General features: G+C 42.5%; 55 protein-coding genes, 5 tRNA genes and 1 pseudogene (1 of these 61 running past the window's edge). 25 read left to right on the forward strand and 36 right to left on the reverse strand.

All coding sequences use genetic code 11. The features are described from left to right. Positions 1–15: 15 nt before the first annotated feature. Positions 16–1,155, reverse strand: coding sequence for an NADH-dependent flavin oxidoreductase (locus DY200_RS07605; protein ID WP_115587553.1), 1,140 nt, complete (start codon positions 1,153–1,155; stop codon positions 16–18). 121 nt (positions 1,156–1,276) lie between these two features. Here DY200_RS07605 and DY200_RS07610 point away from each other — a divergent pair, with 121 nt between their 5' ends. After that, a complete protein-coding gene (locus DY200_RS07610) occupies positions 1,277–2,179 on the forward strand; it encodes an aldo/keto reductase (RefSeq protein WP_115587554.1) in 903 nt (300 codons plus the stop codon). 62 nt (positions 2,180–2,241) lie between these two features. On the opposite strand, the gene DY200_RS07615 is transcribed toward DY200_RS07610, so the two are convergent. The 3 genes from DY200_RS07615 to DY200_RS07625 all read right to left on the reverse strand — a co-directional run bounded on the left by DY200_RS07615 (position 2,242) and on the right by DY200_RS07625 (position 6,194). Next, the gene (locus DY200_RS07615) at positions 2,242–4,017 is read right to left on the reverse strand and encodes an AMP-dependent synthetase/ligase (protein WP_115587556.1); all 1,776 of its coding nucleotides are present in this window, start codon (positions 4,015–4,017) and stop codon (positions 2,242–2,244) included. 180 nt (positions 4,018–4,197) lie between these two features. Further along, complete coding sequence (gene mqo, locus DY200_RS07620; RefSeq protein WP_115587558.1) at positions 4,198–5,673, reverse strand: malate dehydrogenase (quinone); 1,476 nt, start codon at positions 5,671–5,673, stop codon at positions 4,198–4,200. 107 nt (positions 5,674–5,780) lie between these two features. After that, entirely contained in the window at positions 5,781–6,194 is a 414-nt protein-coding gene (locus tag DY200_RS07625) for a hypothetical protein (RefSeq protein ID WP_009875516.1), read from the reverse strand. Between the two features lie 219 nt (positions 6,195–6,413). Between DY200_RS07625 and DY200_RS07630 the strand changes: the two genes are divergently transcribed. Then, complete coding sequence (locus DY200_RS07630) at positions 6,414–6,755, forward strand: YMGG-like glycine zipper-containing protein (protein ID WP_005598617.1); 342 nt, start codon at positions 6,414–6,416, stop codon at positions 6,753–6,755. A 41-nt stretch (positions 6,756–6,796) separates the two neighbouring features. Continuing rightward, positions 6,797–7,222 (forward strand): PACE efflux transporter, encoded by a 426-nt coding sequence (locus DY200_RS07635; protein ID WP_115587559.1) that lies wholly within the window; start codon positions 6,797–6,799, stop codon positions 7,220–7,222. Positions 7,223–7,292: 70 nt separating this feature from the next. Here DY200_RS07635 and mglC read toward each other — a convergent pair whose 3' ends face one another. The 4 genes from mglC to ompA all read right to left on the reverse strand — a co-directional run bounded on the left by mglC (position 7,293) and on the right by ompA (position 12,256). Further along, the gene (mglC, locus tag DY200_RS07640; protein WP_009875517.1) at positions 7,293–8,303 is read right to left on the reverse strand and encodes a galactose/methyl galactoside ABC transporter permease MglC; all 1,011 of its coding nucleotides are present in this window, start codon (positions 8,301–8,303) and stop codon (positions 7,293–7,295) included. A gap of 16 nt (positions 8,304–8,319) precedes the next feature. Beyond that, entirely contained in the window at positions 8,320–9,819 is a 1,500-nt protein-coding gene (gene mglA, locus DY200_RS07645) for a galactose/methyl galactoside ABC transporter ATP-binding protein MglA (RefSeq protein WP_005612959.1), read from the reverse strand. A 62-nt stretch (positions 9,820–9,881) separates the two neighbouring features. After that, a complete protein-coding gene (mglB, locus tag DY200_RS07650) occupies positions 9,882–10,874 on the reverse strand; it encodes a galactose/glucose ABC transporter substrate-binding protein MglB (RefSeq protein WP_005598626.1) in 993 nt (330 codons plus the stop codon). 254 nt (positions 10,875–11,128) lie between these two features. Continuing rightward, the gene (gene ompA, locus DY200_RS07655; protein WP_115587561.1) at positions 11,129–12,256 is read right to left on the reverse strand and encodes a porin OmpA; all 1,128 of its coding nucleotides are present in this window, start codon (positions 12,254–12,256) and stop codon (positions 11,129–11,131) included. A 423-nt stretch (positions 12,257–12,679) separates the two neighbouring features. On the opposite strand from ompA, the gene ydiJ reads away from it, so the two are divergent. The 3 genes from ydiJ (at position 12,680) to yidC (ending at position 18,226) form a co-directional block, all read left to right on the forward strand. After that, a complete protein-coding gene (gene ydiJ / locus DY200_RS07660; RefSeq protein ID WP_115587563.1) occupies positions 12,680–15,769 on the forward strand; it encodes a D-2-hydroxyglutarate dehydrogenase YdiJ in 3,090 nt (1,029 codons plus the stop codon). A 246-nt stretch (positions 15,770–16,015) separates the two neighbouring features. Next, complete coding sequence (locus DY200_RS07665; RefSeq protein WP_115587564.1) at positions 16,016–16,435, forward strand: hotdog fold thioesterase; 420 nt, start codon at positions 16,016–16,018, stop codon at positions 16,433–16,435. 162 nt (positions 16,436–16,597) lie between these two features. After that, on the forward strand, positions 16,598–18,226 hold the full coding sequence (gene yidC, locus DY200_RS07670) for a membrane protein insertase YidC (RefSeq protein ID WP_115587566.1): 1,629 nt from the start codon (positions 16,598–16,600) through the stop codon (positions 18,224–18,226). Positions 18,227–18,510: 284 nt separating this feature from the next. On the opposite strand, the gene DY200_RS07675 is transcribed toward yidC, so the two are convergent. From DY200_RS07675 to napF, 7 genes are all read right to left on the reverse strand, one after another. After that, complete coding sequence (locus DY200_RS07675; RefSeq protein WP_115587567.1) at positions 18,511–19,125, reverse strand: cytochrome c3 family protein; 615 nt, start codon at positions 19,123–19,125, stop codon at positions 18,511–18,513. 11 nt (positions 19,126–19,136) lie between these two features. Continuing rightward, positions 19,137–19,559 (reverse strand): nitrate reductase cytochrome c-type subunit, encoded by a 423-nt coding sequence (locus DY200_RS07680; protein ID WP_005598639.1) that lies wholly within the window; start codon positions 19,557–19,559, stop codon positions 19,137–19,139. Between the two features lie 18 nt (positions 19,560–19,577). Beyond that, on the reverse strand, positions 19,578–20,471 hold the full coding sequence (gene napH, locus DY200_RS07685) for a quinol dehydrogenase ferredoxin subunit NapH (RefSeq protein WP_115587569.1): 894 nt from the start codon (positions 20,469–20,471) through the stop codon (positions 19,578–19,580). Beyond that, a complete protein-coding gene (napG, locus tag DY200_RS07690; protein WP_115587571.1) occupies positions 20,471–21,376 on the reverse strand; it encodes a ferredoxin-type protein NapG in 906 nt (301 codons plus the stop codon). The genes napH and napG overlap by 1 nt, the downstream gene beginning before the upstream one ends. A gap of 186 nt (positions 21,377–21,562) precedes the next feature. Then, complete coding sequence (gene napA / locus DY200_RS07695) at positions 21,563–24,046, reverse strand: nitrate reductase catalytic subunit NapA (protein ID WP_115587572.1); 2,484 nt, start codon at positions 24,044–24,046, stop codon at positions 21,563–21,565. 31 nt (positions 24,047–24,077) lie between these two features. Further along, positions 24,078–24,347: a chaperone NapD gene (locus DY200_RS07700; RefSeq protein ID WP_115587574.1), complete on the reverse strand. Its 270-nt coding sequence runs from the start codon at positions 24,345–24,347 to the stop codon at positions 24,078–24,080. Positions 24,348–24,349: 2 nt separating this feature from the next. Then, on the reverse strand, positions 24,350–24,880 hold the full coding sequence (gene napF, locus DY200_RS07705) for a ferredoxin-type protein NapF (RefSeq protein WP_005602070.1): 531 nt from the start codon (positions 24,878–24,880) through the stop codon (positions 24,350–24,352). Positions 24,881–25,078: 198 nt separating this feature from the next. Here napF and DY200_RS07710 point away from each other — a divergent pair, with 198 nt between their 5' ends. Continuing rightward, on the forward strand, positions 25,079–25,654 hold the full coding sequence (locus DY200_RS07710) for an NAD(P)H-dependent oxidoreductase (RefSeq protein WP_115587576.1): 576 nt from the start codon (positions 25,079–25,081) through the stop codon (positions 25,652–25,654). Positions 25,655–25,735: 81 nt separating this feature from the next. Here the strand turns inward: DY200_RS07710 and thrC are convergent, their stop codons facing one another. Next, complete coding sequence (gene thrC / locus DY200_RS07715) at positions 25,736–27,016, reverse strand: threonine synthase (protein WP_115587577.1); 1,281 nt, start codon at positions 27,014–27,016, stop codon at positions 25,736–25,738. 132 nt (positions 27,017–27,148) lie between these two features. Here thrC and mgsA point away from each other — a divergent pair. Beyond that, a pseudogene (gene mgsA / locus DY200_RS07720) lies at positions 27,149–27,608 on the forward strand (methylglyoxal synthase). An 82-nt stretch (positions 27,609–27,690) separates the two neighbouring features. After that, entirely contained in the window at positions 27,691–29,865 is a 2,175-nt protein-coding gene (gene yccS, locus DY200_RS07725) for a YccS family putative transporter (protein ID WP_115587578.1), read from the forward strand. A 67-nt stretch (positions 29,866–29,932) separates the two neighbouring features. Here the strand turns inward: yccS and DY200_RS07730 are convergent, their stop codons facing one another. The 3 genes from DY200_RS07730 to DY200_RS07740 form a co-directional block, all read right to left on the reverse strand. After that, complete coding sequence (locus DY200_RS07730; RefSeq protein ID WP_115587579.1) at positions 29,933–31,297, reverse strand: patatin-like phospholipase family protein; 1,365 nt, start codon at positions 31,295–31,297, stop codon at positions 29,933–29,935. 146 nt (positions 31,298–31,443) lie between these two features. Next, complete coding sequence (locus DY200_RS07735) at positions 31,444–31,746, reverse strand: helix-turn-helix domain-containing protein (RefSeq protein WP_005598743.1); 303 nt, start codon at positions 31,744–31,746, stop codon at positions 31,444–31,446. A 232-nt stretch (positions 31,747–31,978) separates the two neighbouring features. Continuing rightward, the gene (locus DY200_RS07740) at positions 31,979–32,548 is read right to left on the reverse strand and encodes a Dps family protein (RefSeq protein WP_005598741.1); all 570 of its coding nucleotides are present in this window, start codon (positions 32,546–32,548) and stop codon (positions 31,979–31,981) included. Between the two features lie 315 nt (positions 32,549–32,863). Between DY200_RS07740 and DY200_RS07745 the strand changes: the two genes are divergently transcribed. The 3 genes from DY200_RS07745 to DY200_RS07755 all read left to right on the forward strand — a co-directional run bounded on the left by DY200_RS07745 (position 32,864) and on the right by DY200_RS07755 (position 35,331). Next, on the forward strand, positions 32,864–33,553 hold the full coding sequence (locus DY200_RS07745; protein WP_005598738.1) for a pirin family protein: 690 nt from the start codon (positions 32,864–32,866) through the stop codon (positions 33,551–33,553). A gap of 137 nt (positions 33,554–33,690) precedes the next feature. Then, positions 33,691–33,963 carry an ACT domain-containing protein gene (locus DY200_RS07750; protein ID WP_005602150.1) on the forward strand — a complete coding sequence of 91 codons (273 nt, stop codon included), beginning with the start codon at positions 33,691–33,693 and terminating at the stop codon, positions 33,961–33,963. A 12-nt stretch (positions 33,964–33,975) separates the two neighbouring features. Beyond that, the gene (locus DY200_RS07755) at positions 33,976–35,331 is read left to right on the forward strand and encodes a PFL family protein (RefSeq protein WP_115587580.1); all 1,356 of its coding nucleotides are present in this window, start codon (positions 33,976–33,978) and stop codon (positions 35,329–35,331) included. A gap of 107 nt (positions 35,332–35,438) precedes the next feature. On the opposite strand, the gene mnmE is transcribed toward DY200_RS07755, so the two are convergent. After that, on the reverse strand, positions 35,439–36,797 hold the full coding sequence (gene mnmE / locus DY200_RS07760) for a tRNA uridine-5-carboxymethylaminomethyl(34) synthesis GTPase MnmE (RefSeq protein WP_005602146.1): 1,359 nt from the start codon (positions 36,795–36,797) through the stop codon (positions 35,439–35,441). A gap of 122 nt (positions 36,798–36,919) precedes the next feature. Beyond that, on the reverse strand, positions 36,920–37,420 hold the full coding sequence (tpx, locus tag DY200_RS07765) for a thiol peroxidase (RefSeq protein WP_115587582.1): 501 nt from the start codon (positions 37,418–37,420) through the stop codon (positions 36,920–36,922). 142 nt (positions 37,421–37,562) lie between these two features. On the opposite strand from tpx, the gene DY200_RS07770 reads away from it, so the two are divergent. From DY200_RS07770 to accA, 3 genes are all read left to right on the forward strand, one after another. Next, a complete protein-coding gene (locus DY200_RS07770) occupies positions 37,563–38,297 on the forward strand; it encodes a 1-acylglycerol-3-phosphate O-acyltransferase (RefSeq protein WP_115587583.1) in 735 nt (244 codons plus the stop codon). 6 nt (positions 38,298–38,303) lie between these two features. After that, positions 38,304–39,716: a multicopper oxidase domain-containing protein gene (locus DY200_RS07775; protein WP_115587585.1), complete on the forward strand. Its 1,413-nt coding sequence runs from the start codon at positions 38,304–38,306 to the stop codon at positions 39,714–39,716. Positions 39,717–39,832: 116 nt separating this feature from the next. Next, positions 39,833–40,786, forward strand: a complete 954-nt coding sequence (gene accA, locus DY200_RS07780; protein ID WP_005598724.1) for an acetyl-CoA carboxylase carboxyl transferase subunit alpha — start codon at positions 39,833–39,835, stop codon at positions 40,784–40,786. Positions 40,787–40,898: 112 nt separating this feature from the next. On the opposite strand, the gene DY200_RS07785 is transcribed toward accA, so the two are convergent. Next, a tRNA-Thr gene (locus tag DY200_RS07785) sits at positions 40,899–40,974 on the reverse strand. 100 nt (positions 40,975–41,074) lie between these two features. On the opposite strand from DY200_RS07785, the gene pdxY reads away from it, so the two are divergent. Further along, positions 41,075–41,935 carry a pyridoxal kinase PdxY gene (pdxY, locus tag DY200_RS07790; RefSeq protein WP_115587586.1) on the forward strand — a complete coding sequence of 287 codons (861 nt, stop codon included), beginning with the start codon at positions 41,075–41,077 and terminating at the stop codon, positions 41,933–41,935. 187 nt (positions 41,936–42,122) lie between these two features. Here pdxY and tuf read toward each other — a convergent pair whose 3' ends face one another. The 5 genes from tuf to DY200_RS07815 all read right to left on the reverse strand — a co-directional run bounded on the left by tuf (position 42,123) and on the right by DY200_RS07815 (position 43,815). Next, positions 42,123–43,307 (reverse strand): elongation factor Tu, encoded by a 1,185-nt coding sequence (gene tuf, locus DY200_RS07795; protein WP_009875214.1) that lies wholly within the window; start codon positions 43,305–43,307, stop codon positions 42,123–42,125. Between the two features lie 113 nt (positions 43,308–43,420). Further along, positions 43,421–43,496, reverse strand: a tRNA-Thr gene (locus tag DY200_RS07800). 3 nt (positions 43,497–43,499) lie between these two features. Then, positions 43,500–43,574 (reverse strand) — tRNA-Gly (locus tag DY200_RS07805). A 44-nt stretch (positions 43,575–43,618) separates the two neighbouring features. Further along, positions 43,619–43,703, reverse strand: a tRNA-Tyr gene (locus DY200_RS07810). Positions 43,704–43,739: 36 nt separating this feature from the next. Then, a tRNA-Thr gene (locus DY200_RS07815) sits at positions 43,740–43,815 on the reverse strand. A 245-nt stretch (positions 43,816–44,060) separates the two neighbouring features. Between DY200_RS07815 and coaA the strand changes: the two genes are divergently transcribed. From coaA to DY200_RS07860, 9 genes are all read left to right on the forward strand, one after another. Next, positions 44,061–45,011: a type I pantothenate kinase gene (gene coaA / locus DY200_RS07820; protein WP_005598784.1), complete on the forward strand. Its 951-nt coding sequence runs from the start codon at positions 44,061–44,063 to the stop codon at positions 45,009–45,011. A gap of 134 nt (positions 45,012–45,145) precedes the next feature. Continuing rightward, positions 45,146–45,688 (forward strand): DsbE family thiol:disulfide interchange protein, encoded by a 543-nt coding sequence (locus DY200_RS07825; RefSeq protein WP_005598787.1) that lies wholly within the window; start codon positions 45,146–45,148, stop codon positions 45,686–45,688. After that, complete coding sequence (locus DY200_RS07830; protein ID WP_115587588.1) at positions 45,669–46,160, forward strand: cytochrome c-type biogenesis protein; 492 nt, start codon at positions 45,669–45,671, stop codon at positions 46,158–46,160. The genes DY200_RS07825 and DY200_RS07830 overlap by 20 nt, the downstream gene beginning before the upstream one ends. Further along, entirely contained in the window at positions 46,160–47,074 is a 915-nt protein-coding gene (ccmI, locus tag DY200_RS07835) for a c-type cytochrome biogenesis protein CcmI (protein ID WP_115587589.1), read from the forward strand. Before DY200_RS07830 ends, ccmI begins: the two co-directional genes overlap by 1 nt. Positions 47,075–47,145: 71 nt before the next feature. Further along, entirely contained in the window at positions 47,146–47,730 is a 585-nt protein-coding gene (mog, locus tag DY200_RS07840; RefSeq protein WP_115587590.1) for a molybdopterin adenylyltransferase, read from the forward strand. 119 nt (positions 47,731–47,849) lie between these two features. After that, positions 47,850–48,188: a nitrogen regulatory protein P-II gene (gene glnB / locus DY200_RS07845; protein WP_039198472.1), complete on the forward strand. Its 339-nt coding sequence runs from the start codon at positions 47,850–47,852 to the stop codon at positions 48,186–48,188. Positions 48,189–48,260: 72 nt separating this feature from the next. Continuing rightward, positions 48,261–48,743 (forward strand): signal peptidase II, encoded by a 483-nt coding sequence (lspA, locus tag DY200_RS07850; RefSeq protein WP_115587592.1) that lies wholly within the window; start codon positions 48,261–48,263, stop codon positions 48,741–48,743. Beyond that, a complete protein-coding gene (gene ispH, locus DY200_RS07855) occupies positions 48,744–49,688 on the forward strand; it encodes a 4-hydroxy-3-methylbut-2-enyl diphosphate reductase (RefSeq protein ID WP_009875235.1) in 945 nt (314 codons plus the stop codon). Continuing rightward, positions 49,688–49,936: an FAD assembly factor SdhE gene (locus tag DY200_RS07860; protein WP_009875236.1), complete on the forward strand. Its 249-nt coding sequence runs from the start codon at positions 49,688–49,690 to the stop codon at positions 49,934–49,936. The genes ispH and DY200_RS07860 overlap by 1 nt, the downstream gene beginning before the upstream one ends. 68 nt (positions 49,937–50,004) lie before the next feature. Here DY200_RS07860 and DY200_RS07865 read toward each other — a convergent pair whose 3' ends face one another. The 9 genes from DY200_RS07865 to frdA all read right to left on the reverse strand — a co-directional run. Then, positions 50,005–50,604, reverse strand: coding sequence for an NAD(P)-dependent oxidoreductase (locus DY200_RS07865; protein ID WP_115587593.1), 600 nt, complete (start codon positions 50,602–50,604; stop codon positions 50,005–50,007). Then, entirely contained in the window at positions 50,604–52,421 is a 1,818-nt protein-coding gene (hutW, locus tag DY200_RS07870; protein WP_115587984.1) for a heme anaerobic degradation radical SAM methyltransferase ChuW/HutW, read from the reverse strand. Before hutW ends, DY200_RS07865 begins: the two co-directional genes overlap by 1 nt. A gap of 157 nt (positions 52,422–52,578) precedes the next feature. Next, the gene (locus tag DY200_RS07875; RefSeq protein WP_115587595.1) at positions 52,579–53,196 is read right to left on the reverse strand and encodes a glutathione S-transferase family protein; all 618 of its coding nucleotides are present in this window, start codon (positions 53,194–53,196) and stop codon (positions 52,579–52,581) included. A gap of 65 nt (positions 53,197–53,261) precedes the next feature. After that, positions 53,262–54,512: a diaminopimelate decarboxylase gene (lysA, locus tag DY200_RS07880; RefSeq protein ID WP_115587597.1), complete on the reverse strand. Its 1,251-nt coding sequence runs from the start codon at positions 54,510–54,512 to the stop codon at positions 53,262–53,264. A gap of 122 nt (positions 54,513–54,634) precedes the next feature. Then, positions 54,635–54,748: an LPS translocon maturation chaperone LptM gene (gene lptM, locus DY200_RS07885; RefSeq protein ID WP_115587598.1), complete on the reverse strand. Its 114-nt coding sequence runs from the start codon at positions 54,746–54,748 to the stop codon at positions 54,635–54,637. Positions 54,749–54,925: 177 nt separating this feature from the next. Further along, positions 54,926–55,270, reverse strand: coding sequence for a fumarate reductase subunit FrdD (gene frdD / locus DY200_RS07890; protein ID WP_115587985.1), 345 nt, complete (start codon positions 55,268–55,270; stop codon positions 54,926–54,928). Positions 55,271–55,282: 12 nt separating this feature from the next. Then, a complete protein-coding gene (gene frdC / locus DY200_RS07895) occupies positions 55,283–55,675 on the reverse strand; it encodes a fumarate reductase subunit FrdC (RefSeq protein WP_115587600.1) in 393 nt (130 codons plus the stop codon). A gap of 8 nt (positions 55,676–55,683) precedes the next feature. Further along, the gene (locus tag DY200_RS07900) at positions 55,684–56,418 is read right to left on the reverse strand and encodes a succinate dehydrogenase/fumarate reductase iron-sulfur subunit (protein WP_115587601.1); all 735 of its coding nucleotides are present in this window, start codon (positions 56,416–56,418) and stop codon (positions 55,684–55,686) included. 12 nt (positions 56,419–56,430) lie between these two features. Next, positions 56,431–57,671, reverse strand: the 3' portion of a protein-coding gene (frdA, locus tag DY200_RS07905) for a fumarate reductase (quinol) flavoprotein subunit (RefSeq protein ID WP_115587602.1). Its footprint extends 559 nt past the window's final position; 1,241 of the gene's 1,800 nt are visible here — the last part of the coding sequence; its start codon lies beyond the right edge, outside the window; it ends in the stop codon at positions 56,431–56,433.

Here is a 57,671-nt window from a genome sequence, read left to right on the forward strand (position 1 = left end):
ATTTCCTATTGCGGTTTATCTATCTAAGGGTTGCCAATCTTGACCTTTTACCGGTGGTAACCAAGGACCACCTTGTACGCATAAGTCCCATAAAATACCGTGGATACCGTATTGATCCGCTTTATTTGGGTCAAGTTCGGTCACGATTTCCGTTTCACGTCCTTGTTTGATTAAGGTGGCAATCGTCGGGTTAATCATTACGGTTTTACCCAATGCGATAAATTCCGCCCAACCGGTATTAAACGCTTGTACGATTTGCTCTGCACTAAATAAACTTCCTACGCCGATAAGCGGTAATTTGCCGGCAATACGTTCGTGAATTAATTGCATACGTGTCATAGTGGTATCTGCACCACGGCGTACTTTTTTATCAAATTCGTGTAGAGAAATATGTAAATATTGCAATGGTTTTTCAGTAAGTCCATCGACTAATGCGAAAGTGTCTTGCATCGTTAAGCCTAGCTCTTCCGGTTCTTCCGGTGAGAAGCGATAACCGATAATAAAATCCGATTTTGCCGCTTTTTGTTTTTCAGTAACGACTGCATCCACCACCGCTAATGGGAAACGCATACGCTTTTCACGTGAGCCGCCCCATTCGTCTTCACGACGGTTTGAGTGACCTGAATAGAATTGCTGAATTAAGTAATTATTCGCACCGTGAATTTCCACTCCGTCAAAGCCTGCTTCAATCGCTAATGCGGTTGCATTGGCAAATGCCGCAATTAACGACTCGATTTCTGCCACGGTTGCTGCACGTGTACCGGTCTCTTCATCCGCACTTGCCGAGATTCTGTCTTTACCGTTAAGTAACTCGGTTAAGGCAAGTTTTCCGCCGTGATGAATTTGTAAAATTGCTTTCGCACCTTGCGATTTAATCAGATCCGCCATTTGTTTCAAACTTGGTAATTGAGCGGTATGAATCGCTTCCGGCTGACCGTGGAATGCTTTACCGCCGTCTTGTACCAATGTTGCAGCTAAAATAAACATACCGATATCGCCGGCACGGTTTTCGATAAATTTATGTTCGTTTTGACCTAATGTACCGTCCGGATTCGAGCCGAAATGCGTCATCGGTGCCACCACTAAACGGTTTTTAATTTCAACGCCATTGTTTAATTGATAACTTTCAAATAATGGAGAAAATTTCGAGTTCATATTGCTTTCCTTATAATAAATAAAACTTAATTAATAAAGTTTATGTAAAAAATAGATCATAGTCTAAATAGGAGTAAAATCAAATAACCAATTAAACTTACCTATGCTATAAGGAGTGAATATGCAACAGATTAATCTCAGCCCGACGCTCAACTTCAGTCGTCTTATCCAAGGTTTTTGGCGTTTGGACAAATGGCAACAGACGCCGCAACAAACATTGGCTTTTATTGAACAATTATTAGCACTCGGTATTAATACCTTTGACCATGCGGCTTGTTACGGCGGTTTTACGACAGAAGAATCCTTCGGAAAAGCATTAGCGTTAAATAAATCGTTACGCGATAAAATGACCCTTGTGACCAAATGCGGCATTTTATATCCGAATAAAGCCCTACCGGAGATGAAAAGTCACCATTACGATAACAGCTATCGTCATATTATTTGGTCTGCGGAACGCTCTCTACAAAAATTACACACGGAACAACTTGATTTATTATTGATTCATCGCTTGTCGCCTTGTGCCGATCCGGAGCAAATCGCGAAAGCCTTTGACCAACTTTATCAGGAAGGTAAAGTGAAGAATTTCGGGGTATCCAATTATACGCCGGCTAAATTCTCAATGTTGCAATCTTATGTTAATCAACCGTTAGTGACCAACCAAATTGAAATTTCGCCGTTACATTTAAAACCGTTTGATGACGGTAGTTTAGATTTCTTGCTGGAAAAACGGATTAAACCGATGGCATGGTCACCGTTTGCCGGCGGACGTTTGTTTGATCCGTTAGATGAAAGAGGCGCAAGAGTTTCTCAAGCCTTACTGGAAATCGGTGAACAAAAAGGAGAAAGTCGTTTAGAAGTATTGGCATTAGCTTGGTTATTAGCCCATCCGGCGAAAATTATGCCGATTCTAGGCTCAGGTAAAATTGAGCGGGTGCGTACCGCAACCGAAGCATTGCAGGTATCGTTCAGCGAAGAAGAATGGATCAAAGTCTATGTCGCCGCCCAAGGCTTCGATATTCCGTAGATAACTAAGATAAGCAAGCGGTCGGATTTTGTGAATTTTTAGCAAAATCCGACCGCTTGAAATTATTTATACATCGATTCAATCTGCTTACGATAGCGTTCTAAAATCACTTTACGACGTAATTTTAAGGTTGGTGTGATTTCTTCCATTTTTACGCTGAACGCTTGCGGTAACAGAGTAAATTTCTTGATTTGTTCAAAGTGTGCCAACTCTTTTTGTAACTCGTTGATACGCTTTTCAAATAACTGCACAATTTCCGAATGTTTAACCAATTCCATCCGGTCTTGATATTTGATATTTAGCTGTTTAGCGTATTCTTCGAGGCTTTCAAAACACGGTACGATTAAAGCGGACACATATTTTTTCGCATCGGCAATAATCGCAATCTGTTCAATAAATTTATCTTTACCGATTTTGCCTTCGATATATTGCGGCGCGATATATTTACCGTTTGAAGTTTTCATTAACTCTTTGATACGGTCGGTAATATATAAATTACCTTGCGCATCAAATTCACCGGCATCGCCGGTTTTTAAGAAGCCGTCTTCGGTAAAGGCAAGCGCGGTTTCCTCCGGACGTTTGTAATAGCCTCGCATTACCATTCCGCCACGCACTAAAATCTCGTTATTTTCGCCGATTTTCACTTCGGCATTCGGCATTAAACGTCCGATTGAATTCGGTTCGAACTGCTCGTCCGCCCAACAAGAAACGGTCGCTGTGGTTTCGGTCATACCGTAACCCAATTTGATATTAACGCCGATGGCTTGGAAAAATTGCCCGATGGTCGGTTCCAATTTTGCACCGCCGCACGGCATCATACGAATACGCCCGCCCAATAAAGCACGTAATTTATTTAATACCAATTTATCCGCTAATTTATAAGATAACGTATTTTTCCGTTTTTTCTTGCCGACTGAAATCGCCCACTTAAATAACGCTCTGCGGTGAATCGGAGCTTTATTCACTTTATCCCAAATCGCACTATACATTTTTTCATATAAACGAGGAACGGCGCACATTAAAGTCGGTTTCACTTCATTTAACGCATTGCGCACTTCATTGGTATCTTCTAAATAACACACCGTTGCTCCGCGATAAAGTACATAAGCCACCCACGCCCGTTCAAAAATATGTGAAAACGGCAGGAAAGAAAGCGAAACGTCATTTTCATCAATTTTTGGCAAGGCTAAATCGTGAGCGTGCAACTGATGTGCAATATTCGCATAGTCCAACATGACCCCTTTCGGTTCGCCTGTCGTACCGGAGGTATAAATCATAGTGAATAGATCCGAAAGATTTTTATCGGCAAGACGTTGGTTTAATTCTGTTTGCTTATCTTGAGAAGCATAAGCAATAAAATCATTCCAATTTTCCACTTTAGTATGGGCAAGCGGTCGAATTAGGCTGATTTCTTGCGATTTCATACAAACAATTTTTTCCAGTAACGGGCAGTTATCCGCTACTTCTAAAGCCGCTTCGAGCTGCTCGTGATCACCGACAAACAGAATACGAATATCCGCATGATTAAGGATAAATTCCGCCTGTTTAGCCGTATTTGTGGCATAAATCGGCACGGTTACCGCACGAATTTGCAACGCCCCGAAATCCGTAATCGTCCATTGCGGCATATTGTGAGCAAAAATCGCAATTTTTTGCTGTACTTCGATACCGTGAGCTAAGAGTGCAAGAGAGAATTGATCAACGGACTGTTGGAAAGATTGCCATGAAATATCTTGCCAGATTTGTTGGGATTTATAACGTAAAGCGGTTTTGGAAGCGAACTGTTCGGCACGTCGGCGTACTTGGTCGATAAGATGATAATTCGGTTGGTTAGTCATATTAAGTTATTCGTTATTATTTCAGCTTACAACTGTTCGCTAATATAAAATGTAACGTCTTAAAATGCCAGTAATTTGTTTACAGCTGTGCGCTGAAACGGCGAGTTTGCTCAAAAAGCAAGCGGTCGAATTTTCGGATAAATTTGCAAAATTTCCGAAAAATTCGACCGCTTGTATTTTCTAATTTGCTAACGCTAACACCTGATCTACACGTTGCTTAATTTGTGCATATAATTGCGGTTCGTTGCGTAACGCTTTTCCGTAAGAAGGCAACATTTGGGTTAATTTGGCTTGCCATTGCGGTAGCTCCGCAGCAAAGCATGAAACCAATACGTCCAACATTGCTTTTACCGAAGTTGAAGCGCCTGGCGAAGCCCCCAACAATGCGGCTAAAGAACCGTCTTCCGCACGAATTACTTCAGTACCGAAGCGCATTTCTCCGCCTTTAATCACTTGCACGCGTTGTCCTGCCACCACGACGTCCCAATCTTCGTCTTTCGCATCCGGTACAAACTCACGTAAATCCGCCATACGCTGTACTTTGGTCAGCATCGCTTGCTTCATTAAATAATGGGCTAGCGGTAAATTTTTAATACCGGCTTTGGTTACGGAACAGAAATTAGTCGGTGTAACCGAAGTCGGCAGATCTAAAACGCTTCCCTGTTTTAAAAATTTCAGCGTAAAACCGGCAAAAGGCCCGAATAACAGCGATTGTTTACCTTCGATAAAGCGAGTATCCAAATGAGGTACCGACATCGGCGGCGCACCCAATTTCGCTTTGCCATAAACCTTGGCATTATGTTTGGCAATCACCTCAGGATTATTACACACCATAAATAAACCGCTGACCGGGAAACCGCCGACATTTTTACCGTCGGTAATACCGGATTTTTGTAATAAAGGTAACGCACCGCCGCCACTGCCGATAAACACGAATTTACTACGATGCACTCGCTTTTGACCTTGCTGATCCACAACGGTTAATTTCCACTCGCCGTTCGCTAAACGTTGTATATTTTTAACCGTATGATTTAAATTTAACTCCGCTTTTTGCTTCACTAAATAATCGAACAATTTTCGCGTCAGCTCGCCGAAGTTTACGTCCGTACCGTACTGAATATAACTTGCGGCTAATGTTTCGTTCGAATCTCGATTTTGCATCATCAACGGCATCCACTGCGCAAGCTGTTGATGAGCTCGGCTAAACTGCATACCTTCGAACAAATGACTTTGGGCTAAACTTTGATAACGCTTTTGTAAAAACTGCGCATTTTGCTCGCCTTGTACGAAACTGATATGCGGAATACGGTGAATAAACTCTCTCGGAGCTTGGATTCTTCCCGTTTCAACCAAATAGCTCCAAAGTTGTAACGACAACTGAAAATCTTCACAGATCTTAATCGCACGCTCAACCGAAACTTCTCCGTCGGCTTTTTGCTCGGTATAGTTTAATTCGCATAATGCGGAATGCCCCGTGCCGGCATTATTCCATTCGTTCGAACTTTCCAAACCGACCGCCGAAAGTTTCTCGAAAATCGCAAGACTTTTCTCCGGCGCCAATTCGGTAAAAAATGCGCCGAGTGTTCCGCTCATAATCCCTGCACCAATCAGCGTTACATCAGAATAACTTTCTAAAGCAGAGCTAGAATCCTGCATAGTGTTCCCTTTTATTGTGTTAATTTTTTGTGAAATTATAGCGTGAATAGAGTAACATAAGTGTGAACAAGATCACATTTTTAGCACAATTAGTCAAATTCCATTATTTAATGATAACGCCCTTTAAAAGAATTGACCGCTGCAATCAGAAAAAATAAACCGAAAAGAAAATCGCCGAAACCGTAACTGGCGAAAAAGCAAAACATCAACATCGATTGACCCGCTAATACGTCCAATTTCTCCGGGGTCGTCGCCAACCAATATAACCATGCGCCGGCATATAGCATTTTTTCCAAACAAAAGACCACGACCAAATAAGGTACTTTCCAAAACGAGCGAGCAACCGATAGGTAAGCTAATCCCCATAAAATAATCGCAATTTGCCCTAACCATGAAAACACAATAGGGTCGTTTTCCATCAAGGTTCGATCGGTAAAGAATTGAGTAAAACCTAAAATACCGACTAAATTATAAATTCCGGCTAATATAAATCCTTGAATAGCGGATTGGCGGCTTAGCATACATACTCCTTAGTTGTATTCATGATGATTCTTCTAAACGCTATTTTAAGCGTGAATCTTAATATAAAAATATTTTATAACAAGCTCTTCTTTCGATTCAAAATCTCGACAAGTGACAAATAAACGCAATTGTTTCGATATGAACTATCGAACTTGGCGATAGACAGCTTGTCACACAAGATAATCCTATCTATTGATCACGAATCATTTGGAGTATATATGAAATTAATTACAAAGATTTTAGCTGTCGCCTCATTATCCGTATCCCTTTCCGGACATGCCTTAACCCGTTCTCAGCATGATACCGCCGTCGGAGCGGTTATCGGCGGTGTTGCGGGTGCGGTAATGGGTAACGATATTCCCTCTACGGTTGCAGGTGCGGCATTAGGCGGAGTGGTAGGCAGTCAATGGAATGCCGGCAAACTGGAAAACGATAACCGTCATCACAAATATAGAAAAATACATCGCGACGACCGACGTAAATATCACAAAAAAGGACGAAATTTACACCGATATTATGATAACGGATGGCACAAAGGTCGCCATAAACATCGTCATTAGGTAAAATGGGACTCTTCGTCCGATATATCTAAGAAATCACTATGCCGATGAGTCGTTTAGAACGCCTTTTACATGCGTTATTATTTGAAACCTTCGCAATTCTTTTTACTCTCATCGGTATGAGTTTACTGACATCACACCAAACGGGACTACTGACCGGCACTATCGTTTCGATATCCTTAGTAGCCGTATTTTGGAATATGCTTTTTAATGCGATATTCGACCGTTTTTTCACCGCTCCTCGAGAAACAAGAAGTACGGTATTACGTATTTTTCATACGTTGGCTTTTGAAGGCGGCTTACTGATTTTCACCGTGCCTTTAGTCGCTTACATACTGAGCGTGGACTGGTGGACGGCATTTGTGACGGACATCGGTATGACGCTGTTTGTTGTGGTTTATACTTTCTTCTTTAATCTGCTTTATGATCATATCCGAGCTTGGCTGATTGCACGTAAAACAGCTTAAACGGCAATAAAAAAGCGGTACGATTTGCAAAAAATCTTGCAAAAAGCACCGCTTGGACAAGGACAACTATTTATTTTTTCTTCGCGTATTTAAGCGAGTCAATCGCTACCGCAAGCACGATAATGCCGCCTTTAATAATGTATTGCCAATATGGATTCACACCGATATAGGTTAAACCGTAGTTAATTACGGTAAAGATAATTACCCCGGTCACCACACCGATAATGGTACCGACACCGCCGGCAAATGACACGCCGCCCACCACACAAGCCGCGATCGCATCCATTTCATACATAAAACCGAGGTTATTGGTTGCCGAACCGATACGACCTGCTTCTAACATACCGCCGAATGCATAAAACACGCCGGATAACATATAAATACCCATTAGGTTAAGCGGGACGTTTACCCCTGAAACACGAGCCGCTTCCGGGTTACCACCGATCGCAAAAATATTTTTACCGAAACGGGTTTTATTCCAAAGCGTCCACATAATTAAGGTGGCGATAATGGCATAAATGGTGATGTAAGACAGTTTAAAATCGCCGAAGCGGAAGAAACCTTGAGCGAAAGTTGAGAAACTATCGCTAAAACCGGCAATCGGTGAACCGCCCACCGCATCATAATAAAGCGAGTTAATACCGTAAACGATAATCATCGTACCCATAGTAGCGATAAACGGCGTAACGTTTAGGTAAGCAATCACAAAACCGTTTAATAAGCCGATAACCGCACCAATGGCACACACGGCAAGAATCACAACCGGAATCGGAATTTCAGCTAAATTCGGGAACACGCGGTTCATATTTTCCATAGATTGCATTAAGGTTGCGGTAATTACCGCTGCCAACCCCACCTGACGACCGGCGGATAAGTCGGTACCTTGCGTGACGATTAAACCGGCAACCCCTAGTGCGATAATTAAACGTACGGAAGATTGCGATAAAATGTTACTGAAGTTACGTAAACTTAAGAAACTCGGGTCTTGTACGATAATAATGATTAATAAAATTAATAATACAAAATAAATCGCATTTTGCTTAAAAAAATCCATCGTGCGATTTTGTTTTAAAGCGGACATACTTCACTCCTTGCTTTTATAAATATTTTGCAGCGAGCTGCAAGATTTCTTCTTGAGAAGTTTTAGCGGTTTCAACAATGCCCGCTACTTTCCCGTTACTCATCACTAAAATTCGGTCGGTAACCCCTAATAATTCCGGCATTTCGGACGAAATCATAATAATACCTTTATCTTTATTGGCTAAATCGAGAATTAATTGGTAAATCTCGAATTTGGCACCGATATCAATACCTCGGGTCGGTTCGTCCAACATTAAGATTTCCGGTTGAGTTAATAACCAACGCCCGATAATCACTTTTTGTTGGTTACCGCCGGAAAGCGAACCGATACTGGTTTGATGAGACGGCGTTTTTACATTCATCGCATCAATTACCCACTGGGTATCGCTTTTCATTTTTTTATTGCTGAGTAAGCCGAACTTACCTAAATAAGATTTCATATTTGAAATCAACGAGTTAAATTCGATACTAAGGTTTGCGTAAATACCGGTTGAACGACGTTCTTCAGTTACTAAGGCAAAACCGTTATTAATCGCTTCAAACGCATTGCGATTATTTACCGCTTTGCCGTTTAACGTAATAGTACCGCCCGCTTTTTCACGCACCCCGAAAATGGTTTCGACAATATCGGTACGTTTCGCACCGACTAAACCGGCGATCCCCAATACCTCGCCTTTACGTAGTTCAAAACTCACGTCTTGAATCGACGGTTGGTTTTTAGCGGTCAGGTGTTCCACGACTAATACGGTTTCTTTCGGCGTATTGGTTTTTTCCGGGAAACGTTGGGTCAGTTCACGGCCTACCATCATCGAAACGATTTGTTCCATCGAGGTATCTTTAATCGCCACCGTATTAACCCATTTACCGTCACGCAAGATAGTAATTTCGTCACAAATTTTGAAGATCTCATCCATTTTGTGCGAGATATAAATAATGCCGCAGCCGCGATCTTTTAATTTTTGGATGATTTTAAATAAATGTTCGACTTCTTTTTCGGAAAGCGAAGAAGTCGGTTCATCCATAATCACAATTTTAGCGTTGTAGGAGAACGCTTTAGCGATTTCAATCATCTGCATTTGCGATACGGATAATTTCGCGACTTTTTCACGCGGATCAACATCAATATCCAATTCATCAAAAATCGCTTTGGTGTCACGATACATTTTATCGTGATCGACAAACGGGCCTTTTAACGGATAACGTCCAAGCCAAAGGTTATCCATGACGCTTACTTGTTTTACCAGGTTCAATTCTTGGTGAACCATCGAAATCCCGTTTTCGAGCGCTTCTTTTGAAGTTTTAAAATTTACCGGTTTGCCTAAAAATAAAATTTCGCCTTCATCTTTGGCATAAATCCCGAATAAGCATTTGAGCAGGGTGGATTTACCCGCGCCGTTTTCGCCCATTAAGGCGTGTACGCTATGGGATTTTACGGTTAAGTTAGCTTTATCCAACGCTTTTACGCCGGGGAAAGACTTACTAACATTTGTCATTGTGAGCAGTACTTCACTTGTCATATCTCACTCCATAATACCGATAAAAAAGGCACGAGTAGCCTACTCGTGCCTTATCGAGTCAATTATTTTAAGAATTTTTCTAAATTATCTTTATCTACGCCAACGTAAGGGATACGTACCACACGGTTCTCAATTTTCCAATTAGTGCCTTCGCCTGCCGCTTTACCTTCAGCAAGGTTAGCCGCTAATTGTACTACCGCTTTACCTTGACCCGCACCGTCATTTAATACCGTACCGGCTAATTCGCCTTTTTTGACTAATTGTAATGCTTCAGGTAATGCGTCCACACCAAAAATCGGTAATTTACGACCGTGTGCTTTAGTTGCTTCTAACGCACCTAACGCCATACCGTCGTTATTCGAGATAATCACTTCAATATCTTTCGCTTTACCGCTTGATAACCAAGCGTCCACTTTATCTTTCGCTTGTGCCGCATCCCACAATGCCGCATCCATAAAGATTTGTTCGCTTTGGATACCTTGTGCCGCTAAGCCTTCCACTACGTATTTAGTACGCGCTTCCGCATCAGGGTGACCCGGTTCGCCTTTTAATAACGCATATTGCACTTTACCGTCTTTATTTAAGTCTAACGCCGGATTCGCTTTCCATTGTTTAGCGATTAAGTCGCCTTGGATTAAACCGGATTCTTTCGGGTCGGTACCTACATAGTAAGCCTTGTCATAGCTGGCAATCGCTTTCTCACCCGGATCTTTATTGAAGAATACGATTGGTAAATCTTCACCTTTCGCTTTATCGATAATAGTTTTTGACGCTGAAGGGTCCACTAGGTTGATTGCTAACGCTTTTACGCCTTTAGAAAGCAATACGTCCACTTGGTCGTTTTGAATGGATTGAGTGTTTTGCGAGTCATTCATTAATAACTTCACATCTTTGAATTGACTTGCTTCTTTGTCGATTTCTTTACGCATTAACGCCATAAAGTTATCGTCGTATTTATAGATTGTCACACCGATACGTGTTTCGGCTTGTGCTGTGCTAATACCCGCACCTAATGCAATTGATAATGCCAATGTACTTAATACTGTTTTTTTCATAGAGTTATCCTCAAGATCCAAATGATTTAGAGATTCACTTAATATAAGTGATTACATAATAAGGATACTAAATTTATGAATAAAATACTGTGATCATTTTCACAAATCTAAAAAAATGAAGTGAACAAATCAAAAGTCACAAAGTAATTATGGAATTTCGCTTCGTATGGAGGGATGTTATCAATAAAAAAACCGAACTCCGTATAAACGAAATTCGGCTCTTTTATATATTTAAGTTAATAAAACTCACTATATTACATAGTTACGTTTTTAGCACCTTGTACTTGAACTTCAACACGACGATCCGGTGCTAAGCAAGCGATTAACGCTTTACGACCTTTAACCGCGTCACATGTTGCGCCGGTTACTGGGTTTGCTTCACCGTAACCTACTGCAGTTACGTTTGCAGGGTTTTGACCTTTAGAAACTAAGTAGTTAGCTACTGTTTCCGCACGACGTTGTGAAAGTTTTAAGTTTGAAGCTTCTTTACCGATACGGTCTGTGTAACCGTTTACTTGGATAGCAGGAGTTGCTAAACCTAAGTTAGCGATTTCAGCGTTAGCCGCATCTAAAGCTGTCGCTGCAGCCGGTTTTAAGCTTGATTTACCGAAATCAAATAAAACGTCTGAGCTGAATGCGAAGTTTTTAGTAACCATTTCAGGTGCCGCTTCAACCGGAGCTGCGCCTTGACCGAAACGGTATGATAAACCTGCAGTTACAGAGTGGATATCCGGAGCATATTGATCAACTGGGTTTTTTGCACCATTACCTGTACGTTCAACAGCTTTATTTAAATTACCTACTTTATTTAAGTATTGGTATTCGATACGTGCCGCTAATTCAGGAAGAATCGCATACTCAACACCCGCACCTAAAATAGTAGATGCTTTTAATTTATGGTATTTATTACCTGCTAATAAATCTTCACTACTTTTTTTGCCGTAGAATTTATAATCGTTACGAACAACCGCAACACCTACTTTACCGTAAACGTCTAAGTTAGGTAATACTTCGTAGCTTGGTTTTAACGCTAAATTTAAACCGTGCGCAGAATGTTTAAATGCGCGTGTATCGCCATCATTACCACGAACACGACCGTAGTAGTCGTAACCTAATTCAGTTGCTAAACCGAAGTTGTTTTGGTTTAAGATTTGGTAACCGCCGAATACGCCGTAAGTTACTGAGTTACGATTAATGCCTAAAGCTGTCGGTGATGTTGGATAACGCTGATCACCTTCATATTTATGATTAAATTGACGAACGCCTTCGTGGAATGACGCCCAACCCACTTTCGCACCTGCGTAGAAAGTATTTTGTTGTGGAGCTGCTTGAGCTACTGCTGCAGCCGATAATACTGCTAAAGCAACTAATGATTTTTTCATTTTGATGATCCTCTAAATTGTCATCGATTAATAAAACAAAATCACTTCAGCACCGCTTGTGGCACCAAAGTTTTGATTTAATGCTCTCGTCTCACTAGAGAAAAAAGAGAGTTAATTATCTAGGATAAAAAACCGAAATCACAATAATATTATGACGTTAGTCTTCCGTTCCTAATATCACATTCTTGTTCTTCTAATTCAAACGAGCAAGAATTCTTATTATTATCCGAGTTCGAATTTATAAAATCAAGAACTATAACAATGTAAAAATGTAATAAAATGTATAGAAAAGTCTATTTTTTAACCAATTTATAATAAGTATTATTTCAAATATTCTTTTTTCAGTTTCATTTTCAATACGGATAAATCTTGTTAATATCCGTATTACTCGAATTTACTTTTTCTCGATAAGAAGAATAAAATATGCTACCACAACTATCCAAAATCCCTGCTTTAAATCCGACGGTAATTCATTTTCTTGAGGAGCTCAAACAACAACATTTTAACGGCGATATTGCCTCCAGTTACGCGGATCGTCTTTCTTTAGCTACCGATAACAGCGTTTATCAACAGTTACCGCAAGCGATTTTATTTCCTAAATCGGTTTCGGATGTGGTGATTCTTACCAAGCTGGCGCAACGCCCTCACTTCCAACATCTGACATTTACCCCGCGAGGCGGTGGCACGGGTACGAACGGACAATCTCTGAATAATAATATTATTGTCGATCTCTCTCGCCATCTAAATCAAATCCTCGAATTAAATGTAGAAGAACGCTGGGTGCGGGTACAAGCCGGTGTGGTAAAAGATCAGCTTAACCAATTTTTAAAACCGCACGGTTTGTTTTTCTCGCCGGAACTCTCCACTAGCAACCGTGCCACTCTAGGCGGTATGATTAATACAGATGCTTCCGGACAAGGCTCGCTCCAATACGGCAAAACCTCCGATCATATTTTAGCGATCAAATCGGTATTAATGAACGGCGAAGTGTTAGAAACACAAGCGGTTAAATCTTGCGATTTTTTTGCAGAAATCGACCGCTTGAATTTAACTGCTACCGGTAAACAGCTACATCGTGAAATTTTTAGCCGTTGTCGTGAGTTACGTCCGACCGTACTTGCCGAGTTGCCGCAACTCAATCGCTTTTTAACCGGTTACGACTTAAAAAATGTATTTAACGCAGACGAGAGCGAATTCAATCTGACTCGCATTTTAACCGGCTCGGAAGGCTCGCTTGCATTTATTTGCGAGGCGAAGCTCAATTTACTGCCGCTGCCGAAATTCCGTACCTTAATTAACATTAAATATAATTCGTTTGATGCGGCATTGCGTTCTGCGCCGTTTATGCTGAAAGCCAATGCGCTGTCGGTTGAAACAATCGATTCTAAAGTACTGAATTTGGCTAAACAGGACATTATTTGGCATTCGGTGTCTGATTTATTGACCGAAGATCCGAATAACCCGATTCTTGGCATTAATATTGTGGAATATGCCGGCAGCGATCAGACATTAATCGAACAACAAGTGGCTGGCCTAATTAAAGCGTTAAATGAAAAATTGACTGACTCAACCAGCGGTATTATTGGCTATCAAATTTGCAACGATATTGCCTCGATCGAAAAAATTTATGCGATGCGTAAAAAAGCAGTCGGTTTATTGGGTAATGCTAAAGGCTGGGAGAAGCCGATTGCGTTTGTGGAAGACACTTGTGTTCCCCCTGAAAATCTTGCCGATTACATCGCCGAGTTCCGCCAATTATTAGATGATCACGGTTTGGAATACGGCATGTTTGGTCACGTGGATGCCGGTGTGCTACACGTTCGCCCCGCATTAGATTTAACTGACCGCGCGCAAGTAAAAAAATTTAAGGCGATTTCCGATCAAGTGGTTGAACTTACCGCAAAATATGGCGGTTTGATTTGGGGAGAACACGGCAAAGGTATGCGTTCGGTGTATGGCGAGAAATTCTTTGGCGAAAAATTATGGCGAGAATTACGTTATATCAAACAGTTGTTTGACCCGCAAAACCGCTTGAATCCGGGCAAAATCTGTACACCGTTGGAGAGCAATTCGGTACTTTACCCGATCGACTCATCAATGCGTGCCGATTTTGATCGCCAAATTCCAATCCAAGTGCGTGAAGAATTTAAAGGGGCAATGAACTGTAACGGCAACGGCTTGTGTTTTAACTTTGATGTACATAGTACGATGTGTCCGTCAATGAAAGTATCGGGTAACCGCCTTTATTCGCCGAAAGGGCGTGCGACTTTGATTCGAGAATGGCTCAGATTGCTTGCCGAACAAAACGTATCACCAGACGATTTGATCTTCAAACCGCGTAAACAAGCGGTCAAATTAACTGATTTTGTTGCAAAAATTCGCAACACGCTGAATAAACAGAAAGAATACGATTTTTCGCATGAAGTAAAAGCGGCAATGGATACTTGCCTTGCGTGTAAAGCCTGTGCCAGCCAATGCCCGATCAAAATTGACGTGCCGACGTTTAGATCGCAGTTTAATGAGCTGTACCATAGCCGTTATTTGCGTCCGGCAAAAGATTATCTGGTTTCCAATATTGAATTTGTTGCGCCGATGATGGCGAAAGCACCGAAGTTTTTTAACTTTTTCAGTCGTTCAAAATTAGCGGAAACGGTGGCGAACAAAACGATCGGAATGACTTATTTACCGGTGCTCTCCGTACCGAACTTGCAGCAACAGTTAGTTGAGATTGGTTATCAGGGCGTGACTTTAGAGACTTTGGAAGCACAAGCAAGCGGTCAAAAATCAGCGGAATTTTGCAAAACCGTGCTAGTGGTGCAAGACCCGTTCACTTCGTTCTATGATGCGAAAGTAGTGGCGGATTTTGTTCGATTGCTGCAAAAACTTGGTTTCCGCCCAGTGGTGCTACCGTTTAAACCGAGCGGTAAGGCGCAACATATTAAGGGTTTTTTAAACAAGTTTGCTAAAACTGCACGCAATCAGGCGGAATTTCTCAATCGTGTCGCTCAACTCGGCTTACCGATGGTGGCGGTAGATCCTGCTCTGACCTTAGTTTACCGTGACGAATATCGTGATATCTTAAAAGCAGCGCGTGGCGATTTCAAAGTGCAACTGGCTCACGAATGGCTACGAGATGTGATTCAAGCCGGTGAACTGGAACATTGCAAAAAATCAGTAAATTCAGACCGCTTGAGCTGGTATTTATTCGCACACTGTACCGAAACGACCGAATTGCCGAATGCGCAGAAAGAGTGGCAAGCGATTTTCTCTCATTTCGGTGAACAGCTAGTGAATGAAAATGTCGGTTGTTGCGGCATGGCGGGTACGTTCGGACACGAAACCAAACACCTTGAAATGTCGAAAGCGATTTATCAGCAATCGTGGCAAATTAAATTGAAAAATAAACTGCTTGAGCGTTGTCTTGCGACCGGCTATTCCTGCCGTTCGCAAGTAAAGCGTTTTGAGCATTATTCGGTTAAACACCCGATTCAGGCATTGCTTGAGGTGGTGTAGATTTTAAATCTTCTGTATATCCCTCACCCCTTGTGGTAGAGGGATAGATTTTTCTTCGTTCAGAAGAAAAATCAGGGAGAGGGGGAATCGTGGAAAAACTAGGCGTATTTTCCCCTCTCTCTGCAAAAAATTACCTAACGTAATTTTTCGCTGTCTCTCTCCCACAAGAGGAGAGAGTGATTATATTTAACAAAACTTTTTCTTCTATAAAGAGTACTGGGAAAGATTTTTCATAAAGGAAACATAATGACTATTTGGAAGCAAACAGCAACTTGTGAACAATTAAACGCACTTAGCCAAAAATCGGCGGTAGCACACTTAGGTATCGAATTTACCGCAATCGGTGAAGATTGGATTGAAGCGCAACTTATGGTGGACGAGCGTACTCAACAACCGTTCGGCGTATTGCATGGCGGCGTGTCAGCCGCTTTAGCGGAAACTACCGCCAATGCCGGTGCGTTAATGGTGTGTGAAGCGCATCAAATTGCGGTCGGAATGGAACTGAATATCAGTCATTTAAAATCGGTGCCGGTCGGCACAAAAGCGATTGCCTGTGCCAATCCGCTTAAATTAGGGCGAGAAGTTCAAGTGTGGAATATCGAGATTAAAGACGAACAAGGCAACCTTTGCGCCGTGGCTCGTCTTTCAACCAAAACCTTAGCTTAGATAAACGTTAATATCCTATCCTGCAAGCGGTCGAATTTGGTCAAGTTTTTGCAAAATTCTTGCTAAATCCGACCGCTATTCGCAAAAGGCGGTTGGATCTAGTGCCAACCTATTATAAAATGCCTTTCTTTTTATCTGTCCTTAACCCAAGAGAAACTCAATATGAATTCAAATCGTAGTTTACTGGTAATGGGGTTGTTATTAGTGTCTTTCTTGATTTTTACGCAATGGCAACAGGATTTTAATCCTGAAATTCAAGCGCAAAAACAAGCACAACAACAAGCTCAAGTTGCATCACAATCAGGCGATGTGCCTGCGGCATCTAACGCAAATACCGTTATTGCGGAGAATGCAACCCAAGGTAAAACCGTCACGCTTGAAAGTGATGTATTACGTTTAACCATCGACACTTTAGGCGGAGATGTGATTGCTTCGGATTTATTGGCGCATAATGCGGAATTAAACTCCGAAACCCCGTTCAAATTATTACAAACCGGCGCAACCACTTATGTTGCGCAAAGCGGTTTAGTCGGTAAAAACGGCATTGATACCAACGCAGGTCGTCCGCAATACCAAGTTGCACAAGATACGTTCGTTTTAGCGGAAGGTCAAAATGAAATGAGCGTGCCGATGACGTTTGAGAAAGACGGCGTACTTTACACTAAAACATTCGTGTTAAAACGCGGTAGCTATGACGTTGCAGTGAATTTCAATGTAAAAAACCAAACCTCAGCAAGCGTTGAAGTTCAGCCTTACGGTCAAATCAAACATACTTTATTGGAAAGTTCGGGCAGCTTAACTATGCCGACTTATACCGGCGGTGCGTATTCTTCAGCCGAAACAAACTATAAAAAATATAGTTTCCAAGATATGGAGAAAGCTAACCTCGATATTAATACGAAAGCGGGTTGGGTTGCGTTATTACAACACTATTTCGTTTCCGCTTGGGTACCGAATCAAGATGCGGAAAATACGATTTACTCTCGTACCAATAACGGCATTGCGACCATCGGTTATCGCGGCCCGGTAACAACTATCGCACCGAATAGCGAAGCGACGATTACCAGCCAATTATGGACCGGTCCGAAAGACCAAAAAGAAATGGAAGCGACCGCAGCAAACCTTGATTTAACCGTAGATTACGGTTGGGCGTGGTTTATTGCGAAACCGTTATTTGCGTTACTGACTTTCATCCAAAGCATCGTGACAAACTGGGGTTTAGCGATTATCGGGGTTACCATTGTGGTTAAAACCATTCTTTATCCATTAACCAAAGCGCAATATACCTCAATGGCAAGAATGCGTATGTTACAGCCGAAAATTCAAGAGATGCGCGAGCGTTTCGGTGATGATCGTCAGCGTATGAGCCAAGAGATGATGAAACTCTATAAAGAAGAAAAAGTGAACCCGATGGGCGGTTGTTTACCGATTCTTATCCAAATGCCGATTTTCATCGCATTATATTGGACCTTTATGGAAGCGGTAGAACTTCGTCACGCACCGTTCTTCGGTTGGATTCAAGACTTATCGGCACAAGACCCGTACTACATCCTTCCGTTATTAATGGGTGCGTCGATGTTCTTGTTACAAAAAATGTCCCCTAGTCCGGTAACCGATCCGGTACAACAAAAAGTAATGACCTTTATGCCGGTTATGTTTACCGTGTTCTTCTTATGGTTCCCGTCAGGCTTAGTACTTTACTGGCTAACCTCAAACATTATTACGATTGTTCAACAATGGTTAATCTATCGTAATCTTGAGAAGAAAGGCTTACATTCTCGTAAAAAATAAACGAGATAATATTTAAAAAATCCGTACGCCGAATCGGAATTATTCCTTTTAGCGTGCGGATTTTTTATGCCTTTAAGTCGGTAGCAAATAGTCTATAAGACCGCCCTATAAGCTCTTATAAAGATAAAGAAGATAAGCAAATATACTATCCGTAACGGATTAATTAAAGAGCGAGTCTATCACTGCTTCGAGTAAAATTATCTTTTAATCGCCAATAAAAAAGGACCGAGTTTTATATATCTTAAACTCGATCCTTAACTTGTTATTCCGACTTAGTTTTTAAACTATTTAGCTTCGGTTTTTTGTTCTTTCTGAATCATATCTTCAGGAATAAAGGTTTTTTGTACTTTTTCCATATGAGGAAGATTGTGTGCGATACCTTTGTGACAATCGATACAAGTTTTACCCTGATCTTGCGCCATTGCGTGCATTTGTTGTGCTACGGTTTTCTGTTGAGTGAAATCCATATCCTCAAAGTTATGACAGTTACGGCACTCTTGAGAATCGTTAGCTTTCATACGCGCCCACTCGCGTTCCGCCATTTCTAAACGATGCGCTTCAAATTTTTCTTTCGTATCCACTTTACCGGTAAAGTGTGCGTAAACTTCTTTTGAAGCGATAATTTTACGTTTCCATTTATCAATAAATTCGTGTGGCACGTGACAGTCCGAACAAATCGCTTTCACCCCGCTACGGTTTGAATAGTGGGCGGAAGCACGATATTCGGGTACAACGTCATTCATATGACAATCCGAACAGAATTGTTCGGTATTAGTATATTCCAAGCCTTTGTTAAAACCGCCCCAAGCTAAAATCCCTCCGATTGCGGAGATAAGGATTAATGCGCCTGCCGCCATTTTGCTAGGCGTACGGAACCAATTCCAAAATTTCTTAATCATTATGTTGCTCCTTATTTACCTTGCATTTGACGAATCGTTTCAAATTTATTTTGAATAATCGGATTTACATCCGTTTGTTGTACGTGGCATTGTAAACAGAAGTAACGACGCGGAGAGGTTCCTTCCGTCAATTTACCGTCGCGATCCATAAAATGCGTTTTAGGCACACGAGGCGCACCTGTTGTACTTGATACTTCCGGTGCATGGCAACCTAAACATTGGTTGGTATTTTTAGTTACTTGTAAACCACGAATACTATGCGGAACAAGCGGCGGTTGATGAGGGAAAGTCACCGGAATGTTACCGATATCTTTATGCGGGTTGGTATAAGCCGGCGCCACATTTTCCGGTAATTTATCCAGCGATAAATTTTGTGTTTCCGCTACTGCAAAACCTGTAATTGCAGTAAGGATAAGAGCGAGATATTTTCTCATTTTGGTTCACTCCATGATTTATACATTTTTTACTTCGATACTGCCTTGAAAACGTGTTCCAAAGGCAAAAACATTTTCCGGACAAACATCTATACAGCGTCCGCAGCTAATGCAATCTTTTGAAAGAACTATCGTACTGTCTTCCTGTTTACCGTGTAACGGCACTCTTAATACTTGCGGTTCAGGGCAAACGTTGTAGCAGTCCATACAACGGTCGCAACGAGCGCGATCCACCACATTTACTTTGATCACGCTTTTTGCGCCAATCAGCGCATAAGTCGCACCAATCGGACAAAGATGTCCGCACCAACCGTGTTCCACAATCAGTAAATCGAACAAGAAGACCACTGCGACCAACCAAAGCGTTGCGCCTAATCCGAATACAAAAACTCGACCGAGCGCGGCTACCGGATTGATCCATTCCCACAATAATGTGCCGGAAATCGCACTACCGACCAAAATCATCGCTAAAATCGCATAACGTAAATTACGCGGGATTTTAGCACTTTGGCGAATACCGAGTTTTCTACGTAACCAAGCTGCGGTATCCGTGACCATATTCATCGGACAAACCCAACCGCAGAACGCTTTACTTGCCACAACGGCATAAAACGCTACAACGATTAACGCACCTAAAATCGTCGTCCATTCCGGTAAATAACCGGTAGCCAGACTTTCCGCCGTAATCAGCGGATCGCTCATCGGAATCACGTCGAACAACATACTGCCGCTGTAATTACCTTTTAGAATCCAAACATTCCAAAACGGCCCGCTCAAAAACATCAAAATAATGCTTAGTTGGCTGATACGACGTAAGATTAAAAATCGATACGCTCTCCACCAACCTAATTTTTGTCGAGCCTCTAAACCGGCGTGTTGCGGTTTATTCGGGGTAAATTTTACTTCAGCCATTATTTAACCCCCTTGATATTTAAATCTAAATTAGGGAAATGTTCCGCTTCAGGTACGGTAGTCGAACTCGGTACGTAGTCATAAGTCGCACGATTCGGCGTCGCAACTTTTTGGTTCGGCTGTACTTTCATAAATTGATAAGTCGGCTCGTTCATACCTTCCGGTACACGCGCATCCATTGCCGGGCGTAAGCCGTCCGGATGCTGTTCTTCCAACAACGCTTTACCGGCATTTTGTTTCTCTTGCCAGCCTAAACGATAGTGACGTCCCAATAAGCCTTTAGCTAAGTCCATCGGTAACACTTTAATCGCCGCTTCTTCCAATACGCACGATTGTTCGCATTTACCGCAACCGGTACAAGCATCGGAATGAACGGTCGGAATTAACTTCGCATGAATATGCGTACGCGTATTCGGTACTTCTTCCAGCGTAATCGCTTTATCGATAAGCGGACATACTCGATAACATACGTCACAACGTAAACCTTGCCAGTTCAAACAAGTTTCATGGTCGAGTAATACCGCCAATCCCATACGAGCATCGTTAATATCGGTTAATTCCTCGCTTAACGCTCCGCTAGGGCAAGCATTCATACAAGGAATATCCACGCACATTTCACAAGGTTTGTCTCGCGCAATAAAATACGGAGTCCCCGCTTCCATCGGCGAAAGTAAACTTGCCAAATGCAGCATATCGTACGGACAGGCTTGTACGCATTGTCCGCAACGCGTACAAGAGGCTAAGAAATCCTTTTCCGGTAATGCACCCGGCGGTCGCAAAGCAACACCTTCTTTGGCGTTTGCTTGGTGCTGTTGCAATCCTAAGATCACTCCGACACCACAAATACCGACTGCGGTTCTGGTCGCATTTTTCAAAAATTGGCGACGATTCGGGTCAAGTTTCATAGTAGTATCCTTATCTTACCCTCGCCCCTTGCGGGAGAGGGACAGATAAAAATTGCGTAAGGCAATTTTTATCAGGGAGAGGGGAAATTCATATTAAATTTAACCGCTTACCCTCTCTCTGGCTAACTCACTAAACGTTTCGTTAGCCTGTCTCTCTCCCATAAAGGGAGAGAGTAAAATGTCTCATTAAGCCTTAACCACTTTAACCGCACATTTTTTGTAGTCGGTCTCACCTGAAATCGGATCGGTTGCATCTAAAGTTAATTTATTGGCTAACTGTCCCGCATCGAAGAAGGTGGTATAAATTAAGCCTTTCGGACATTTATTACGACCGCGTGTATCCAAGTGAGTAACAATTTCACCGCGACGGGTAATTAATTTCACTTTATCACCGTGACGTAACCCGCGAGCTTTAGCATCGTCCGGATGCATCCAGCAAAGGTTATTCGGGAACGAACGGTGTAATTCCGGTACACGACGTGTCATCGTACCTGTATGCCAATGTTCAAGAACACGACCGGTACATAACCATAAATCGTACTCTTCGTCCGGACTTTCCGCTGGCTCTTCGTAAGGTACGCCTAAGATAATCGCTTTCTTATCCGGATAGCCGTAGAACGACACGCCTTCACCCGCTTTGACGTACGGGTCGAAGCCTTCACGGTAACGCCATAAGGTTTCTTTACCGTCCACTACCGGCCAACGTAAACCGCGCACTTGATGGTAAGTATCAAAGTCGGCTAAGTCATGTCCATGACCGCGACCGAATGCCGCATATTCTTCAAATAAACCTTTTTGTAAGTAGTAGCCGAAGTGTTCCGCTTCATCATTGATATAACCCGGTATGTTAGTCGGCGTATCGAATTTATCCACTTGACCGTTTTTATACAGCACTTCGTAGAGAGTTTTACCGCGATATTCCGGCATTTGTGCAAGTAACGCTTCATCCCATACTTCGTCGGTTTTGAAGTATTTAGAGAATTCAACGATTTGCCATAAGTCTGATTTTGACTCGCCCGGACCTTTCACTTGCTGACGCCAGAATTGGGTACGACGTTCCGCATTACCGTAAGCACCTTCTTTTTCCACCCACATACAAGTCGGAAGGATTAAGTCCGCCGCGACCGCAGAAACTGACGGATAAGGGTCGGAAACCACGATAAAGTTTTCTGGATTACGCCAACCCGGGAAAGTTTCTTCATTAATATTCGGACCGCCTTGCATATTATTGGTACAAAGTTGCCATAAGAAGTTAAGTTTACCGTCTTTTAACATACGGCTTTGCATTACTGCGGAATAGCCCGGTACGGTCGGAATCGTACCTTTCGGTAATTTCCAAGATTTTTCTACGATTTCAACGTGTTTCGGGTTGGTTACCACCATATCCGCCGGTAAACGATGTACGAAAGTACCCACTTCACGCGCCGTACCGCAAGCTGACGGCTGACCGGTTAATGAGAACGGACCGCAACCCGGAATTGAAATTTTACCGGTAAGTAAATGCACGTTATAAACCATTTGGTTTACCCATACGCCTCGAGTATGTTGGTTAAAGCCCATAGTCCAGAAAGACACTAACGTTTGTTTCGGATCCGCATACATTTTCGCAAGCGTTTCCAACTGATCTTTCGGCACGCCGGAAATTTCGTGCGCTTTTTCTAATGTATAAGGCTCAACGATTTTCTTAAATTCTTCGAAATCGGAATCATACATTTTGCCGGCGGTCTTCGCATTTTTCGCCGCTTTTTGACGAGGGTGATCCGGACGTAAACCGTAACCGATATCCGTTTCGCCGCGTTTGAATTTGGTATGTTTATTAACGAAATCCCAGTTTACTTTATCGTTTTGGATAATGTAGTTGGCGATATAGTTAAGAATCGCTAAATCCGAATGCGGTTTAAAAATAATCGGCGTATCCGCCAATTCAAACGAACGGTGTTCAAATGTGGACATTACCACCACTTTCACTTTATCGTCCGATAAACGGCGATCGGAAATACGGCTCCATAAAATCGGGTGCATTTCCGCCATATTCGAACCCCAAAGCACGAACGCATCGGTTTTCTCAATATCGTTATAGCAGCCCATCGGTTCATCCATACCGAAAGTACGCATAAAGGCTACCGCCGCAGACGCCATACAGTGACGCGCATTCGGGTCGATAGTGTTAGAACGTAAACCGCCTTTCCAAAGTTTAACTTTCGCATAACCTTCAAAAATAGTAGTTTGACCTGATGAGAACATACCGACCGAATTCGGTTCTTTTTTCTTCAGAATGTCTTTTACTTTCTCCGCCATAATGGTGAAAGCCTGATCCCAAGAAACCGGGGTAAAATCGCCTTCTTTATGGAATTTACCGTCTTTCATACGTAATAAAGGCGTTTGTACACGGTCTGCGCCGTACATAATTTTTGATAAGAAGTAACCTTTAATACAGTTTAAACCGCGGTTTACTTCCGCATCCGGGTCACCTTGGGTCGCAACTACGCGGCCGTCTTTGGTACCGACCAGTACGCTACAACCCGTACCGCAGAAACGGCATGGTGCTTTATCCCATCTAATACCGTCATCAGCAGCATAAACATTTTTTACAGGAATCGTCATTCCTGCCGCAGCAGCCGCAGCCATCGCCGCATTTGCTTTCATAAAATCTCTACGATTGAGTTCCATAATGTTTCCCACTTTTATAAAAAAATTAAAACTATTGTTCATCCAGATAATTGGAAATTAACGATACGACAATCACACCGTCAATATCCTTTACCTGATCGATTAAATCGGCTAAAGCAAGCTGTCTGTCACTCTCAAGTGTCACTACCAGTTTGCCTTCCTCGGCTTTCTCACCGTGAATTTCTGCAAACGGAATGGTAAGAATGTCCGCTTTCACTTGCGCTAATTTTGCTGGTTTTGCTTGAACGACTAAGCTACATACATACCAGTTTTTCGCTTCGTTTAAGTTTTCCGTACTCATTGCTAAAGTTCATTCCTTAAAATTGATATTGCGGAAGTAGGACAAACCGATAGGCAAGCGCCACAACCGTTACAAGCGGTTAAATCCAGTTGCAAAGTTGCAATGCCACCCAATGCGGGGCGAAAACGAATGGCTCTGCTTTCACAACCGTCTCCGCAACTTCTACATTCAACCCGCTGTTTTAATAAGCAGTTTTCTTTAATTTCGACCTTATGCCGCCATGCTTCTTCCGTTGTAGCCAAAAACACATCCGACTCACAACTTTTCACACAAGCTTCACAAAAAGTGCATTCGCCGCGACTAAAATCAATCTCGGGATAACCGCCCGCCCCTTTCACAATAATTTGTGTTTCACAGGCGGATATGCAATTATCGCAAGCGGTGCATTTTTCATAAAAATCTGCAAGATTTGTCCAAGGCGGGCGAATCGCATGATGTCCTTGCTGCCTTACCTGCTCGGTTTGTAACGCATTTAAAAAATGACCGCGTAAGAAACTACGTCGAGGTAAAGATTGTTGGCTGAACTCGGACAAAACACACCTACGGCAAAGAAAACTAAATAATGAATATTATCGGTTTTTACTGATCCGCTTTCATCACTCCAACGAGGTATTTGCCTAAGAACCGAAGGAAAGATTGATTATTATCAAAGAATAATTAAGGGAAGTTTTGTATGTAAAGACGGATTTCGAGGATAATTAAGAACCGTTATTATTTAGCTGAGAAATGTTATGAATCATCTGATTATTTACGCCCATCCTAACCCGCAAAGTTTTAACCGTGCGATACTTCAACAAGCCGTTCGGGCAAGTTCCGATCATCAAGTTACTGTACGTGATTTATACAGTTTAAATATTCATCCGAATTTGGCTTGGCAAGAATTCCAAGACAGCCTCACCGGTAAATATGCGGCACAAATCCAAACCGAACATCAATATTGGCAACAAGCCGATGTCATCACTTTTATTTATCCGCTTTGGTGGATGGGTTTTCCGGCAATTTTAAAAGGCTATTTAGACCGAGTGCTGACCTACGGCTTCGCCTACACCAATGGCGAAACCGAAAGTATCGGTTTATTAAAAGGCAAGAAAATGCAACAGTTTGTCACCATGGGCAACAGCAATCAGAAATATGCGGGCAAAGGTTTCTTAAAATCGCTTGACGATACGCTCGGCAACGGATTGTTTAGCTTCTGCGGTATTGAAAATGTAAAAATGCACTATTTAGGTGACGTCGGTTTAAAAGAAACCGATTATGCCGCCATTTTGCAACAAGTTGAGCAGAATTGCAGAGAAATGTTGAGATAATATAAAAATGAAAGCGGTTGATTTTAATAGGAAATTTGTAAATCTTTCCTCAAAATCAACCGCTTGTTTTCGCAATTTAAATTAGTTACCCGCTAACAAATACTCACGTAATTTGGCGAAATCCGCCGGCATAGTGTCGGATAATAATTCCATTTTGTTATGTTTATCCAATGCTTCCGGTAGTGGTAATTCGATGTTAAGAATACGTTCTACGCTTTCTTTGAATTTTGCCGGGTGAGCGGTGCAGAGGAAAATACCGGTTTCGCCCGCTTGAAGCTGATCTTTTAACACTTGGTAAGCGATCGCACCGTGCGGTTCGCATAAGTAACCTTCAGCATATTGTGCTTTTAATGCCGCTTCGGTTTCTGCATCATTTAATGCAGCCGAACCTAAATCGGTTAGCGCCCAGCCGTTGCGTTTAAATAATTCTTCCACGCGCGGCCAGTTGTTCGGTCGGCTTACGTCCATTGCGTTTGAAAGCGTTGCTACCGTTGCGTTCGGTTCCCATTTACCTGATTTTAAATAACGTGGCACGGTATCGTTCGCATTAGTTGAAGCGATAAAACGTTTGATTGGTAAACCTAGCGTTTTTGCGATTAAACCAGCGGTTAAGTTACCGAAGTTACCGCTTGGTACCGAAACTACGACGTCGGCACGTTTTGCTTTCGGTAATTGCGCTACCGCTTCAAAGTAATAACAAACTTGCGCTAATAAACGGCTGATATTGATTGAGTTTGCAGAATTTAAGCCGATCGCTTGACGTAATTCAGCATCGTCAAACGCTTGTTTTACTAACGCTTGGCAAGCGTCAAAATCCGATTCAATCGCAACGGTACGAATGTTACCGCCTAAGGTACAGAATAATTTTTCTTGTAACGGGCTGATTTTGCCTTTCGGATAAAGGATCACTACATTGATATTTTCTAAACCATAGAATGCGTGCGCTACCGCCGCACCGGTGTCGCCTGAGGTTGCGGTTAAAATGGTGATTTTGCCGTTACCACGCACGCTTGCCAGTGCTTGCGCCATAAAACGACCGCCGAAGTCTTTAAACGCCAATGTCGGGCCGTGGAACAGCTCAAGTGCAAAAATATCGTCATTCACTTTTGCTAATGGTGCCGAGAAAGTAAATGCGTTTTTTACCATTGCATTTACTGTTTCTTGCGGAAGTTCGTCACCAATCAGTGCTGCAAGAATTTTCTGACTACGCTCAACTAAAGGTAAATCCAGTAAAGCATCAATATCGTCAAATTTCGGTAACACTTCAGGGAAAAATAACCCCTGATCCTTACCTAAACCTTGGCGCACGCCTTGTGCGAAATTAACTTGTTCTTCGGGGTGTTTGATGTTGTATAAGTTCATTAGGAAAAGTCCTTTATTATTAAGTATTAAGAGTGATTTGTCAGATTCTAGCTATTATCCTTAGTTAGTCAATGCAAAAGGCGTAAATAAGCGGTATTATTTGCGCAAATTTTTACAAAAAGGAAACCTGCTATGAAAACAACAATTCGAAAAATATCCGCTCGAAAAAGCATTGCTTTAGTGGCGCACGACAGTTGTAAACAAAGTCTGATTCAATGGACGCTACAACACAAAGCGAGTTTAACGCCGCATACCTTATATGCAACCGGTACGACCAGACATCTGTTAGCTCGTGAAAGCGGTTTAAACATCCAAGCGTTATTAAGCGGTCCGATGGGCGGCGATCAACAGTTAGGCGGACTGATTGCAGAGAAAAAAAATCGATATGCTGATTTTCTTTTGGGATCCGATGAACGCCGCACCGCACGATCCGGATGTCAAAGCGTTAATGCGTATTGCGACGGTTTGGAACATTCCGGTAGCGATCAACGAAACCAGTGCCAATTTCCTGCTCAGTGCCGCACTATTCGATCAGGAAATCGGAATTAACGTACCGGATTACGACGGTTATCTCGCCGAACGTTTAGCTTAAACCGTTCGCTTTGCTCTTGTTCAAGCGGTCGGATTTGCTTTAAAATTTGCAAAAATTCAGCTGAATTCGACCGCTTCCTATCATGAAAAACTTCCTAAAAACATTCCGATTCGATTGGTTATCGGAAAATATGATTAAAACGCTACCGATCTTTATTTCAATTAATCTGGTTTCGCTCGTCGTGTGGCAACTGCAAATGTCACATTTGGCGATGTCGCTGATATTAGGGGTTATCGCCGGCGGTTTGGTGGATTTGGATAATAGCCCGACCGGCAGAGTTAAAAATCTGGTATTAAGTTTACTTGCCTTTGCCGTTTCATCGTTAGGCGCACAATTTTCACTCAGTTTCGGTTGGCTGTTTTTACCGGCGGCAATGTTAAGTACCTTTATTTTAGTGATGCTCGGTGCAATCGGACAACGCTACAGTACGATTGCGTTCGGTTCGTTAATCGTTGCGGTTTACACCAGTTTGGTCTATACCCCGGAAAGTATTTGGTACGGCAATATGTTGATGATCTTGTCCGGCGCATTAATTTACGGGGTGGTGGCGTTAATCGTGCATTTATGTTTCCCAAATCGTATCGTTCAGGAAAACTTAGCCAAAGCCTACGATGCGTTAGGCGCCTATTTACAAGCCAAATCGGAATATTTCGACCCCGATGACGATGATCTCGCCGCCAAACAGCTTGCTTTAGCCAAAGCGAACCAGCAAATTATCCAAACTTTCGACCAAACGCGGATTTCGTTGTTTTATCGCTTGCAAGGGCGTAACCGCCATAGCCGTACCCATCATTTGCTTCGTTATTATTTTACCGCACAGGATATTTGGGAGCGGGCAAGTTCCAGCCATTATCAATATCACGAATTGTTTCAACAATTAAATAACAGCGATTTGATGTTCCGTTTCCAACGTGTAATGGAATTACAGGCGATTGCCTGCCAGCGAGTTGCTTCGGCATTACGTCACGGCGAAAGCTATCAGCATAGCGCAAGAGGAGAAAAAGCCTTACAAGGGTTACTTAACTCGCTGCATTTCCATAGCGAACGGGGCTTAAAATCCGCTCATCGTTGGCAATCTATTGCGGAAAACCTACGGAATATCGAAGGGCAATTAAACCAAATCGAACAAGAAAACGGTGTGGACGACTTACGTAAAGACGTAGTGAAATCCACCCGCTTGATTGCGGAGAATGTATCCGGTCTTAGAAATATGCTTAACGCGATTCGTAGCCAATGTACGCTGTCTTCACAACTATTCCGCCATGCGATTCGCTTATCTATCGTGGTGTTCGCCTGCAGTTTAGTCGTGCAATTATTAAATTTGGACGGTAAAGGCTATTGGATTTTACTAACCGCCGTATTTGTCTGCCAACCGAATTATGCCGCAACCAAAAAACGGTTGATTCAACGTATTATCGGTACGGTATTAGGCGTATTTGTCGGCTTCCTGTTCCAATATTTTGCACCGAGTTTAGAAGCGCAGCTCGGACTTATCAGCATTACCGGCAGCTTATATTACTTCTTCCGCATCAGTAATTACGGTTTCTCAACCTTCTTTATTACATTACTGGTGTTTGTAAGTTTAGACGTTTCCGGTTTAGGGGCGGAAAACGCTCTATTACCGCGTTTATTCGATACTCTCATCGGCACGGCATTAGCGTGGTTTGCGGTTTCGTTTATTTATCCGGACTGGAAATACCTCAATCTGCATCGCAATTTACAAAGCACGCTTGTCGCCAGCGGACAATATCTACGCCATATTTTGGCGCAATTGCAATTCGGGTATAACGACCAATTAGCCTATCGTGTCGCCCGCCGTGACGTACATAATAATATTTCGGCATTAAGTGCGGTGATTTCTAATATGCACGGCGAACCTAAAAAATATCGAGAAGTGCTGGACTTTGCGCCGAAACTATTAGGCGTAACCTATACGTTGCTCGGTTATATTTCGGCATTAGGCGCATATCGAGTGGAAAGTTCGGAATTAAGTCATAATATTGATTTTTCGGCGATCTTTTTCAGTAAGGGAAAACAGGTGGTCGATATATTAGATGCGATCACACAGATGAAAGATAGCGAATCCGTTCCTCTGCAACTCAGTGAAATCGATATGGCTCTCAATCATTTCGAACAGACTTATCAAGACGGCGGCGATAAGCTCGCTCTGGTATTGGTTCAACAACTGCGTATGATTACTCAGTTGTTACCGCAATTACAACGCTTGGTGAATAAAGAACAACTTTATCGGGAATAACACTCAAACAAGCGGTCGGATTCGGCAAAAAAATAACAAAATATTCGTTAAATTCGACCGCTTCTTTTTATCTCAACGAAGAAAGAGCGGCGCGATATTCATCGGATTGTTGTAATAAAATATAAGCGGCTTGGCGCAGCTTATCGACATCTTCTTCGGGCAAATAAAACGAAGTACTGATGTTCAGCACGTTTTTTTTCAATTCGCCTTCCGGCAGATCTTTCAAACTCAAACCGACAAAATGCAATCGAATTTTCTGCCTTTTCTGAGTTACGGCATATTTATTCCACGCATCGGTAAAAGTACGAAAACGACGTAAGGTATTTTGAGTCGTTTTATCAATCGGCACGTTAATAATCGTATTAATCACATCGGTTACGCTCGGCACGTTTGCAGTCGTGTCTATTTCATTCGTGACTTCGTTTTGCGCATTCACATTAATCACGATAATATTCTTAATTCGGCTCTGTCGAATGATTTGATAAAGCTGTTCCATACCGAACGCTTCGGAAATATCCAACAAACCGGCTAAACCCAAATTATCGGTTAAACCGCCATCGACCAAATGCACAAACGGGCGTTCTCGACTATTTTGGTAAAGCGTCAGCATATGCTTGGTTTCTTGAATATTTTTGGTGGTTAAACCGTTTACCGTCTGCTCACGTACTACGAACTCTTTCGGCATCTTAAACCGACAATTTCCGCCGTTATTATTAAGCGTTAAAGGTGCAAAAATCAGCGGTACGGCACTGGATGCCGCCACCGCACGCGCAATTTCCAAATCATTGAGGTTTAGACAAAGCCCGTCGAACGTTTCTTGCGTAAAGCTGAACTTCTGCCCCATATTCATATCAGTTGCGCTGATCACGGCAAAAGGTCCTTTGCGATTTTTCTCTAAATCCTCGAACGTTTTTCCCTTATACAGCGCAATATTGAGCTGTTCTTGAAGCAAATCGCCTCTGCCGAATTGCGGAGAAGTTAAACGCGGAACATTGGAAAGCGAAAAGACTTGACCGATGACTTCTCGCTGAAAATTTCTTTTCAGAAATTTTTCCTCGAATTTAGGAATGACATCTCGTCCTTCCAAAGCGAAATAACCGGCTAACACCGAACCGCCGGATACGCCGTACACCAAATCGATATTATCAATTAGGCTCGAACCTTTCGCCGCCGGACGAATATGTTCCAATTTAAGTTGTTCTAATACGCCGTAACCGAGGGCCGCCGCTCGCGTACCGCCGCCGGAAAACATTAGGATAACGAGATTACCGTCTTCGGTATTTTTATTGATGGTGGATTGTAAACGGTAGCCTTGATCAGGGGTAATTTGCGTAATGGATTGAACCGGTTGATAAGAAACCAAGCTACAGGCGGATATGCCCAGTACAGCGATTAGCCCTATAGATTTTTCTAATAATGTTATCGGCTTCATACGCGGCTATCTCATCAACACGGTTAAGATAATGGAAACGTAAATAATAATTTATAGATAAGAATAACGATGATAAACAAGAAAACAAGCAATCCATTTTAATCTCCTTTAAAACTTCTCAAAATGGATTGCTTATTTTATTAAAGCTAGAGTTTGTAAATCACCGACTTACCTGAAGGTAAGGCAACCGCAATCTGTAGCTGTCCGCCGATAGCGTCGATATAACGTTGAATGGAAGATAATTTTATATCCGTTCCCCGTTTTTCCAACGCCACAACGGAAGGCTGGCTAATTTGTAATTTATTAGCGATCTCTTGTTGCGTAATTTGCAGTTCTTCACGTAAATGGCTTAATTTTAAATCTAAACACATCGTCGTTTCTTCAGCGAATGTTTTCAGACGATTGAGTTTATTATGTTTTAAGATTTCTCTTAGCTTTTTTTCTTTCATTTTAATAACCTCTTTTTAGTGCGACAAATAAATTGTAATCAATTTAAAGCCAGTTTCGAACCCTATAGGATAAACGGGTAAAATGCACGAGAAAAATATTAATTTTGCGATCTGGATCGCAAAATCGAAAAAAATAACTTGCATTTTGCTAAAAAATTAAGCGGTCGATTTCTTTGCAAGATTTGCATTGAAATCAACCGCTTACTTTAGAAGGATACAATCAAAATTCTAACTAGATATTACCGCTACCGTCATCTAAATGCGCACGGATAAACCATTGTAATTTTTCTAACGCACTAATTTGGCCTACTAATAAATCTTCGCTAACCGGATCTAAATGACCGTTATGCTCAAGCACCACTCGATGCGCTTCAATATTATGCGAGTAATACGAATCGATCATTTTTAAATGATCCTGTACCGTCGCACGACCTAACGGATATTCAGGCGTTTGACGAGTCGCAACTAAATTACCGGATAAACCGTTCGGCGCTACGCCTAATGTCGCCATACGTTCGGCAATTTCATCTACAAATTCACGTACTTCATCAACTTGGCTATCCAGCATTTCGTGTATCCCGATAAAACCTTTACCAACGACATTCCAGTGTACGTGTTTTAAAATCATCGCCAATTCGTTTAAACCTTGTAAGCGCATTTGTAACGCATCGGCAATTAAATGACCGGTAGAAACGGTTAAACCCGGAACGGTGTGAGTAGCATTTTTATTTACGTCTGCGCTAAGTGCTTGTGCTTGGGTACTTAAAGTTAATACTGGGAAAGTAATAGTATTAGTTGTCATAATTTATACTCCTATTGATTTCTTTTTCATCATTTAACTGGGCAAATTATGAGTAAAATTCACAATACTGTCTAATTGTTATTACTGATAAGTACGATAGGTATTAATAGATAAAACTAATTAAATAAGGTTATATAAATAGGTTATTTCTATTAATGATTCTGAAATTCATTTGCAATAAGTTTATTATCCACCATAAGTAAATAGTTATTCCACAAATGTGATATTTATCCACTCATATTTTCCATTTACAATACTCCTAATCACAACAGCGGTCAAATACCGTATCAAATCACCAAGTTTAAGGAATTTAAAATGTTACAAGTCAGAAAAGCAAATGAACGAGGCGACGGTTCATTCGATTGGTTGGAAAGTTATCATACGTTCTCTTTTGCCAATTATTATGATCCGAAGCATATCCATTTTTCACATCTACGAGTAATTAATGAAGATTTTATCGCACCGGCACGCGGTTTCGGTATGCATCCGCACGACAATATGGAAATCCTCACTTATGTACTTAACGGGCGTGTCGCTCATAAAGACAGTATGGGTAACCAAACCGAAGTAAAAGCGGGCGAATTCCAAATTATGTCGGCAGGGACGGGCGTTTTCCATTCGGAAATCAATCCGGATCTGGAAGAAACCTTACATCTTTATCAAATTTGGATTATCCCGAATCAAAAAGACGTAACTCCTCGTTACAGCCAAGATAAGTTTGCCGATCGTGAAGGCGGTACGTTAATTTTATCGCCGACCGCCGAACAAGGTTCGTTTAAAATTTATCAGGATATGAAATTGTGGCGTTATCAATATGCGGCAAATAAAAATGCGCAAATCGAATTGGATAGCAACCGTTCATACTGGCTACAAGTGGTAAAAGGTCAATTAAGCGTAAACGGTACAAAACTTGAAACCAGCGATGCGTTAGGCATTCGTGCCGAACAACTATTAACGATTGAAACCGATAGCGACGTTGAATTTTTATTATTCGATTTAGTTTAAACATTAACCACGGAATTTACGCCGTGGTTTTTTTATTTTAATTTGCGCAAACGTTTGCGCAATGTCTAGTCAAACAATCGAAACGGCGTTATACTCATCGCTCCCATCTAATAATATGCAAACTCGAGGAAGCGACAATGAGCAATTCAGTTATTACCGTTATCGGTAAAGACCGTGTAGGTATCGTGTACGACGTATCAAAAATCTTAGCGGAAAATCAAATTAATATCGTGAATATCAGCCAACAATTAATGGATGACTTTTTTACGATGGTAATTTTGGTGGATACCGCCAAATGTGCCAAATCATTCCCGGAATTAGCCGAGTTTTTCACGCAAGAAAGTAAAAAGCTGGCGTTAGATATTCGTATTCAAAACGAAGAAATTTTCAAAGCGATGCACCGTATTTAAGGGAGTGGCGAAATGAGTATTCAATCCAGCGAAATTATTGAAACGATAAAAATGGTCGCCGACCAGAACTTTGACGTGCGCACCATTACCATCGGTATCGATTTACACGACTGTATCAGTGCCGATATCGATCAATTAAACCAAAATATTTATCAAAAAATTACCACCATCGGCAAAGACTTAGTCGAAACCGCCAAAATTCTTTCCGCCAAATACGGCATACCTATCGTTAATCAGCGTATTTCCGTCACGCCTATCGCACAAATTGCCGCAGCAACGAAAGCGGATTCTTATGTTTCTATCGCACAAACACTCGACCGTGCGGCAAAAGCAATCGGCGTATCTTTTATCGGCGGATTTTCCGCATTAGTGCAAAAAGGGATGTCGCCTTCCGATGAAGTTTTAATTCGCTCGATTCCGGAAGCGATGAGAACCACCGATATCGTGTGTAGTTCGATCAATATCGGCTCAACCCGTGCCGGTATTAATATGGATGCGGTAAAACTTGCCGGCGAAACGATTAAACGTACCGCCGAGATTACTCCGGAAGGTTTCGGCTGTGCCAAAATTGTGGTGTTCTGTAATGCGGTGGAAGACAATCCGTTTATGGCGGGTGCATTCCACGGTTCGGGTGAAGCGGATGCGATTATTAATGTCGGGGTTTCCGGCCCGGGTGTGGTAAAAGAAGCGTTAGAAAATTCCAATGCGACAACCTTAACCGAAGTAGCGGAAGTCGTGAAGAAAACCGCATTTAAAATCACCCGCGTCGGTGAGTTGATCGGGCAAGAAGCGGCAAAAATGCTGAATATTCCGTTCGGTATTTTAGACTTATCGCTTGCACCGACACCGGCAGTCGGCGATTCCGTTGCGCGTATTTTAGAAGCGATGGGCTTAAGCGTATGCGGTACGCACGGTACGACCGCAGCCTTAGCATTGTTAAATGATGCGGTGAAAAAAGGCGGTATGATGGCGTCCAGCTCTGTCGGCGGTTTAAGCGGTGCGTTTATTCCGGTATCGGAAGATGAAGGGATGATAGCTGCTGCGGAAAGCGGTATCTTAACGCTAGATAAATTGGAAGCGATGACAGCCGTTTGTTCGGTCGGTTTAGATATGATCGCCGTACCGGGTAAAACGCCGGCACATACCATTTCCGGTATTATCGCCGATGAAGCGGCAATCGGTATGATCAACAGCAAAACTACGGCGGTACGTATTATTCCGGTAACCGGCAAAGATGTCGGCGAAAGCGTCGAATTTGGCGGTTTACTCGGTTATGCGCCGATTATGCCGGTTAAAGAAGGCTCGTGCGAAGTGTTTGTGAATCGCGGCGGACGTATTCCGGCACCGGTTCAATCAATGAAAAACTAATCGCTATTTAGCTTTAAAACTTATAAAAAGCGGTCAATTTCAATAGGAATTTTGCAAAAATCCTGAGAAATTGACCGCTTGTTTTTTATATCTTCACTTTCTTAGGCTTATTTACCGATACAGAACGAGCTGAAAATATTGCCTAGCAGATCATCCGAGGTAAATTGACCGGTAATTTCGCTTAACGCATTTTGTACCATACGCAATTCTTCTGCGAGTAATTCGCCGGCGAAGAATTGGGTTAATTGGATATGACCGCGTTCTAAATGCTCTGCGGCGGTTTCCAACGCCTGTAAGTGACGGCGGCGAGCTAAGAAGCCGCCCTCGGTCGAGCTTTGATAACCCATTGATTTTTTAAGGTGCTCACGCAGTAAGTCCACGCCCACTTTGGTTTGTGCCGATAAACGAATCAAAGTAAAACCGTCCAACTCTTGTAAGCCTTCAGCCTCGCCGGATAAATCCACTTTGTTACGAATCACGGTAACCGGAATGTTTTGCGGTAATTTGGCTAAAAAGTCCGCCCATTCGGTCTTAAATGCTTCCGCCGTTTGTTCGGTGCTGTCGATCATCAATAATACGTGATCCGCCTGTTCGATCTCATCCCACGCACGTTGGATCCCGATTTTCTCCACCTCATCGCTCGCTTCACGTAAACCGGCGGTATCAATAATATGCAGCGGCATACCGTCAATGTGAATATGCTCACGCAATACGTCACGGGTAGTACCGGCGATATTTGTTACAATCGCCGCTTCTCTGCCCGCTAAAGCGTTTAACAGGCTCGATTTACCGGCATTCGGGCGACCGGCAATCACCACTTTCATCCCTTCACGCAAAATCGCACCTTGTTTCGCTTCTTTGCGTACGCCGTTCAGTTGGCGAATAATATCGTTTAAATGCCCTTCGATTTTGCCGTCCGCTAAAAAATCGATTTCTTCATCGGGAAAATCAATCGCCGCTTCCACATAGGTGCGCAGGTAAATGACCGAATCGACTAGCTGATTAATCTTATTAGAGAACTCGCCTTGTAGCGATTTTAACGCCGAACGTGCCGCCTGTTCGCTGGTCGCATCAATTAAATCGGCAATCGCTTCCGCTTGTGCGAGGTCGAGTTTATCGTTTAAAAAGGCTTGCTCGGAAAACTCGCCGGCACGGGCAATACGTATGCCTTTAATTGTTAAAATACGTTTCAGTAAAATATCTAAGATGACTTGACCGCCATGCCCTTGCAGTTCTAACACGTCTTCTCCGGTAAACGAATTCGGCGCTTTAAAGAACAATGCAATACCTTGGTCTAACACCGTGCCGTCTTGATCTTTAAACGGTAAGTAATTGGCAAGACGAGGTTTTAGCTCTTTGCCCAGCACTTCTTTTGCCACCTCTTGAGCCAACGGCCCCGAGATGCGTAAAATGCCCACGCCCCCACGACCAATCGGGGTTGCCTGAGCAACAATCGTATCTTTCATTTGGATCCCTTCTTATTAAAGAAGCGGTCGTTTTTGCAAAAAAATTTGCAAATCGGACCGCTTGTAATCGTTCTATTATAGCATAAAACGGAAGGTACTACATTTTATGATTTAAGTTCCGCTTAAGCTAAAACCGCTAATGCCGCTTCGTAATTCGGTTCGTTTTTAATTTCGGAAACCAATTCGCTGTGTAACACGCGATTATTTTCGTCTAATACGATAACGGAACGTGAAGTTAAACCGGCAAGCGGACCGCTTTGAATATCAACGCCTAATGCGTTATGCGCCGCTTTATTACGGAATGTTGAAAGGGTTTGTACGTTTTCGATCCCTTCCGCACCACAGAAACGCGCCTGTGCAAAAGGTAAATCGGCGGAAATACAAAGCACAACCGTATTGCTTAAATCAGCCGCTTTTTGGTTAAACACACGTACTGAAGTCGCACATACACCGGTATCGATACTTGGGAAAATATTTAATACTTTACGTTTTCCGGCAAAACTTGCTAACGCCACATTTTCCAAACCGTTATTCACTAGGCTAAAATCGGCAACCGTATCGCCCACTTGTGGAAAAATACCGGCAACGGTAATCGGATTATCCATTAAAGTTACATTACTCATCTTAAACATCCTCTGGTTGAAAAGTAAAACTAATATAGCGGCTTTTATTCCGCATTTAAACCTTTTAATAAAATAAGTAAAATTTGCTATACTTCGGTAAATTTTTAAGAAGCGTCGTCTTCATTTAAACTCAAGGTTATTTATGTTAAAAATTCTTCGTATCCTTTTAATCGCCGTTCTTGCGATTATGATTTCCCTTATCGGAACACTCTATGCGTTTGTGCGTTTTCGCCATCCGAGTTCGGTCGGCGTCGTCGCTAAAATGTATGCGGCGATGCATCGTTTAGTCGGCTTAAAAGTCATTTACCGCCCTCGTCCGGCATTTAATCAGTCGGCGATTTACATCGCTAATCATCAAAACAATTACGATATGCTTACCATTGCCGGTATGGTGCCGCCTCGCACGGTAACCATCGGTAAAAAGAGTCTGATTTGGATTCCGTTTTTCGGCTTGGTTTATTGGGCGACCGGTAATATCTTTATCAACCGTGAAAAGCGCAGTAGTGCGATCAGCACAATGAATAAAGTCGGGGAAATTATTCGCGAACGTCAAATTTCGATTTGGATGTTCCCGGAAGGTACCCGCAGCCGCGGCAGAGGTTTATTACCGTTTAAAACCGGTGCATTCCACACGGCAATTGCCGCCGGCGTGCCGATTGTACCTATCGTCTGTTCTTCGCTACATAATAAAGTCGATTTAAACCGTTGGAATAACGGCGTGGTCATTTGTGAAACGTTAGAACCGATTGATACCAGCGGTTACAACCGTGATAACATCAAAGAATTAATCGAAAAAAGTTATGCCGTGATGTCGGCGAAAATCGAAGCGTTGGATGCGGAGGTTGCCGCATTAGAAGCCAATAAAGAAACAAAGTAATTAAAGATGATGAATCTGACCAGAAGACAATTACTTACTCGTTCGGCGGTTGCCGCAACGATGTTTTCCGCACCGAAAACCTTATGGGCGGCAGAACGCCAACCGCTAAAAATCCCACCGATTATCGACGTCGGTCGCGGTCGTCCTGTGCGTTTGGATTTACGTCCGGCACAAACTCAGTTCGACAAAGGCAAACTGGTTGATGTTTGGGGCGTAAACGGTCAATATCTTGCGCCTACGGTGCGAGTCAAATCCGATGATTTTGTGAAACTGACCTATGTGAATAACTTGCCGCAAACGGTAACGATGAATATTCAGGGGCTGTTAGCTCCGACCGAAATGATCGGTTCCATTCATCGCAAACTGGAGGCTAAAAGCAGTTGGTCGCCGATTATCTCGATACATCAACCGGCTTGTACCTGTTGGTATCACGCCGATACGATGCTCAATTCGGCGTTCCAAATTTACCGAGGTTTAGCCGGGCTGTGGATTATCGAAGACGAGCAAAGTAAAAAAGCGAATTTACCGAATAAATACGGCGTAAACGATATTCCGCTGATTTTACAAGATCAGCAGCTCAACAAACAGGGCGTACAAGTTTTAGATGCCAATCAAAAACAGTTTTTCGGGAAACGTCTGTTCGTTAATGGGCAAGAATCCGCCTATCACCAAGTAGCGCGAGGCTGGGTACGTTTACGTATCGTAAACGCCTCGCTATCGCGTCCTTATCAATTACGCTTAGACAATGATCAACCGTTACATTTAATTGCAACCGGTGTCGGTATGTTAGCCGAACCCGTGCCGTTAGAAAGCATTACTCTTGCTCCTTCCGAACGAGTGGAAGTCTTGGTCGATCTCAATGAAGGTAAAACCGTTTCACTGATAAGCGGTCAAAAGCGAGACATTTTTTACCAAGCGAAAAACCTGTTCAGTGACGATAACGAATTAGCCGACAACGTGATTTTGGAACTGCGTCCGGAAGGTATGGCGGCGGTGTTCAGTAATAAACCGAGTTTACCGCCGTTTGCAACCGAAGATTTTCAATTAAAAATTGCGGAAGAACGTCATTTGATTATTCGTCCGTTCGATCGTTTGATTAATCAAAAACGCTTTGATCCGAAACGGATTGATTTTAATGTGAAACAAGGCAACGTCGAACGCTGGTATATTACCAGTGATGAAGCGGTCGGATTTACTCTGCAAGGCGCGAAATTCCTGATTGAAACCCGTAATCGCCAACGTCTGCCGCATAAACAACTTGCTTGGCATGATACGGTTTGGTTGGAAAAAAACCAAGAAGTGACCCTGTTAGTTCGCTTTGACCACCAAGCAAGCGCGCAATTACCGTTCACTTTCGGCGTATCCGATTTTATGCTACGTGACCGAGGTGCGATGGGACAGTTTATCGTCACCGAATAAGCGGTCGGATCTGTCGCAAAATTTGCAAAAAATTGAAAAAAATAACCGCTTAAATACCTATTTAGCCCGTATCACTGGTAAAATAGATAGAATTTTCTGAAAATAGGACTTAGACAATGAGCCAAGAATATTTAGATTTTGAATTACCGATTGCCGAATTGGAAGCGAAAATCGAATCGCTCCGTGCAGTTAGCGAGCAAGACGGTAAAATCGACCTTGATGACGAAATCAAACGCTTACAGAAAAAAAGCGAAGAACTGACCAAGAAAACCTTTGCCAACTTAGATGCGTGGCAAGTTTCTCGTATGGCGCGCCACCCGAATCGCCCGTACACTTTAGATTATATCGAGCATATTTTCACCGAGTTCGACGAACTTGCCGGTGATCGTGCGTTTGCGGACGATAAAGCAATCGTCGGCGGTATAGCACGTCTCGACGGGCGTCCGGTAATGGTCATCGGCCACCAAAAAGGTCGTACCACCAAAGAAAAAGTGAGACGTAATTTCGGTATGCCGGCACCGGAAGGCTATCGCAAAGCGTTACGTTTAATGGAAATGGCGGATCGCTTTAATATGCCGATTATTACCTTTATCGACACGCCGGGCGCTTATCCGGGTATCGGTGCGGAAGAACGCGGTCAAGCGGAAGCGATTGCACGCAACTTACGTGAAATGGCGCAATTAAAAGTGCCGGTTATCTGTACGGTTATCGGTGAAGGCGGTTCAGGCGGTGCTTTAGCGATTGGTGTCGGTGATAAAGTAAATATGTTGCAATATTCAACCTATTCGGTCATTTCTCCGGAAGGTTGTGCTTCCATTCTTTGGAAAAGCGCCGAAAAAGCCTCAACTGCAGCGGAAGTTATGGGTTTAACCGCGCAACGTTTAAAAGAATTAAACTTAATCGACAGCATCGTGGCTGAGCCGCTCGGCGGTGCGCACCGTGATGTGGCGCAAATGGCGGAAAATCTTAAACAACAAATTTTAGCCGATTTACAAGACTTAGCTCCGCTCAGTACGGAAGACCTATTAGATCGTCGTTATCAACGTTTAATGAGCTACGGTTACGTATAAACGGGTCAAATTTTTGTGATTTTTTGCGAAAATTTGATCGCTTTTTTATACACAAAAATCTTAAATCGACTATTTTTGAATGGATAACAAGTTATTCGGAAGTAAAGAAGAATGGTGCCGACTACCGGAATCGAACTGGTGACCTACTGATTACAAGTCAGTTGCTCTACCTACTGAGCTAAGTCGGCGTATCTTGAAAAGAGGCGTTATTATAGTTTTTTCGTTTAAAGTTACAAGTCTATTTTGTTAGATTTTTATATATTCAAAAATAAAAAGGGAGTTAATTGAATGAAAAACATTCTGTCTATTCAATCTCATGTGGTTTACGGTTATGCGGGCAATAAATCCGCTACCTTTCCCATGCAATTGTTAGGTGTCGATGTTTGGGCGTTGAATACGGTACAATTTTCGAATCATACCCAATACGGTAAATGGAAAGGAATAGTAATGCCGAAAGAACAAATCGGTGAAATTATCCAAGGTATTGATGAGATTGGCGAATTGGCAAAATGCGATGCGGTACTTTCCGGTTATATCGGTTCGGCCGAACAAGTCACGGAAATCGTAAACGCATTTCATACGGTGAAAAGTCGTAATCCGAATGCGATTTATCTGTGTGATCCGGTCATGGGGCATCCGGATAAAGGCTGTATCGTCGCCGACGGCGTAAAAGAAGGCTTAATAAAACAGGCAATGGCGCATGCCGATATTATTACGCCGAACTTAGTCGAATTAAGAGAATTAAGCGGTTTAAGCGTAGAAAATTTTGAACAAGCGATTGAAGCGGTAAAAGTCATTCTCACCAAAGGACCGAAAAAAGTTTTAGTGAAGCATTTAAGTAAAGTCGGTAAACAAGCGGATAAATTTGAAATGCTTTTTGCAACCGAGGAAGGTATTTGGCATATCAGTCGTCCGCTCTATCAATTTAATAAAGAGCCGGTAGGCGTAGGCGATCTGACTGCGGGTTTATTCTTAGCCAATTTACTGAACGGTAAATCGGATATCGAAGCCTTTGAACATACCGCAAATGCCGTAAATGATGTGATGGAAGTTACCGCAAATTCCGGCGTTTACGAACTGCAAATTATTGCCGCTCGAGAATTTATCCTTACACCTCGTAACCAATATAAAGCGATAAAGATTGTTTAATCGAAATAACCTAAAAATCATGCCGCTTGTTGTGAAATAAGCGGCATTTTTTATTCGTTTATTTTAGTGAGTATGGGAAAATCGTTCGTATCTTTCCCTAATCATCAAAAATCAAAAACAAAAAGGCGTGCCTTTCAACACGCCTTCTCTTTTAGCATTTCGCTTCAAATATTAAGCTAAAACTTAATTATTTGATGATTTTCGCTACAACGCCCGCACCTACTGTACGACCACCTTCACGAATCGCAAAACGTAAACCTTCGTCCATCGCGATTGGGTGAATTAAGCTCACTGTCATTTTGATGTTGTCGCCCGGCATTACCATCTCAACACCTTCCGGTAACTCGATTGTACCTGTTACGTCCGTTGTACGGAAGTAGAACTGTGGACGGTAACCTTTGAAGAATGGAGTATGACGACCACCTTCTTCTTTTGATAATACGTAAACTTCTGATTCGAAGTCTGTGTGCGGAGTGATTGTACCCGGTTTCGCTAATACTTGACCACGTTCGATTTCTTCACGTTTTGTACCACGTAATAAGGCACCAACGTTTTCACCCGCACGACCTTCGTCTAATAATTTACGGAACATCTCAACACCGGTTACGGTTGTTTTCGTAGTTTCTTTGATACCTACGATTTCAACTTCTTCACCTGATTTGATGATACCACGTTCAACACGGCCTGTTACTACTGTACCACGACCAGAAATCGAGAATACGTCTTCGATTGGTAATAAGAACGGTTTATCAATCGCACGCTCTGGTTCCGGAATATAAGTATCTAAGTGGTGTGCTAACTCAAGAATTTTTTCTTCCCACTCCGGCACGCCGTTTAACGCTTGTAACGCTGAACCACGTACGATTGGTGTGTCATCACCCGGGAAATCGTATTGAGAAAGAAGTTCACGCACTTCCATTTCTACTAATTCTAATAACTCTTCGTCATCTACCATGTCGCATTTGTTTAAGAATACGATGATGTATGGTACGCCTACTTGGCGACCTAATAAGATGTGCTCACGAGTTTGTGGCATCGGACCGTCTGTCGCTGCTACTACTAAGATTGCACCGTCCATTTGCGCCGCACCGGTAATCATGTTTTTAACATAGTCCGCGTGTCCCGGGCAGTCAACGTGTGCGTAGTGACGTGTTTCTGTATCGTACTCAACGTGTGATGTGTTGATGGTGATACCACGTGCTTTTTCTTCCGGTGCATTATCGATTTGGTCGAATGCACGAGCCGCACCACCGAAGTGTTTTGATAATACGGTAGTGATTGCTGCTGTTAAAGTTGTTTTACCATGGTCAACGTGGCCGATTGTACCCACGTTAACGTGCGGTTTTGTACGTTCAAATTTTTCTTTAGACATTTTAAAAAGCCTCTTAAACAAACACGGTTACAAATGGTACATAACCACATTAACCAAATGTAGAAATTGTTAATAAATTCAAGACATTGAAAAGATGAAAATAGAAGAAATGCTGGTGCTGATAGGCGGATTTGAACCGCCGACCTCACCCTTACCAAGGGTGCGCTCTACCAACTGAGCTATATCAGCGCTTGGAGCGGGCAGCGGGAATCGAACCCGCATCATTAGCTTGGAAGGCTAAGGTAATAGCCATTATACGATGCCCGCTGTTCTAAATTCGTCTGTCCGATGTGCGATTCAATTATAAGGAATGGTGGAGGGAGAAGGATTCGAACCTTCGAAGGCTGAGCCAACAGATTTACAGTCTGCCCCCTTTGGCCACTCGGGAATCCCTCCACGATTAATTGAATACTTATTTACAACATGCGATAATGGTGCCGACTACCGGAATCGAACTGGTGACCTACTGATTACAAGTCAGTTGCTCTACCTACTGAGCTAAGTCGGCGTTGCGTTGTCGTAAGCAAGTGAGGTGCATTATAGGGAAATTTTAAAAGCGCGCAAGCATTTTTTTCAAAAAAATTAAAAAATCTGTTTTTTCGATTGCTTAGTAAACAAAATGATTGTTTTTTAGATATTTTACCTGTTTTTCTTAAGATAAAACGTCCTATTTTTAGATTTATATTGTATATTTGTACCCCAGCTTTTCTAAGAAAAGCATACTATTGCATCGGAAAACTAGAGAATTTGGCTATGAGCCTGCAAAAATCAAACAAAATCACACCTTTTTTAACTTTTGATCGTCAAAAATGGGCCGAATTACGTAAATCCGTCCCGCTAAAATTGACCGAGCAAGATCTCAAACCGCTACTCGGTTTTAATGAAGACCTTTCTTTAGATGAAGTAAGCACTATTTATTTACCGCTTGCCCGTTTAATTAACTACTATATTGAAGAAAACTTAAAACGTCAGACCGTATTACACCGCTTTCTTGACGTTGCGTCACCGAAAGTACCTTATATTATCAGTATCGCCGGCAGCGTATCGGTCGGCAAAAGCACTTCGGCACGTATTTTACAGGCCTTACTGTCGCAATGGCCGAGCGAACGTAAAGTCGATTTGATTACGACGGACGGTTTTTTATATCCGCTGACAACATTACAAGAAAAAGATTTGCTTAAACGCAAAGGCTTTCCCGAATCATACGATATTCATCGCTTAATTCAGTTCGTCTCCGATATTAAATCGGGTAAACGTCATATCCAAGCGCCGATTTACTCACACTTAACTTATGACATTATTCCCGATCAATATAATGTGGTTGATCAGCCGGATATTGTGATTTTAGAAGGTTTAAACGTACTACAAAGCGGTATGAATTACCCGTCAAGTCCGCATAACGTATTCGTTTCGGATTTTGTTGATTTTTCTATTTATGTCGATGCCGATGAAGATTTGCTTAAAGAATGGTATGTCGCTCGTTTTTTAAAATTCCGCCGCAGTGCGTTTTCCGATCCGAACGCTTATTTCCATCATTATTCCAAACTTTCGGAACAGGAAGCCATTCGAACCGCTTCGAGCATTTGGGATGAAATTAACGGTTTGAATTTAAAACAAAATATTCTGCCGAGCCGCGAACGCGCAAACTTAATATTAATAAAAGGCGAGGACCATGCGATTCAGACGGTGAAGCTTCGTAAATAACGAAAAATATGATGATAGCAACGTATCGCATAATTAATCTAAAATACCGACAATTAATAGGCGATCAATAGCTAAATTTTTGTTAAGCTAACCGCCTGTTTTTGTAAAATTTCATTTAAAAAAGACCGCTGATTATGAACAAAAAACTTTTACTTCCTCTAATTATCTTCTTAGGGCTCACCGTCACTTTTATGGTGCAACTTTCACGTAATGCGCAAGGGGACGATCCTAAAAAATTGGAATCCGCTTTAGTCGGCAAAACGATTCCGGATTTTCGCTTGGAATCCTTGTTAGACGAAAAACAAATGTTGGATCAAAACGTATTAAAAACAGGTACGCCCCGTTTATTAACCGTTTGGGCGACATGGTGTCCGACTTGCTATGCCGAACACGAATATTTAACGCTACTGGCGAAACAAGGCGTGGAAATTGTCGGTGTGGATTATAAAGACGAACGCTCAAAAGCGATGAGATTCCTCGCCAGTTACGGCAATCCGTACAAAGCGAATATTTACGATCCTAAAGGCTCTTTAGGTTTAGATCTCGGTGTTTACGGTGCGCCCGAAACCTTTATCATTGACGGCAACGGCGTCATTCATTACCGCCACGCCGGCGATGTAAACGATCAAGTATGGAATCAAGTATTAAAACCGATTTATGAAAAACTTAAACAGTAACAGTATGAAAAAATTTCTCTCTCTTTTTATATTTGCAACAACCGTGGTAAAGGCCGCACCTATCGAGGTTAATCAATTCGATTCGGCACAACAAGAATCGGATTATCATGCGTTAATCCAAGAGCTGCGTTGTCCGCAATGTCAGAATAATAATATCGCCGATTCTAACGCTACCATCGCGACAGATATGCGCTTCAAAACCTTGGAACTGCTTAAACAGGGTAAAAGTAAAAATGAAGTGGTGGATTATATGATTGAGCGTTACGGTAACTTCGTGACGTATGATCCGCCGCTGACACCGGCAACCGTGTTACTTTGGGCATTACCGGTAGCGTTGTTATTGCTGGGCTTCGGTTTAATTTGGGGACGAAAATCCAAAGCGAAACAAGCGGTTAAATCCGAACAAAATTCTGCAAAGGCAGAGATTGATCAAGCACGTTTAAATCAAATTCTTAACAATAAGGACGACTAATGAATTTTTGGATCATTATTGCGCTAATTACCATCGTCATCTGCTTTATTGCTTTCTATCCGTTATTAAAAAAGACCGCCAAAAGCGACTCGACCAAACGCGACAGTTTAAATAAAGCCTTCTATTTGGATCGTTTAAAAGAAGTCGAACGTGAAGCGAATGAAGGGGTGATTGACGACCCTGAAAAAACCAAATTGGAACTTCAACAAAGTTTATTGGACGATATTCCCGAGCAAGCACAGACGCAACAAGCGCAACAAACTAAATCGGGTAAAGTTTTGTTTGTCGGTCTATTGTTAGCAGTGGGCGCTATCGGTACCGCCGCTTATGTTAGCGTCGGTTCGTGGCAAGCCGGTAATATGATTGATATGACTCATAAGAAATTAGAATATTTTTATGAGCGTATTAAAAATGAAGAGACCAATCCGCTATCCGAACAAGAGCTAAATCAATTTGCGATGGCATTACGCGTCGAATTACAAAATAAACCGAATGATGCCAAAGGTTGGTTTATGTTAGGTCAAATCGGCATGGCGAAAGATGACGGTCAATTAGCACTGGAAAGCTATGAAAAAGCCAGCAAACTGGACCCGAAAAATCTGCAATATAAAGGCAGCTACGCGCAAGTGCTGATGTTCTCGCAAGATCAAGCGGATAAGGACAGAGGTAAAGCGGTGTTAAAAGAAATTTTACGTGAAGATCATACCAATTTAGATGCGCTCAGCTTACTGGCTTTCAGTTCTTTTGAAGAACAAGACTATAAAATGGCGGCAATGACTTGGGGCATGATGCTAAAACTGATTCCTGAAGGCGAACCGCGCCGCGCTACGGTAGAAAAAAGTATCAATATGGCAATGTCGATGTTGCAAGAGCAAGAAAGCAAACAACCGGCTAAAGCGGAAGAGAAAAAATAATAACATTTTAGCGAACTAAAAACTGATTCGGGCGGGTTTATACCCGCCCTAAAATTGCAAAAGGATAAATAATGTTAAGTAAAGAGACATTAAAAATCGGTTTGGTTTCCGTTTCGGACCGTGCCTCCGGCGGCGTTTACCAAGACCAAGGTATTCCCGAATTACAAGCGTGGTTGGAATCCGTATTAACCGCCCCGTTTGAAGTGGAAACATGTTTAATTCCGGACGAGCAAGCTATCATTGAGCAAACATTAATTGAATTGGTGGATACGCACCACTGCCATTTAGTCTTAACCACCGGCGGTACCGGACCGGCAAAACGAGACGTCACGCCGGATGCGACCCTTGCGGTGGCACATCGTGAAATGCCGGGCTTCGGCGAACAAATGCGTCAAGTAAGCTTGCATTTCGTACCGACCGCAATTCTTTCTCGCCAAGTTGGTGTTATTCGTCACGACTCGCTAATTTTAAATTTACCGGGGCAGCCGAAAGCAATTAAAGAAACTCTTGAAGGGGTAAAAGACGCACAAGGTAATACGCTGGTACGAGGCGTTTTCAGCGCCGTGCCGTATTGCTTACAACTATTAAGTGATATTTATATCGACACTCGCTCTGAAATCTGCGAAAGTTTCCGTCCGAAATCAGCAAGAAGATAATCTTTAAAACCACGGAGCACCTGATAACTCGGAAAACTAAACAAGCGGTCAAATTTACTGAAAATTTTACATTCCGAGTAATCTGCGTTATCCGCGGTGATTAAAAATAGGAACTTATTATGAAAAAAATCGAAGCGATTATTAAGCCGTTCAAACTGGATGATGTGCGTGAAGCATTAACCGACGCCGGCATTACCGGTATGACCGTCACCGAAGCGAAAGGATTCGGTCGTCAAAAAGGTCATACCGAGCTTTATCGCGGTGCGGAATATGCGATTGATTTTTTACCGAAAATTAAACTGGAAATCGTAGTAGCGGATGACCAAGTGGACGCCTGTATCGAAGCGATTATCGATACCGCACAGACCGGTAAAATCGGCGACGGTAAAATCTTTATCTATGATGTCGAACGAGTGATTCGTATCCGTACCGGCGAAGAAAACGAAGACGCTATTTAGTTAGTGGATCTCCCCTTATAGGAGAAAAACAACTTGTGAAGTATTTAGCATTAACATTCAAATAGGAACACTATGAAACAAACCGGCATCAAATGGTTGTGGCTGAGTTTAGCGACGATTATTATTGATCTATGGACCAAATACCTTGTAGTACAACGCTTTGAGTTATATGAAAGCGTAAACGTATTGCCCGTTTTTAATTTAACTTATGTACGCAACTACGGTGCGGCATTCAGCTTTTTGGCTGATCACGGCGGTTGGCAGAAATATTTCTTCTTAGGATTAGCCGTTGTTATTTCACTGGGTTTAATCGTGATGCTGTGGCGCAATCAAGCGGTCAAAAAATTGGAAAATTCTGCGTATGCCCTGATTATCGGCGGCGCAATCGGTAATGCAATTGACCGTGCTTATAACGGTTATGTGGTTGATTTCTTTGATTTTTATTGGGATATCTATCATTATCCCGTGTTTAATGTGGCGGACATTGCCATTGTAGTGGGTGCGGGATTGCTCATCTTGGAAGCATTCCTCGACAAAAAGAAAAAGAGTGATTAAATGAATATTTTATTAGCAAACCCAAGAGGTTTCTGTGCCGGCGTTGATCGAGCGATTTCGATTGTGGAACTTGCCCTTGAAATTCACGGCGCACCGATTTATGTACGTCACGAAGTGGTACATAACCGCTTTGTGGTGGACGGTTTAAAAGCCAAAGGTGCGGTGTTTGTCGAAGAGTTGGACGAAGTGCCGGACGGTGCGATTGTGATTTTCTCGGCACACGGTGTCTCGCAAGAGGTTCGCCAAGAAGCTAAACGCCGCGGCTTAAAAGTATTTGACGCAACTTGCCCGTTAGTAACAAAAGTACATATGCAAGTGGCTCGTGCCAGCAAAAAAGGCACTAAAGCGATTTTAATCGGACATGAAGGTCATCCGGAAGTGATCGGCACGATGGGGCAATACGATAACCAAGACGCCGGTATATTCTTGGTGGAATCGGTCGAAGATATTGCCAAACTGCCGGTCAGCAGCCAAGACGATTTAACTTTTATGACGCAAACCACACTTTCGATTGACGACACCAGCGATGTGATTGAAGCGTTAAAAGAGAAATATCCGGCAATTCAAGGCCCGCGCAAAAACGATATTTGTTATGCGACAACCAACCGCCAACAAGCGGTACGAGAATTGGCAAAACAGTCTCAGCTTGTATTAGTGGTCGGTTCCAAAAATTCGTCAAATTCTAACCGCTTGGCAGAACTGGCTTCACGTATGGGTGTGCCGTCTAAATTGATTGACGGTCCTCAAGATATTGATCCGAGCTGGTTGGACGGTGTGGAAACTATCGGCATTACCGCCGGTGCATCGGCACCGGAAGTTTTAGTACAATCGGTGGTTGAACACTTAAAAACTTTAGGTGTAACCGGTGTGAGCAACTTAGAAGGTTGTGAAGAAAATATGGTATTTGAAGTGCCGAAAGAACTACGTATTCATGAGGTGAAATAATGGCTGAATTAAATCGTTTTAGAATTGAGTGGGAATGCCGCCGTGGTATGCGCGAATTAGACAAAATGATTATGCCTTTTTACAAAGCGCATTTTGATGAGTTAAGCGAAGCACAGCAACAAACTTTTGTGGCAATGCTCAAATATACCGATCCGGAATTATTCCGCTGGTTTATGCACCAAGCCCCGGCACCAACACAAGAAATGACCGATTTAATCGAATTGATTCGTTCTAAAATCGAGCGTTAATTTACCCTCTTACAAGCGGTTGTTTTTGGTAAAAATTTTGCTAAAAACAACCGCTTGCTTTTCTACACTTATTGCATCACAGATAAAATTTTATGATTGAGATCTTGACGTTCGAGTACACATAGCACCGCTTTTGCCAATGCATTACGGCTCATATAGCACTTAGGTATTTCCGTCGCATTTTCGATTAAACGAAAGGTTTCGCCTTCGTCCGTATTCAGTCCGCACGGGCGGAGAATCGTCCAATTTAACGCGCTTTCACGCAGTAGGTTTTCCGCCTGTGTTTTTTCTCGTAACGCTTCTCCCAGTACTTGTTTCCCTCGTTCGGATACAAATTCCCATTGCTCACCGCAACCCATACTGGTAATAAAAATAAAACGAGCGGTAGGTGCATATTTCAGCATGGCACGAATAATATTGATATTGCCGGCGGCATCGCTACGTACACCGTCTTTTTTGCCACCGATATAGCTAATCACCACTTTTGGCGAATATTGCTGCATCACCGCTTCACAGGCTTCCGGTGACATTACATCGGCAACCGCCGTTTGGCGATCCGCAAAAAACGGATCATCCGAAGGTCGGCGCAATACAGAGACGATCGGTTGTTCGGCCGCTCCCAGTAATGCACGTCCGGCTAAGCCGTTGGCTCCAAATAATAAAATCATTACTCACCCTTAATTAATTGACGCATAAAGTCGATTTGATTTTGGCGTAAATTACGATCTTCATCACGTCCGACAAAGATTTTAAACATTGCGCCGCCTTGATGGTTAATAAAGTTAAGCGATACGGTATGTTTGCCCATAAACGGACGCTCAAGTAAATAAATCGCCGCACAGTTTTCATAACGAAGGTGACCGTGTACGCCGCCTTCCTGAGCGTGATCGAAATTGTAAAAACCTCTGCCGATTTGACCGCTTGGTAACTTGCCGGTGACCTCAACCACTGCATCCGGCGTGTGTGCAATAAAGGTTACTGCATCTTCTAGCGTTGCTAACGCTTGCATAATTTCCACAAAACGTGCGCCGTCCGTTTTGGTGACCATTTCCGCCGGTAAGCAGCTAATCACTTCTTCTAAGCTACATTGTTTCATACCGGCAACCATTTCTAAAATTTGTCCCGGATTTTCGGCAAGTGATTGACGTAATTCGCTTAATTGTTCTTCACTTAATTTAACCATGCTGTTCTCCTTTTTATCTTCTGTGGGTAGCGTGAGCATTAATTTACGGATCAAAGTCGGTGACCAGTATCGACCGCTGATATTCAAGCGAGCGATGCCGTCTTGATCAATGTTTAATAAAGATAATTGCTGCCATTGCATCAGCAATTTCATTGCTTTCGGGTTATGTTTAAATAACTTAATATCCAGATAACCCAGTTCTAAATCGTGTTGCACGACACCAAGTAACGGCTTATTCGCACCGTGTTTACTTAAAAACGACAGCGCTTTTTTATCTGCCGGTGTGTCTAAATAAGTTTGTAGTGTGGAATGTACTTGGAAACTATAACCGCCGAAATTACCACCTGCGCCGGAGCCGAAGGCAAGACACGGCATATTGGATTTGACTAACGTGTTATAACGGTTACGTTCCCCGCGATTCGGGAAAGCAAAGTGGTTATTACTTACTTGTTGCCAACCTGCGTTTTGTAAATGTTCTACCGCATAAGCATAATGCTGCGCTTGAACTTCAAAACTTGCGGCGGCAGGTAGAGAACCGTGTTCGATCATCTTGTTAATCGGTAAAAACGGATAATTATTAAACGCATAAATATCCAAACCGGATAACGGTAGAGTGCTTGCCACTTGAATATCGTTCGCCCAAACTTCATCCGTTTGATTCGGTAAGCCGAAAATTAAATCGGCAACGACAACCGCATCCAATTCGCACAAGGCTTTGAGATATGCGTAAGCTTCTTCGCCGCTATGTTTACGTCCTAAACGTTTACGAATTTTTGAGTTAAAGGTTTGAATACCGATTGAAATACGATTCGCACCGGCAGCTACGCAAGCACGCGCCTTTTCAATATCAAAATGACTGATACGCCCTTCAATCGTAAACTCGCAATCGTCCGCTAACGGTAAATATTGATAGCAGGCTTTGATTAAGCGGACTAAATCTTCGGTATCCAAGGCGGTTGGTGTTCCGCCGCCAAAATAAACCGCTTTGATTTTACCGTTACCTTGGCGGATACCGGCTTCATACGCCAATTCTTCAATCAGTTTATCGGTATAGATTTTACTGCATTCTTGTTTCCACGCATTACGGTAAAAACCACAGAAAATACAGTGACCGGCACAAAAAGGGATATGGACATATGCTAAACCGTCTTGTTTGAGGGCGTGAATAGCGGCTTGTCCCCATACGCTCTGCCATTCTTGTTGCGGTACGACTTCACCGCCCCAGATCGGCATTAACGCCTGACGTTCGGGAAATGCTTTCGGAGCGGCTTGGCTTGCCTGCCAATTTGTTGTTGTAATCATCATCACTTTCTCAATTCTTTCAAAACGAAGAAAGGATTTATACAAAATCTAATTGTAAATGATATTGATTCTTATCAATATTTGTCGAGTTAATAAGCATTATCCTTATAAAAAAGCAGAGCGATTCGCTCTGCTTTTTTCGTTTATTAATGAAAGATTAGCCTTTTAAACCCTCGGCAACACGTATCGCATCCACACCGGCATTCGCTTCAACGCGTTGCATAAACGAAGAAAGCTGCTCAAGATGCGAGAAATCCAAGCCCAACATACGGCACCAATTCAACATAATATAAAGATAAACATCCGCCACCGAAATATTTTCACCGAAGAAAATATGACTTTCCAAATGCTCGTTTGCAGTCGCCAATTGGCTTAAAACCTGTTCTGCCGCTTGCTGGCGAATCACTCGTGTTAATTCTTCATTCCCTTCCGCATAGCTCGGTAAACGGAATAACGGTACAAACGATTTATGCACATCACTATTGAAAAACGCTAACCAACGCGCCGCTTTCGCTTTATCACGCAAAGTTTTGCTACCGAATAATTTTGCATCCGGATATTTCTCATCTAAATAGTGCAAAATCGCTTGGTTTTGTGAAAGCGCTAAATCGCCGTCCACTAATAACGGCACTGCGCCGCGCGGATTCAAGGCTAAAAATTCCGCCGATTTAATAAAATCACGGCTGACTAGTTCCGCTTGATATTCCGCACCGGTCCATTCTAACGCCACGTGCGGTACGAATGAGCAAGCGCCTTTTAAACAATAAAGTTTCATATCTTTTCTCCAATTTAAAATATTTCTATTTGCCTCATCTCGTAAGGAAGCAAATGATTTAAAAATTACGGCAGTAATTTCTCTAGACGCCACAAGTCCGCAAAACTTGCACGTGCTTTAATTAAATAAGCCTGATCGCCGTCCACCATAATTTCGACCGCTTGCGGACGCGAATTATAGGTTGAAGACATCGCCGCTCCATACGCACCAGCCGAACGCATTGCAATTAAGTCACCTTGTTCAATCGCCAGTTCTCTATCTTTACCTAAAAAGTCTGAGGTTTCACAAATCGGGCCGACTACGTCATAGACCGCTTTTTCACGCGCAAGCGATTGATCCACCTCGGTAATCTGCATATAAGCTTCATAAAGCGCTGGACGAATCATATCGTTCATACCGGTATCGACAATCGCAAAATTACGATCTTCATTCGCTTTAAGGTATTCCACTTTAGTGACTAAAATCCCCGCATTCGCCGTGATCGCACGACCCGGCTCTAAAATGATCTCAAGATCCGCATAGCCTTTTAATTTTTCGAGTAACGCTTTGGCATATTCGGTCGGATGCGGCGGCTCTTCGCCGTTATACGGCACGCCTAAACCACCGCCTAAATCTAAGTGATGTAATTCGATACCGTCTTCTTTTAATTGTTCCATTAATACAATCAGACGATCGGTCGCATCTAAGAACGGCTGTAATTCGGTTAATTGCGAACCGATATGGCAATCCATACCGGTAATTTTTACGTTCGGTAAGGTTTTGGCTAAACGGTACACTTCACGTGCTTGGATTACGCTTACCCCGAATTTATTTTCTTTTAAACCAGTGGAAATATAAGGGTGAGTATGTGCATCCACATCCGGATTTACACGCAATGAAATCGGTGCGATTTTACCTAATTGACCGGCAACTTCATTAATGCGGTGTAGCTCGGCGATTGATTCGATATTAAAGCAACGAATGCCGACTTCCAATGCACGTTGAATTTCACTATGTGATTTTGCCACGCCGGAAAATACTACTTTACTCGGCTCGCCACCGGCGGCAAGTACACGCTCAAGCTCACCTTGCGACACAATATCAAAGCCCGAACCGAGGCGTGCCATTACATTTAATAGCGCGATATTGGAATTGGATTTTACCGCAAAGCAAATCAAGTGCGGGTGTGCGCCGAATGCTTTATCAAAAGCGTGCCAATGGCGTTCAAGCGTTGCGCGAGAATAGATATAAGCCGGTGTACCGTATTGATTGATGATGTCGGAGACAGAAACGTCTTCCGCAAAAAGTTGTTGGTTTTTATAATTGAAATGATTCATTGATTCGTCCGTTGTGTTTGAAAAATAAAACCACGGCAAACTCGCTACACTTGTATTTACAAAAAATCGGATAAATCCGACCGCTTGTTATACAGGTATTTTGTAATTACCGTGGTTAGAAATTATTTGGTTTGCTGTTGAGCCGGTTGCTGCTCGGGAAAATAAAGCGGGCCTTTTACACCGCAGGCGGTTAGCCCGAATGATGTCAGCAAAGCCACTAAAAGTAATTTTTTCATCAGAAATCCTTAAGAGTGAATTGTCCGTTGATTCTAAAACAAATTGCGGTAATGAAAAAGTAAAAAAGCCGTTTCTGCCGTTTTGGAGAAATCGCTTTGCAAAATTTGCCAAAAATTCAACCGTTTACGATACAAAAAAAGCCATCCTGACGGATGGCTTTATTCACGTTATATTGATTACAGTGCGATTACTGCAAAGAACACAATCACTGAGTAGAGAGCCGATAATCCGTAGAATACCCAGCCCCCCGCAGGAAAGTGAATTTTAAGGTCATGTAAACCGTGATGTACACGGTGCATACCTGCCCACATAGGGAAAATTGTCACCGCTAAAATCACTAATTTACCTAACCAAGTGTGAGCAAACGCAACAATATTATCTACCGGTACTAAACCGAGCGGTAATAACACACCTAGAATAAGAAGTAATACCGGGAAGCAAATTGCACTGATTGTACCGCCCGCACTAAACATTAGCCATACAGGCGGTTCGTTAGAACGTTTTGGATCTTGTTTATTCATTGCCATTCTCCCCTAAATATAAGTGCATACTAATGCAATAAGGCTCACCACACCGGTAATACCCCAAAGTGCATTTTTTAAGATATTCGGATTTACACGCTCGTTTTTAACGATAAAAGTTAAAACTTGCGGTGTCATCACATACAATGTTGCAGCATGATAAAGTAATGCGGCAATACTGATCACATTTAAAATAAATACAATCGGGTTTTGTAAGAAACTGATAAAACCGTCTAAACTTTCTCCGCCTAAACTGATTACCCCGTGAAGCAATACCAGACAAAACCATACGGTCGCTAAACAAGTCGCTTCACGTACCATATACATTTTATAGAAGCTTGATTTTGTCCACCAATTCGCTTTCATTTCGCGTACATACGCTTTACGTTTAGTTGCTGTTGTCATATTGCCCCCTAGCCTTTTGGTTTAAGCATTGAAATTACGTAATCTTTCGCACTTTCCAATTTACCTTGGTTAATTGCGGAAGCCGGACCGACGTGTTTCGGACACACTTCCGAGCAATAACCGACGAAAGTACAACTCCACACCCCGTTTTTCGAGCTTAAGAGTTTCATACGTTGCTCACGACCGTTGTCACGGTTATCCAAGTTATAACGGTGGGCAAGTGTAATCGCCGCCGGGCCGATAAACTCAGGGTTTAAACCAAATTGCGGACAAGCCGCATAGCATAGACCACAGTTAATACACATTGAGAATTGACGATATTTCTCTAATTGTGCCGGTGTTTGTTTGGTACGCTGACCTTCCGGTGCTTTATTATTGATAACATAAGGTTTGATTGCTTCGATGCTGTCGATAAAGTGGCTTAAATCCACCACTAAGTCACGCTCAATCGGGAAGTTTGCAAGCGGTTCGATTCGCATAAAACCGCTGTAATCACGTAAGAATGTTTTACATGCTAATTTCGGTTTACCGTTTACCATCATACCGCACGAACCGCAGATCGCCATACGGCAAGACCAACGATAAGAAAGCTCAGGCTCAAGTTCGTCTTTAATATAACCGAGTGCATCTAATAATGAAGTTTGGCTGTCGAACGGCACTTCATATTTGTCTAAATGTGGTTCGCTATCTGTTTCCGGATTATAGCGAAGCACTTCGATGGTCATTTTATTTAAATTTGCCATATTATCGCTCTCCTATTTTTGTGCCTGTTCTGCTGCTTTTTTCGCTTTTTCTTGCGCTTCCGCTTCCGCACCATATACACGTTTTGCAGGTTGTGATTTAGTAATTTTCACATCCGAATATTTAATGGTTGGTGTGCCGTCTGCGTTATAGAATGCTTGGGTGTGTTTTAAGTAATTCACATCATCACGTTCGGTATAGTCTAAACGTTGGTGTGCACCACGAGATTCTTTACGTTCAACAGCCGAGCAAGCGATTGATTGCGCCACATCTAAGATGAAGCCTAATTCGATTTTGTAGAGTAAATCAGTGTTAAACACGCTTGATTTATCTTTTACGCTGATATTTTTGTAACGTTCTCTTAATTCATGGATTTTATTTACCGCACCTTCCATACTTTCTTGGGTACGATAGATACCGCAACCTTCTTCCATTGCGTCACCCATTTGGTTACGAATATCAGACCAAGACTCGTTACCTTCTTGACGAGCTAAAGCGTGTAAGCGTGCCACCACATCTTGTGCTTGCGCATCGATTTGCGCTTGATTACGAGGACCGGCTTCTTGTGCACGACGAGCGGCATTTTCACCGGCAACTTTACCGAATACCACTAATTCCGCTAATGAGTTAGAACCTAAACGGTTTGCACCGTGTAAGCCTGAAGAAGCACATTCACCGACTGCAAATAAACCTTTAATTGAAGTTTCTGCGTGCATATCCACTTCAATACCACCCATTGTATAGTGTACAACCGGACGAACTGGGATTGGCGAAGTTACCGGATCCACACCTTCATAAGCACGTGCTAATTCGCAGATAAACGGTAAACGCTCGGTTAAGTGTTTTTCTCCTAAGTGACGTAAGTCTAAATGCACCACATCCACGCCTTTTGCGGTTTTTAAGGTGTTACCTTTTTTCCATTCTTGCCAGAATGCTTGAGAAACTCTGTCACGCGGACCTAATTCCATATATTTGTTTTCAGGTTTGCCGATTGGCGTTTCAGGGCCTAGACCGTAATCTTGTAAGTAACGGTAACCGTCTTTATTGACTAAGATACCGCCTTCACCGCGACAACCTTCGGTCATTAAGATACCGGTATTAGGTAAGCCGGTCGGGTGATATTGAACGAATTCCATATCACGTAATGCTACGCCGTGACGATACGCCATTGATAAACCGTCACCGGTTACGATACCGCCGTTGGTGTTGAAACGATAAGTACGGCAGCCGCCGCCCGTTGCGATAACCACCGCAG

This window comes from Actinobacillus lignieresii (genome assembly GCF_900444945.1).
Taxonomy (GTDB): Bacteria; Pseudomonadota; Gammaproteobacteria; order Enterobacterales; family Pasteurellaceae; genus Actinobacillus; species Actinobacillus lignieresii.

Bases quoted from the DNA above. Each gene is read 5' to 3' on its own strand.
- DY200_RS07605 (WP_115587553.1), bottom strand. From the start codon at position 1,155: ATGAACTCGAAATTTTCTCCATTATTTGAAAGTTATCAATTAAACAAT.
- DY200_RS07610 (WP_115587554.1), top strand. From the start codon at position 1,277: ATGCAACAGATTAATCTCAGCCCGACGCTCAACTTCAGTCGTCTTATC.
- DY200_RS07615 (WP_115587556.1), bottom strand. From the start codon at position 4,017: ATGACTAACCAACCGAATTATCATCTTATCGACCAAGTACGCCGACGT.
- mqo (WP_115587558.1), bottom strand. From the start codon at position 5,673: ATGCAGGATTCTAGCTCTGCTTTAGAAAGTTATTCTGATGTAACGCTG.
- DY200_RS07625 (WP_009875516.1), bottom strand. From the start codon at position 6,194: ATGCTAAGCCGCCAATCCGCTATTCAAGGATTTATATTAGCCGGAATT.
- DY200_RS07630 (WP_005598617.1), top strand. From the start codon at position 6,414: ATGAAATTAATTACAAAGATTTTAGCTGTCGCCTCATTATCCGTATCC.
- DY200_RS07635 (WP_115587559.1), top strand. From the start codon at position 6,797: ATGCCGATGAGTCGTTTAGAACGCCTTTTACATGCGTTATTATTTGAA.
- mglC (WP_009875517.1), bottom strand. From the start codon at position 8,303: ATGTCCGCTTTAAAACAAAATCGCACGATGGATTTTTTTAAGCAAAAT.
- mglA (WP_005612959.1), bottom strand. From the start codon at position 9,819: ATGACAAGTGAAGTACTGCTCACAATGACAAATGTTAGTAAGTCTTTC.
- mglB (WP_005598626.1), bottom strand. From the start codon at position 10,874: ATGAAAAAAACAGTATTAAGTACATTGGCATTATCAATTGCATTAGGT.
- ompA (WP_115587561.1), bottom strand. From the start codon at position 12,256: ATGAAAAAATCATTAGTTGCTTTAGCAGTATTATCGGCTGCAGCAGTA.
- ydiJ (WP_115587563.1), top strand. From the start codon at position 12,680: ATGCTACCACAACTATCCAAAATCCCTGCTTTAAATCCGACGGTAATT.
- DY200_RS07665 (WP_115587564.1), top strand. From the start codon at position 16,016: ATGACTATTTGGAAGCAAACAGCAACTTGTGAACAATTAAACGCACTT.
- yidC (WP_115587566.1), top strand. From the start codon at position 16,598: ATGAATTCAAATCGTAGTTTACTGGTAATGGGGTTGTTATTAGTGTCT.
- DY200_RS07675 (WP_115587567.1), bottom strand. From the start codon at position 19,125: ATGATTAAGAAATTTTGGAATTGGTTCCGTACGCCTAGCAAAATGGCG.
- DY200_RS07680 (WP_005598639.1), bottom strand. From the start codon at position 19,559: ATGAGAAAATATCTCGCTCTTATCCTTACTGCAATTACAGGTTTTGCA.
- napH (WP_115587569.1), bottom strand. From the start codon at position 20,471: ATGGCTGAAGTAAAATTTACCCCGAATAAACCGCAACACGCCGGTTTA.
- napG (WP_115587571.1), bottom strand. From the start codon at position 21,376: ATGAAACTTGACCCGAATCGTCGCCAATTTTTGAAAAATGCGACCAGA.
- napA (WP_115587572.1), bottom strand. From the start codon at position 24,046: ATGGAACTCAATCGTAGAGATTTTATGAAAGCAAATGCGGCGATGGCT.
- DY200_RS07700 (WP_115587574.1), bottom strand. From the start codon at position 24,347: ATGAGTACGGAAAACTTAAACGAAGCGAAAAACTGGTATGTATGTAGC.
- DY200_RS07710 (WP_115587576.1), top strand. From the start codon at position 25,079: ATGAATCATCTGATTATTTACGCCCATCCTAACCCGCAAAGTTTTAAC.
- thrC (WP_115587577.1), bottom strand. From the start codon at position 27,016: ATGAACTTATACAACATCAAACACCCCGAAGAACAAGTTAATTTCGCA.
- yccS (WP_115587578.1), top strand. From the start codon at position 27,691: ATGAAAAACTTCCTAAAAACATTCCGATTCGATTGGTTATCGGAAAAT.
- DY200_RS07730 (WP_115587579.1), bottom strand. From the start codon at position 31,297: ATGAAGCCGATAACATTATTAGAAAAATCTATAGGGCTAATCGCTGTA.
- DY200_RS07735 (WP_005598743.1), bottom strand. From the start codon at position 31,746: ATGAAAGAAAAAAAGCTAAGAGAAATCTTAAAACATAATAAACTCAAT.
- DY200_RS07740 (WP_005598741.1), bottom strand. From the start codon at position 32,548: ATGACAACTAATACTATTACTTTCCCAGTATTAACTTTAAGTACCCAA.
- DY200_RS07745 (WP_005598738.1), top strand. From the start codon at position 32,864: ATGTTACAAGTCAGAAAAGCAAATGAACGAGGCGACGGTTCATTCGAT.
- DY200_RS07750 (WP_005602150.1), top strand. From the start codon at position 33,691: ATGAGCAATTCAGTTATTACCGTTATCGGTAAAGACCGTGTAGGTATC.
- DY200_RS07755 (WP_115587580.1), top strand. From the start codon at position 33,976: ATGAGTATTCAATCCAGCGAAATTATTGAAACGATAAAAATGGTCGCC.
- mnmE (WP_005602146.1), bottom strand. From the start codon at position 36,797: ATGAAAGATACGATTGTTGCTCAGGCAACCCCGATTGGTCGTGGGGGC.
- tpx (WP_115587582.1), bottom strand. From the start codon at position 37,420: ATGAGTAATGTAACTTTAATGGATAATCCGATTACCGTTGCCGGTATT.
- DY200_RS07770 (WP_115587583.1), top strand. From the start codon at position 37,563: ATGTTAAAAATTCTTCGTATCCTTTTAATCGCCGTTCTTGCGATTATG.
- DY200_RS07775 (WP_115587585.1), top strand. From the start codon at position 38,304: ATGATGAATCTGACCAGAAGACAATTACTTACTCGTTCGGCGGTTGCC.
- accA (WP_005598724.1), top strand. From the start codon at position 39,833: ATGAGCCAAGAATATTTAGATTTTGAATTACCGATTGCCGAATTGGAA.
- pdxY (WP_115587586.1), top strand. From the start codon at position 41,075: ATGAAAAACATTCTGTCTATTCAATCTCATGTGGTTTACGGTTATGCG.
- tuf (WP_009875214.1), bottom strand. From the start codon at position 43,307: ATGTCTAAAGAAAAATTTGAACGTACAAAACCGCACGTTAACGTGGGT.
- coaA (WP_005598784.1), top strand. From the start codon at position 44,061: ATGAGCCTGCAAAAATCAAACAAAATCACACCTTTTTTAACTTTTGAT.
- DY200_RS07825 (WP_005598787.1), top strand. From the start codon at position 45,146: ATGAACAAAAAACTTTTACTTCCTCTAATTATCTTCTTAGGGCTCACC.
- DY200_RS07830 (WP_115587588.1), top strand. From the start codon at position 45,669: ATGAAAAACTTAAACAGTAACAGTATGAAAAAATTTCTCTCTCTTTTT.
- ccmI (WP_115587589.1), top strand. From the start codon at position 46,160: ATGAATTTTTGGATCATTATTGCGCTAATTACCATCGTCATCTGCTTT.
- mog (WP_115587590.1), top strand. From the start codon at position 47,146: ATGTTAAGTAAAGAGACATTAAAAATCGGTTTGGTTTCCGTTTCGGAC.
- glnB (WP_039198472.1), top strand. From the start codon at position 47,850: ATGAAAAAAATCGAAGCGATTATTAAGCCGTTCAAACTGGATGATGTG.
- lspA (WP_115587592.1), top strand. From the start codon at position 48,261: ATGAAACAAACCGGCATCAAATGGTTGTGGCTGAGTTTAGCGACGATT.
- ispH (WP_009875235.1), top strand. From the start codon at position 48,744: ATGAATATTTTATTAGCAAACCCAAGAGGTTTCTGTGCCGGCGTTGAT.
- DY200_RS07860 (WP_009875236.1), top strand. From the start codon at position 49,688: ATGGCTGAATTAAATCGTTTTAGAATTGAGTGGGAATGCCGCCGTGGT.
- DY200_RS07865 (WP_115587593.1), bottom strand. From the start codon at position 50,604: ATGATTTTATTATTTGGAGCCAACGGCTTAGCCGGACGTGCATTACTG.
- hutW (WP_115587984.1), bottom strand. From the start codon at position 52,421: ATGATTACAACAACAAATTGGCAGGCAAGCCAAGCCGCTCCGAAAGCA.
- DY200_RS07875 (WP_115587595.1), bottom strand. From the start codon at position 53,196: ATGAAACTTTATTGTTTAAAAGGCGCTTGCTCATTCGTACCGCACGTG.
- lysA (WP_115587597.1), bottom strand. From the start codon at position 54,512: ATGAATCATTTCAATTATAAAAACCAACAACTTTTTGCGGAAGACGTT.
- lptM (WP_115587598.1), bottom strand. From the start codon at position 54,748: ATGAAAAAATTACTTTTAGTGGCTTTGCTGACATCATTCGGGCTAACC.
- frdD (WP_115587985.1), bottom strand. From the start codon at position 55,270: ATGAATAAACAAGATCCAAAACGTTCTAACGAACCGCCTGTATGGCTA.
- frdC (WP_115587600.1), bottom strand. From the start codon at position 55,675: ATGACAACAGCAACTAAACGTAAAGCGTATGTACGCGAAATGAAAGCG.
- DY200_RS07900 (WP_115587601.1), bottom strand. From the start codon at position 56,418: ATGGCAAATTTAAATAAAATGACCATCGAAGTGCTTCGCTATAATCCG.